At 69.6% G+C, this 56,391-nt stretch carries 57 protein-coding genes, 1 pseudogene and 1 riboswitch (1 of these 59 only partly in view); of the genes and pseudogenes, 31 read left to right on the top strand and 27 right to left on the bottom strand.

Going from position 1 to position 56,391, the window contains the following annotated elements:
• The coding region (locus BMW85_RS33055; protein WP_177241016.1) for a transposase at positions 1-201 on the top strand (201 nt) is incomplete at its 5' end.
• Here the strand turns inward: BMW85_RS33055 and BMW85_RS33060 are convergent.
• The 6 genes from BMW85_RS33060 to BMW85_RS48755 form a co-directional block, all read right to left on the bottom strand.
• On the bottom strand, positions 198-1,052 hold the full coding sequence (locus BMW85_RS33060) for a phosphotransferase family protein (protein ID WP_177241007.1): 855 nt from the start codon (positions 1,050-1,052) through the stop codon (positions 198-200). The two genes, BMW85_RS33055 and BMW85_RS33060, sit on opposite strands and share 4 nt — an antisense overlap.
• A 353-nt stretch (positions 1,053-1,405) precedes the next feature.
• Positions 1,406-2,581, bottom strand: coding sequence for an ATP-dependent DNA ligase (locus tag BMW85_RS33065; protein ID WP_143082484.1), 1,176 nt, complete (start codon positions 2,579-2,581; stop codon positions 1,406-1,408).
• 160 nt (positions 2,582-2,741) lie between these two features.
• Complete coding sequence (locus tag BMW85_RS33070; RefSeq protein ID WP_143082485.1) at positions 2,742-3,530, bottom strand: hypothetical protein; 789 nt, start codon at positions 3,528-3,530, stop codon at positions 2,742-2,744.
• Positions 3,531-5,019: 1,489 nt separating this feature from the next.
• Positions 5,020-6,129 (bottom strand): tyrosine-type recombinase/integrase, encoded by a 1,110-nt coding sequence (locus tag BMW85_RS33075; RefSeq protein WP_245775202.1) that lies wholly within the window; start codon positions 6,127-6,129, stop codon positions 5,020-5,022.
• Between the two features lie 108 nt (positions 6,130-6,237).
• Positions 6,238-6,822, bottom strand: a complete 585-nt coding sequence (locus BMW85_RS48750) for a hypothetical protein (RefSeq protein WP_143082486.1) — start codon at positions 6,820-6,822, stop codon at positions 6,238-6,240.
• Positions 6,823-7,079: 257 nt separating this feature from the next.
• Positions 7,080-7,253, bottom strand: coding sequence for a bacteriocin (locus BMW85_RS48755; protein ID WP_143082487.1), 174 nt, complete (start codon positions 7,251-7,253; stop codon positions 7,080-7,082).
• A gap of 135 nt (positions 7,254-7,388) precedes the next feature.
• Here BMW85_RS48755 and BMW85_RS33085 point away from each other — a divergent pair, with 135 nt between their 5' ends.
• Positions 7,389-7,661 carry a hypothetical protein gene (locus BMW85_RS33085; RefSeq protein ID WP_091089406.1) on the top strand — a complete coding sequence of 91 codons (273 nt, stop codon included), beginning with the start codon at positions 7,389-7,391 and terminating at the stop codon, positions 7,659-7,661.
• 22 nt (positions 7,662-7,683) lie between these two features.
• On the opposite strand, the gene BMW85_RS50550 is transcribed toward BMW85_RS33085, so the two are convergent.
• From BMW85_RS50550 to BMW85_RS33100, 3 genes are all read right to left on the bottom strand, one after another.
• The gene (locus BMW85_RS50550; protein WP_218156034.1) at positions 7,684-8,106 is read right to left on the bottom strand and encodes an MDR/zinc-dependent alcohol dehydrogenase-like family protein; all 423 of its coding nucleotides are present in this window, start codon (positions 8,104-8,106) and stop codon (positions 7,684-7,686) included.
• A 243-nt stretch (positions 8,107-8,349) separates the two neighbouring features.
• Entirely contained in the window at positions 8,350-8,763 is a 414-nt protein-coding gene (locus tag BMW85_RS49900) for a hypothetical protein (RefSeq protein ID WP_177241008.1), read from the bottom strand.
• Between the two features lie 240 nt (positions 8,764-9,003).
• Entirely contained in the window at positions 9,004-10,011 is a 1,008-nt protein-coding gene (locus tag BMW85_RS33100; protein WP_091089407.1) for an aldo/keto reductase, read from the bottom strand.
• Between the two features lie 177 nt (positions 10,012-10,188).
• Here BMW85_RS33100 and BMW85_RS51455 point away from each other — a divergent pair, with 177 nt between their 5' ends.
• Positions 10,189-10,740: a hypothetical protein gene (locus BMW85_RS51455; RefSeq protein WP_245775203.1), complete on the top strand. Its 552-nt coding sequence runs from the start codon at positions 10,189-10,191 to the stop codon at positions 10,738-10,740.
• A gap of 109 nt (positions 10,741-10,849) precedes the next feature.
• Positions 10,850-11,619, top strand: a pseudogene (locus BMW85_RS51460) (Tn3 family transposase); the annotation flags it as partial.
• Between the two features lie 192 nt (positions 11,620-11,811).
• Here the strand turns inward: BMW85_RS51460 and BMW85_RS33110 are convergent.
• Positions 11,812-13,137: an alpha/beta hydrolase gene (locus BMW85_RS33110; RefSeq protein ID WP_091089410.1), complete on the bottom strand. Its 1,326-nt coding sequence runs from the start codon at positions 13,135-13,137 to the stop codon at positions 11,812-11,814.
• 59 nt (positions 13,138-13,196) lie between these two features.
• Here BMW85_RS33110 and BMW85_RS33115 point away from each other — a divergent pair, with 59 nt between their 5' ends.
• The 10 genes from BMW85_RS33115 (at position 13,197) to BMW85_RS33165 (ending at position 20,155) form a co-directional block, all read left to right on the top strand.
• Positions 13,197-13,748 (top strand): helix-turn-helix domain-containing protein, encoded by a 552-nt coding sequence (locus BMW85_RS33115; RefSeq protein ID WP_091089412.1) that lies wholly within the window; start codon positions 13,197-13,199, stop codon positions 13,746-13,748.
• Between the two features lie 324 nt (positions 13,749-14,072).
• Positions 14,073-14,498 carry a tyrosine-type recombinase/integrase gene (locus tag BMW85_RS51465; protein WP_245775204.1) on the top strand — a complete coding sequence of 142 codons (426 nt, stop codon included), beginning with the start codon at positions 14,073-14,075 and terminating at the stop codon, positions 14,496-14,498.
• Complete coding sequence (locus BMW85_RS33125) at positions 14,476-15,072, top strand: recombinase family protein (protein WP_218156035.1); 597 nt, start codon at positions 14,476-14,478, stop codon at positions 15,070-15,072. The genes BMW85_RS51465 and BMW85_RS33125 overlap by 23 nt, the downstream gene beginning before the upstream one ends.
• Before the next feature lie 592 nt (positions 15,073-15,664).
• Complete coding sequence (locus tag BMW85_RS33135) at positions 15,665-16,003, top strand: PadR family transcriptional regulator (RefSeq protein WP_218156036.1); 339 nt, start codon at positions 15,665-15,667, stop codon at positions 16,001-16,003.
• Entirely contained in the window at positions 16,000-17,007 is a 1,008-nt protein-coding gene (locus tag BMW85_RS33140) for a permease prefix domain 1-containing protein (protein ID WP_091089420.1), read from the top strand. The genes BMW85_RS33135 and BMW85_RS33140 overlap by 4 nt, the downstream gene beginning before the upstream one ends.
• A 24-nt stretch (positions 17,008-17,031) precedes the next feature.
• Positions 17,032-17,997: an NAD(P)-dependent alcohol dehydrogenase gene (locus BMW85_RS33145; RefSeq protein ID WP_091089422.1), complete on the top strand. Its 966-nt coding sequence runs from the start codon at positions 17,032-17,034 to the stop codon at positions 17,995-17,997.
• A 132-nt stretch (positions 17,998-18,129) separates the two neighbouring features.
• Positions 18,130-18,630, top strand: a complete 501-nt coding sequence (locus tag BMW85_RS50555; RefSeq protein WP_218156037.1) for an aminotransferase class V-fold PLP-dependent enzyme — start codon at positions 18,130-18,132, stop codon at positions 18,628-18,630.
• Between the two features lie 162 nt (positions 18,631-18,792).
• The gene (locus tag BMW85_RS50560) at positions 18,793-19,368 is read left to right on the top strand and encodes a site-specific integrase (RefSeq protein ID WP_218156038.1); all 576 of its coding nucleotides are present in this window, start codon (positions 18,793-18,795) and stop codon (positions 19,366-19,368) included.
• 32 nt (positions 19,369-19,400) lie between these two features.
• A complete protein-coding gene (locus BMW85_RS52115; RefSeq protein ID WP_281249631.1) occupies positions 19,401-19,532 on the top strand; it encodes a hypothetical protein in 132 nt (43 codons plus the stop codon).
• Between the two features lie 68 nt (positions 19,533-19,600).
• On the top strand, positions 19,601-20,155 hold the full coding sequence (locus tag BMW85_RS33165) for a DinB family protein (RefSeq protein ID WP_091089424.1): 555 nt from the start codon (positions 19,601-19,603) through the stop codon (positions 20,153-20,155).
• 180 nt (positions 20,156-20,335) lie between these two features.
• Here the strand turns inward: BMW85_RS33165 and BMW85_RS51470 are convergent, their stop codons facing one another.
• On the bottom strand, positions 20,336-20,680 hold the full coding sequence (locus tag BMW85_RS51470) for an abortive infection family protein (protein WP_245775205.1): 345 nt from the start codon (positions 20,678-20,680) through the stop codon (positions 20,336-20,338).
• A 281-nt stretch (positions 20,681-20,961) separates the two neighbouring features.
• Here BMW85_RS51470 and BMW85_RS33175 point away from each other — a divergent pair, with 281 nt between their 5' ends.
• Both BMW85_RS33175 and BMW85_RS33180 read left to right on the top strand, forming a co-directional pair.
• Positions 20,962-21,513, top strand: coding sequence for a TetR/AcrR family transcriptional regulator (locus BMW85_RS33175; RefSeq protein WP_177241009.1), 552 nt, complete (start codon positions 20,962-20,964; stop codon positions 21,511-21,513).
• A 9-nt stretch (positions 21,514-21,522) separates the two neighbouring features.
• On the top strand, positions 21,523-21,993 hold the full coding sequence (locus tag BMW85_RS33180) for a hypothetical protein (RefSeq protein WP_143082489.1): 471 nt from the start codon (positions 21,523-21,525) through the stop codon (positions 21,991-21,993).
• A gap of 511 nt (positions 21,994-22,504) precedes the next feature.
• Here the strand turns inward: BMW85_RS33180 and BMW85_RS33185 are convergent.
• Positions 22,505-24,133 (bottom strand): GH39 family glycosyl hydrolase, encoded by a 1,629-nt coding sequence (locus BMW85_RS33185; protein ID WP_091089431.1) that lies wholly within the window; start codon positions 24,131-24,133, stop codon positions 22,505-22,507.
• 190 nt (positions 24,134-24,323) lie between these two features.
• Here BMW85_RS33185 and BMW85_RS33190 point away from each other — a divergent pair, with 190 nt between their 5' ends.
• The 5 genes from BMW85_RS33190 to BMW85_RS33210 all read left to right on the top strand — a co-directional run bounded on the left by BMW85_RS33190 (position 24,324) and on the right by BMW85_RS33210 (position 29,437).
• Positions 24,324-25,334 carry a LacI family DNA-binding transcriptional regulator gene (locus tag BMW85_RS33190; protein WP_245775206.1) on the top strand — a complete coding sequence of 337 codons (1,011 nt, stop codon included), beginning with the start codon at positions 24,324-24,326 and terminating at the stop codon, positions 25,332-25,334.
• Between the two features lie 177 nt (positions 25,335-25,511).
• The gene (locus BMW85_RS33195; RefSeq protein WP_091089435.1) at positions 25,512-26,783 is read left to right on the top strand and encodes an ABC transporter substrate-binding protein; all 1,272 of its coding nucleotides are present in this window, start codon (positions 25,512-25,514) and stop codon (positions 26,781-26,783) included.
• A gap of 1 nt (position 26,784) precedes the next feature.
• Positions 26,785-27,738 (top strand): carbohydrate ABC transporter permease, encoded by a 954-nt coding sequence (locus tag BMW85_RS33200; RefSeq protein ID WP_091089438.1) that lies wholly within the window; start codon positions 26,785-26,787, stop codon positions 27,736-27,738.
• The gene (locus BMW85_RS33205; protein ID WP_091089440.1) at positions 27,735-28,562 is read left to right on the top strand and encodes a carbohydrate ABC transporter permease; all 828 of its coding nucleotides are present in this window, start codon (positions 27,735-27,737) and stop codon (positions 28,560-28,562) included. Before BMW85_RS33200 ends, BMW85_RS33205 begins: the two co-directional genes overlap by 4 nt.
• Positions 28,563-28,693: 131 nt before the next feature.
• The gene (locus tag BMW85_RS33210; RefSeq protein WP_143082490.1) at positions 28,694-29,437 is read left to right on the top strand and encodes a carboxypeptidase-like regulatory domain-containing protein; all 744 of its coding nucleotides are present in this window, start codon (positions 28,694-28,696) and stop codon (positions 29,435-29,437) included.
• Positions 29,438-29,785: 348 nt separating this feature from the next.
• Here BMW85_RS33210 and BMW85_RS33215 read toward each other — a convergent pair whose 3' ends face one another.
• Complete coding sequence (locus BMW85_RS33215; protein ID WP_091089445.1) at positions 29,786-31,042, bottom strand: MFS transporter; 1,257 nt, start codon at positions 31,040-31,042, stop codon at positions 29,786-29,788.
• Positions 31,043-31,113: 71 nt separating this feature from the next.
• Positions 31,114-31,443: a hypothetical protein gene (locus BMW85_RS33220; RefSeq protein WP_143082491.1), complete on the bottom strand. Its 330-nt coding sequence runs from the start codon at positions 31,441-31,443 to the stop codon at positions 31,114-31,116.
• Positions 31,444-31,964: 521 nt separating this feature from the next.
• On the opposite strand from BMW85_RS33220, the gene BMW85_RS33225 reads away from it, so the two are divergent.
• Positions 31,965-32,579 (top strand): dihydrofolate reductase family protein, encoded by a 615-nt coding sequence (locus tag BMW85_RS33225; protein ID WP_091089447.1) that lies wholly within the window; start codon positions 31,965-31,967, stop codon positions 32,577-32,579.
• A gap of 292 nt (positions 32,580-32,871) precedes the next feature.
• Positions 32,872-33,050: riboswitch (M-box (ykoK) riboswitch) on the top strand.
• A gap of 126 nt (positions 33,051-33,176) precedes the next feature.
• Here the strand turns inward: BMW85_RS33225 and BMW85_RS52660 are convergent.
• Positions 33,177-33,806, bottom strand: a complete 630-nt coding sequence (locus tag BMW85_RS52660; protein WP_425434394.1) for a Tn3 family transposase — start codon at positions 33,804-33,806, stop codon at positions 33,177-33,179.
• Between the two features lie 42 nt (positions 33,807-33,848).
• On the opposite strand from BMW85_RS52660, the gene BMW85_RS33235 reads away from it, so the two are divergent.
• On the top strand, positions 33,849-34,601 hold the full coding sequence (locus BMW85_RS33235) for a MerR family transcriptional regulator (protein ID WP_091089449.1): 753 nt from the start codon (positions 33,849-33,851) through the stop codon (positions 34,599-34,601).
• On the top strand, positions 34,601-35,464 hold the full coding sequence (locus tag BMW85_RS33240) for a hypothetical protein (RefSeq protein WP_091089452.1): 864 nt from the start codon (positions 34,601-34,603) through the stop codon (positions 35,462-35,464). The genes BMW85_RS33235 and BMW85_RS33240 overlap by 1 nt, the downstream gene beginning before the upstream one ends.
• Positions 35,465-35,651: 187 nt before the next feature.
• Here the strand turns inward: BMW85_RS33240 and BMW85_RS33245 are convergent, their stop codons facing one another.
• From BMW85_RS33245 to BMW85_RS33255, 3 genes are all read right to left on the bottom strand, one after another.
• Positions 35,652-35,888 carry a hypothetical protein gene (locus BMW85_RS33245; protein WP_091089454.1) on the bottom strand — a complete coding sequence of 79 codons (237 nt, stop codon included), beginning with the start codon at positions 35,886-35,888 and terminating at the stop codon, positions 35,652-35,654.
• A gap of 236 nt (positions 35,889-36,124) precedes the next feature.
• Positions 36,125-36,298, bottom strand: a complete 174-nt coding sequence (locus BMW85_RS51480) for a hypothetical protein (protein WP_177241010.1) — start codon at positions 36,296-36,298, stop codon at positions 36,125-36,127.
• A 40-nt stretch (positions 36,299-36,338) separates the two neighbouring features.
• A complete protein-coding gene (locus tag BMW85_RS33255; protein ID WP_091089457.1) occupies positions 36,339-36,710 on the bottom strand; it encodes a winged helix-turn-helix transcriptional regulator in 372 nt (123 codons plus the stop codon).
• Positions 36,711-36,787: 77 nt separating this feature from the next.
• Here BMW85_RS33255 and BMW85_RS33260 point away from each other — a divergent pair, with 77 nt between their 5' ends.
• Positions 36,788-37,198 carry a RidA family protein gene (locus BMW85_RS33260; protein WP_091089460.1) on the top strand — a complete coding sequence of 137 codons (411 nt, stop codon included), beginning with the start codon at positions 36,788-36,790 and terminating at the stop codon, positions 37,196-37,198.
• Between the two features lie 88 nt (positions 37,199-37,286).
• Here the strand turns inward: BMW85_RS33260 and BMW85_RS33265 are convergent, their stop codons facing one another.
• Positions 37,287-38,879 carry an MFS transporter gene (locus BMW85_RS33265; RefSeq protein WP_091089461.1) on the bottom strand — a complete coding sequence of 531 codons (1,593 nt, stop codon included), beginning with the start codon at positions 38,877-38,879 and terminating at the stop codon, positions 37,287-37,289.
• A gap of 594 nt (positions 38,880-39,473) precedes the next feature.
• Here BMW85_RS33265 and BMW85_RS33275 point away from each other — a divergent pair.
• Together BMW85_RS33275 and BMW85_RS33280 are read left to right on the top strand one after the other, a co-directional pair.
• Positions 39,474-40,067 (top strand): helix-turn-helix domain-containing protein, encoded by a 594-nt coding sequence (locus BMW85_RS33275; protein WP_177241011.1) that lies wholly within the window; start codon positions 39,474-39,476, stop codon positions 40,065-40,067.
• Between the two features lie 121 nt (positions 40,068-40,188).
• A complete protein-coding gene (locus BMW85_RS33280; protein ID WP_091089467.1) occupies positions 40,189-41,061 on the top strand; it encodes a class I SAM-dependent methyltransferase in 873 nt (290 codons plus the stop codon).
• Between the two features lie 227 nt (positions 41,062-41,288).
• Here the strand turns inward: BMW85_RS33280 and BMW85_RS33285 are convergent, their stop codons facing one another.
• The 3 genes from BMW85_RS33285 to BMW85_RS33295 all read right to left on the bottom strand — a co-directional run bounded on the left by BMW85_RS33285 (position 41,289) and on the right by BMW85_RS33295 (position 44,126).
• Positions 41,289-41,939, bottom strand: coding sequence for a TetR/AcrR family transcriptional regulator (locus BMW85_RS33285; protein WP_091089469.1), 651 nt, complete (start codon positions 41,937-41,939; stop codon positions 41,289-41,291).
• Positions 41,936-43,465, bottom strand: a complete 1,530-nt coding sequence (locus BMW85_RS33290) for an N-acyl homoserine lactonase family protein (RefSeq protein ID WP_091089471.1) — start codon at positions 43,463-43,465, stop codon at positions 41,936-41,938. The genes BMW85_RS33285 and BMW85_RS33290 overlap by 4 nt, the downstream gene beginning before the upstream one ends.
• Before the next feature lie 82 nt (positions 43,466-43,547).
• On the bottom strand, positions 43,548-44,126 hold the full coding sequence (locus BMW85_RS33295; RefSeq protein WP_091089474.1) for a TetR/AcrR family transcriptional regulator: 579 nt from the start codon (positions 44,124-44,126) through the stop codon (positions 43,548-43,550).
• A gap of 90 nt (positions 44,127-44,216) precedes the next feature.
• On the opposite strand from BMW85_RS33295, the gene BMW85_RS33300 reads away from it, so the two are divergent.
• Positions 44,217-45,617, top strand: a complete 1,401-nt coding sequence (locus BMW85_RS33300; RefSeq protein WP_218156039.1) for an MFS transporter — start codon at positions 44,217-44,219, stop codon at positions 45,615-45,617.
• A 36-nt stretch (positions 45,618-45,653) separates the two neighbouring features.
• On the opposite strand, the gene BMW85_RS33305 is transcribed toward BMW85_RS33300, so the two are convergent.
• From BMW85_RS33305 to BMW85_RS33325, 5 genes are all read right to left on the bottom strand, one after another.
• Entirely contained in the window at positions 45,654-46,883 is a 1,230-nt protein-coding gene (locus tag BMW85_RS33305; protein ID WP_091089571.1) for an aminotransferase class III-fold pyridoxal phosphate-dependent enzyme, read from the bottom strand.
• A gap of 84 nt (positions 46,884-46,967) precedes the next feature.
• Positions 46,968-49,460, bottom strand: a complete 2,493-nt coding sequence (locus tag BMW85_RS33310; protein ID WP_091089479.1) for an ATP-binding cassette domain-containing protein — start codon at positions 49,458-49,460, stop codon at positions 46,968-46,970.
• Between the two features lie 69 nt (positions 49,461-49,529).
• A complete protein-coding gene (locus BMW85_RS33315) occupies positions 49,530-50,702 on the bottom strand; it encodes a substrate-binding domain-containing protein (RefSeq protein ID WP_091089481.1) in 1,173 nt (390 codons plus the stop codon).
• Between the two features lie 48 nt (positions 50,703-50,750).
• The gene (locus tag BMW85_RS33320; RefSeq protein ID WP_091089484.1) at positions 50,751-51,797 is read right to left on the bottom strand and encodes an ABC transporter permease; all 1,047 of its coding nucleotides are present in this window, start codon (positions 51,795-51,797) and stop codon (positions 50,751-50,753) included.
• Between the two features lie 53 nt (positions 51,798-51,850).
• Entirely contained in the window at positions 51,851-52,606 is a 756-nt protein-coding gene (locus BMW85_RS33325; RefSeq protein WP_218156040.1) for an SDR family NAD(P)-dependent oxidoreductase, read from the bottom strand.
• A gap of 144 nt (positions 52,607-52,750) precedes the next feature.
• Between BMW85_RS33325 and BMW85_RS33330 the strand changes: the two genes are divergently transcribed.
• The 3 genes from BMW85_RS33330 to BMW85_RS33340 form a co-directional block, all read left to right on the top strand.
• The gene (locus BMW85_RS33330; protein ID WP_218156041.1) at positions 52,751-53,614 is read left to right on the top strand and encodes a carbon-nitrogen hydrolase family protein; all 864 of its coding nucleotides are present in this window, start codon (positions 52,751-52,753) and stop codon (positions 53,612-53,614) included.
• A gap of 29 nt (positions 53,615-53,643) precedes the next feature.
• On the top strand, positions 53,644-54,618 hold the full coding sequence (locus BMW85_RS33335) for a cyclase family protein (protein WP_091089491.1): 975 nt from the start codon (positions 53,644-53,646) through the stop codon (positions 54,616-54,618).
• Positions 54,619-54,722: 104 nt separating this feature from the next.
• On the top strand, positions 54,723-56,391 hold the 5' portion of the coding sequence (locus BMW85_RS33340) for a dihydroxy-acid dehydratase (protein WP_091089493.1). Its footprint extends 26 nt past the window's final position; 1,669 of the gene's 1,695 nt are visible here — the first part of the coding sequence; it begins with the start codon at positions 54,723-54,725; its stop codon lies beyond the right edge, outside the window.

The following is a 56,391-nucleotide window of genomic DNA, read 5'->3' on the forward strand; positions in this document are numbered from 1 at the left end:
CGCCGCACCGACGTGGTCGGCATCTTCCCCGACCGGGCCGCGATCATCCGCCTCGTCGGCGCGGTCCTGGCCGAGCAGACCGACGAATGGACCGAAGCCCGCCGCTACATGGGTCTGGACATTCTGGCCAAAGCCCGCGTCCGGCTCATCGCCGGCGACACACCGGCCCCGAACCCGCTCCCACAGACACTTACCGCTTAACCTGCAGAAACAGGATCACTCGAAGCTTGATTCATACACCACGTCGGTGGACGTGACCCGGCCGCGGCCAGCACCCCGCCAGCCTCCTCGTACGCCTCAGCGAACCGTAGACCCCACGCCGGTCCGTGCAGCAGCGCGAGGTTGGTGGAGCAGTGCGCCACATCGAGATCCGCCGGACCCCAACAGGCCCCTGCCCAGTCGACGACGCCGATGATCCGGGCGCCCGCCGGCGTTGAGGGCGGCACGTCGAACAACACGTTGCCGGGCTGGAAGTCTCGGTGCAGGAATCGCCCTTCATAGGGCGGCGCGGGCTTGCGGATCACGTCGATCGCCGCGGCCCATGCCGCCGCGTCGGCGCCCTTCGGAGTCACGACGGTGTCGGCGGTCGTCAGCGTCACATACTTCCGGGGCCGCTCGGCGGGCCGCAGCGCATGGATGGCCACGAGTTGACGAGCCAGCAGAGGAACGCGCGTCTCCACTCCCTCATCGTCGAGGACCGTCCGGCCTGCCAGATGTGTCATCAAGAGCGACGGATACTCGCAATGCGCGGCGGTCGGATCAACCGCGACCAGCTCAGGAGCCGGCACGCCGGTCCCGGCGAGCAGAGACAGGGCGCCGGCCTCCCCGTTCAGCCCGCCCTCAGCGCCCCTCACCCTGAACGGGTCGACGAAACTCCGCAGCACCAGGTCACGGGTGTCTCCGTCCTGCGTGCCGATGGTCAGCCTCCGCATCTCGGCCGTGATGCCGCCGTGCAGCACCTCGGTCCTGACGATCCGTTCGCCGACCTCCAGGTGCCGGCTCACCCAGGCCAGTGTCAACGGTCGGACTGCCGCCTCGTCGTGGTTGATCACCGTGTTATCTCACCATCCCGACGGCTGCACGCGCCAAGGCTTTCTCGATCAGTGCGTGAGCGCCGCTCGATGAGGTGCCAGCTCGCCATCAGGTGCGGTAGCGGCGGGCGGCGGTGTCAGGGCTGACATCTAGAACTGCGCCGATCTCGTCCCAGGTGGCGCCGGCCGCCCGATCGGCGGCGACGGCCGCGGCCCGGACGGCGCGGGCCTGAGCGAGCAGGGGCAGCGCGGCCGCGGCGTAGCCGGCGATCGGCCCGGATTTCCAGCCAGTCTGCTGGGTGGGCAGGGCGAGGTCTTCCGCGTGCAGGTCGAGGGCCAGCTTCCCGGCTGCCTGAGCGAGGTGTTCAGCCTGGTCATGGAGATGACGGCGCTGCTTGCGGGTGTCGTCTTGGCGTTGGTGGCGCTGGGTGAGCGGGCGCCAGCGCCTGGCGCGGGTCCTGCCGAAGTCCCACCGGCAGGCGTCGGAGCAGTAGGTGCGGGGCCGCCCGCCGCAGCCGGTGGGCGAGGGCAGCGGTGCCTCGCAGTTCAGGCATTGCTCGGTTCGAGATCCCATGAGGGGCGCTCACTAAGGGGTTTCGTGGCCGTATGGCTGCGGATCGGCCTGTCTCGTCCACCAGGTTCGGTGGGACCTGGGTGTAGGTGATGGGGCCGCGGCCGCCGTACGGGCTGGACGCCCAGCCCGGCGGCAGCGTCTCCGGCCACGGATGGCCGGCGCGGGCGGGGGTGAGCAGCGGGGCGACCTCGGCCGCCGCCTGCGCGGCGAGCTGGGTGGTGCGGCCGACGACGCGGAGCCGCCCGGCGTCGTCGTACCGGCCGAGGATCAGCCCGCTCGGCCGCAGCGGTGAGCCGACGAACCCGCCGACGACCGCGTCCATGCTGGTCCGCCGTTTGAGCTTGAGCCAGCCTCGGGCGCCGACCTCGTATGTGGACCGGGTCGGCTTGATGACGAGGCCCTCGACTCCGGCGAGGGCCAGCGTCTCGTACCAGGTGCGCGCCTCGGCCTCGTCCGTGGTTTGCAGGCCCAGGGCGAGCACGCCGGCGGACGGGATGGTCGTGAACAGGCCCTCCAGGAGGGCGCGGCGCTCGTGCAGGGGGAGACCTGTCACATCTCGCCCGCGCAGTTTCAGCACGTCGAACACGGCGTAGTGGCACGGTTCGGAGGTGGCGAGGGAGGGGGCGCGGCGGCGTCCGGCGATGTTCCGCCGGTGCAGCGCGCTGAAGTCGAGCTGCCCGGCTGCCCAGCGGACGATCTCGCCGTCGAGCACGGTCCTGGCGGGGATGTGCTCGAACACCGCCCAGACGATCTCAGGGAATGTGTCGGTGAGGCGGGCTCCGCGCCGGGACTGCAGGTGAACGCCGCGGTCGCTGTCCACGAGGGCCAGACCTCGGAAGCCGTCAAATTTGGGCTCGTACCGCCAGGCGCCGGGACGGCCTGGAGGAAAGTCGGCCACGGCCTTGGCCAGCATCGGCTCGATCGGGCTCCGGAGCCGCATACGGGCGTGTTTGCGCTGGTCAGGAAGGGTGGCCACGCCCGGTTTCTATCGGCCGCTCGAACCAGACAAAACCCCTATTTGGTACAAAAAGCATCAAGAATGCCTAGAGTATCCACAGCCGGCCGAGGGGCCGTCGCCAGCTAGCCTCAACCGTGACGTCCCCTGGCGAGAAACATTGGCCCGCCTGCGTTCCCGGTCAGCCTGCGACCTGGTTCTTCGGAGGGACCGTCACGCGGACCTTGCCGCCCCAGCCCGTGTAACGGGTCTCGATGGTGATCATGTCGTCGTTGACCAGGCTCTCCACCCAGTGCTCCTTGGCCGGGTGGGAGGTGATGAGCCGCTGGGGCAGGCCGTTCGTCCCCAGGGTGAGCTCGTACTGCAGCGTGCCGTCCTTGGGCTTGACGAGCGTGGCGGCCCGATACCAGGGTGACGCCTTCCACAGGGCGGCCTCCCCGACCGTGCCCTTGTAGGTCCGGCCCGACCGCTCGCCGTGCTTGATGAGGACCTGCAGCGTCGCAGGCTCGGCCGCGTTCACGTACTGGCTGTACATGCCGCTCACCCCGCCGGGCATGGGGCGCTTGAGCTTGATCCAGCTCTTGCCCTTCCGTGTCGCACCGTACAGCTTGGCGCCCTTGGTGTAGCTGTACCTGCCGACGGTGATCGTGCGCTCGTCACCCAGCAGGTTGTCGATGACGTCGAAGACGGGGCCCTCGTGCGGGATGTACACACTGCGCAGGTCGGCGGCGGCGACGGTTCCCGCGCCGCCCTTGACGGGCTTGCCGTACTGCAGCACTCCGGTGCGCCGCAGGAAGACCGTCTTGCCCTCCATGTCCACGTACGACGTCACGTCCGTGACCTTGACCCCCTGCCCGGCGATCACCCGGCTCTTGAGCGCCTTCACCGGATCGGCGGACGCGGCGGCGGCGGGGACGGCCGCGACGGTCAGGACGACGGCGCCGGCGAGCCCGGCGATCAAGCGCTGCAACGGATTCCTCCTCAAAGGGGACAGGCCGGAGAATCCTGACAGATCTTGATCACGCCTCGGCAACGGGGGACGCTGGTGGACGAGCGCTTCGTCGACCTTCAGCTTCTTGCCGTTATCGACTGGATCCGCCATTGCGTCACCGCCTCAGGGAGCTCCGAGCGGAGCTGATCCCGGATGGCCACGACGACGACCCGGGATGCCCGCCTCGTTTCTTCGGCGATGCCCAGCCTGGGGGACGCGGATCAGCCACGAGTAGTACGACATGCCATCGACGGCGCCATCGTCTCGGCGGTCCGATCAGCAAGGCCCGGGCCGGTGAGGTCGACCCAGCTCAGCGAGCCGGCCGAGCACTAACCCGTCGCCTTCTCGCCAGCGGATTCACCGGCCCGGGTGTGAGCGATCAGGTCGCGCACCACTGCTCGGCCAGGCCGTCCTGAACCTGCGGCCCGGCCGTCGCGGCCGGCCCAGTGATCACGACGTGACGCGGCAGAACATCATGGTTCGGCGCCCGCCAGACCAACTCGCTGCGTACAGCACGCGAGCAAGGCGCTCGCCACACTATGCCAGGGACGCCATCCCAGGTGCCTGACGTGCCTGGCAAGATCATCTCGATTTGACCTGCGAGAAGATCATGCGAACCCAAGAGGACGCCGGAATCAGCTCATTTCCGGTTCCGGTGGACGATCTCCTTGTCGCCCTTGCCGGGATATGCCATGATCGGCAGCCGCTGCCCACTCTGTGCCTCGCCCCTCCAGGTGAGGGGCCGCGGTGTGGCCAGGTGGTACGGCATGGGGTTGGCAGGGTCTTTCAGCCGATCGCGCAAACGCTTAGTTCCAGTCCATTGTCGCTCCAGTTCGGATAGACGAAACCAATGGGGATGCAGGCGCGATGGTGCACGCCATGCTTCCGCCGGCGGCTACCGGGATCGGCTGCAGACACACCGAGAGAAGCCCTGGAACGCTCACAGCCTCCAGGAGGCCGCGGCACATCGCCGCCGGTTGCAGCGCCTTGTCGCCGAACAGCAACTCACATGACCGCAGTGCGGCCGCCACGCGCCTGCGCCGCCGCGGCCAGCGTCACTCACGGGTGGGCCGATGGTGTGCCTCCGGGTGAAGGCCAAGTGGTCCCACACCAGCACGGCGTCCCACCCGGCGGCCTCGGCCTTTCGGGCGAGGGTGACCAGGTGTGCCGGCGACCGCGGTGCTCGGCGAATGCGCGAAACGCCGAGTAGCCAGCGGCGTTGGAGTGGAGCGGCGGCAAGAGGTCCGGATGTGATGCGGGCGAAATGGCCGGTGAAGTGGCTCCTTCTCATGAGGGATGGGTCAGGGGCGGCGTCCGGTACCGGCCGGCAGTGTGGCCCTGGCAATACAGCACCACGGTGCCGTCCTGGTGCCGGCCGAAGCCCTCGGGCGGGGGCGTCGGGTAAGGCAACACCGCTCGCGAAGCTCTAGGACCGGGATCGCCCGCGGGCTGAGGCCCCCTGTCCTTTTCATCGTACGGCGGGAGGGCGCTGGTCAGCGGGTGTCTCGGGCAGCAGTGGCGCGACGGTGGGGATGCGGAGTCGTTCGACGGCGTCGCGGGCTTCTTCGTCGGGGCGTACGTCGTAGCCGAGGGTGGTGCTGGGGCTGGCGTGGCCGGCCAGGCGGGCGGTCATGATCGCGTCGGCCTGCGGTAGCAGGTTGGAGATGAAGGTGCGGCGCAGGTCGTGCGGGCGCACTGGCGTGGTGGCGGCTTGCTCGGTGCGTTTGGCGAGGATGTCGCGTACGGCCTGGGGGTTCATCTGCCAGGGGCGACCGTCGGGGGTGGTGCGTACGGTGCCGCCGCGGGTCAGGCGCGGGAACAGTGGGCCGCGGTGGGTGCCGCGGCGGGCGAGCCAGGCTTCCAGGCGGCGGGCGGCGAAGGTGTTGACCGGGATGCGGCGTTGTTTGTCGCCCTTGCCGATGACGGTGAGCATGCGCCGGGCCCGGTCGTAGTCGGCGTACTGCAGGGCGACCAGCTCGGCGCGGCGCAGGCCGCAGGCGTCCAGCACGGCGATGACAGCCGCGTCGCGCAGCCCTGCACCGGTGACGACGCCGGCTGGTGACAGGTCGGCGTCGCAGGCGGCGATGAGCGCGCCGATGACGGTGTCCGGGACGTGCTGGCCGGCCGGTTCGCGGTGGCCGGTGAAGGGGGCCAGGGCGACGGCCCGCTGATGGTCGTCGGTGCTGAGCAGGCCGAGTTTCCATGCCTCCTTGAGTACGCCGCGCAACGCGGCCAGGTGTTTGTTGCGGTAGGCGGGCGACCAGTCCATCTGGTCGATCTGCTCGCGGATCCAGGCGGTGTGCTCGTAGCGCAGGTGGTGCCAGGGCTGGCCCTGTCCGGTGACGGCGGTGTCGTCGAGCTGGTCACCGGTCAGCATGCGGGTGATGTGGTCCAGGCAGATCCGCATGCCACGGCGGGAGTCGGCGCTGCCCAGCCGCCCCAGGTAGAGCAGGTACGGGTCGCGGGCGGGCGCGACCGCCGCGACGGTGGCCGGCGCCAGTCCGGCGGCGGAGGCGGGGAAGGCGGCCGTGGGGAGCGGGCGGGGTCCCGGTCCCGGGGTCAGCTCGGAGTCGATCACGGACGCCACTCTAGCAGAGTTGATCTTTGAGAACTCCACTTCTCAGTGATCAACAACAGATCGCATATGCGTTATGCGAATCACCCAGTATTGGAGCACGTGCTAATGCTAAATTCGCTCCGTGAGGGAGATCAGCTTCGACCCCAGCGAACCGGACGGCACGCCCCCGAGCGGGGAGGAGCCGCCCCGGGCGGGCGGGGCCACACCCGCGAGTGTCTGGCTCTGGTCACTGACGATGTGCTGCGCCGATGCGCCCGGCCCGGCTGCGGCCGCGCCAAGCCCGACCGTGAGCCCGGCAAGGGCGGCCGTCCCAGCAAGTACTGCTGCAAGCTGTGTGGCAATTTCCTCGACGACAGCGCTCCCGCCGCGATGGTCACGCACACCGCGGTCAGCGCCTTCACCGCCGAAGCCGGGCAGATCCGGGCCGCTCTGCAGCAGCGCGACGCCGAGCTGGCCGCCGAGCGTGAGGACCTGCGCCGCCTCGACGAGCGCCTGGAGCAGGTGTGGCAGGCCGTCGCCGCCCAGCTGGCCCAGGCCGAGACGCGCGTGCAGCAGGCCGAAGCCGACGCCGAACAGGCCCGCACCGCGATGCGCGCCGCCCACGCCGACCGCCAGACGGCCGAACAGGAACGCGACGCGGCCCTGCACGCCCAGCGGGAAGCCCTGGGCGCCCAGCACGCGGCCGAGGAACACCGCGACCGCGTAAGCGCTACGCCCACGCCGACCGCCAGACGGCCGAACAGGAACGCGACGCGGCCCTGCACGCCCAGCGGGAAGCCCTGGGCGCCCAGCACGCGGCCGAGGAACACCGCGACCGTATCCACGCCGAAGCCCGCGCCCACGCCGAACGCCTCGGCGTCCAGATCGGCAACCTCACCACCCGGCTGAACGACGAGCAGCTCCTCACCACACGCCAGGCCGAGCAGCTGTCCCGCCTGGCCGCGGACCTGTCACGCGCCGAGACCCTGGCCGACGAACGCGCCGAGACCCTCGCCGAACGCGACCGTCAACTGCACCAAGCCAATGCCGACGTCCGCCGCCTGACCGACACCCTGGAACAGACCACCGCCCACCTGGCCACCACCCGCCGGCAACTCCAGCAGGCCGACACCGCCACCGAGCAAGCCCGCGCCGAAACCCGCGCCGCCCGCGACACCCTCGCCGAGGCCCAGCGCCGCTTCGAGGAGGAACGCGACCGCCTACGGACCCAGCACGACCAAGCCCGCCTGGACCGGGCCACCGCCGAAACCCGCCTGGAGATGACCGAACGCGAACTGCAGACCCTGCGCCACCAACTCGCCGCCGCCCAGGCAGCCACCGGCCTGATCGTGCCACCGCTGGCCGACGTCGACGGTCAACCCGGCGTGCGGCTGCCCGGCTGCGCCTTCCACGCCGTCACCCTGCACGACGGCATCGTGATGCTGCATCACAACGACAGTGCCATCGCCCTCGCCGACGCCCAGCAGTCGCCGACACAGGCCCGAACCCTGAGTGCAGCCCTCCAGGCCGTCACCGCCGCAGCCCCCGGCTGAGGGCGCGACAACGCCGCGTCTGTCATCGCGGGGCCTGTGAGCAGCGCCCGCACGGGGCGGTGAACGGAGTGCCGGTCGCGGCTGGACAGCGCTCCAGCACCACGTCGAACGGCCCGTCCGCCTCGTCCACGGCGTGCACGATCCCCGCGGCGCCCAGCTCACGCAGGCGCGCGCCGCGCTCTGCCGTGGCGGTCACCGCGGTCACCTCCGCTCCGGCCGCGGCGGAGGGCTCGGTCAGGTAGTGCCCCACTCCGCCGGAGGCGCCGGTCAGCAGCAGCCGGCTGCCCGTCACGGCGCCGGCGGTGCGGAGCAGCCGCAGCGCGGTGGTCCCGGCCAGCGGCAGGGCGGCCGCCTGCGCGGTGGTGAGCCCGTCGGGCAGCACGGCGATCGAGTGGGTGGGCACGGCCGCGTACTCGGCCCAGCCGCCCATGGGTGGATGGCCCACCACCCGGCTGCCCGGCCGGTGGGCCCGAGCCGCCGGCGGCGGCCTGCACGACCAGGCCGGCGACGTCCTTGCCCGGCTGCAGACCGGGCTCCGGCGCCTCCAGCAGGAACGTCTCCCCGCGATTCGGGGAGAACGCCTCAACCCTTGATCAGCACCTCGTCCGGGGCGGGCATGGGCTGAGTGGCCTGGGTGAACTCCATCGGCCGCGAGGCATCTCCCGTAGGGATCAATCTACGCATGCGGCTATGAAACCGGCGAGCGGATCGCCTGAGCCGACAACGGACGCGAGGAGCCGACAACCATAGGTTCTCGCCTATGGCGACAGCCGTGGACTTGGACCTGGCGCAGGTGCGAGCGTTCGAACAGGCGGCAGAAAAGCTGCACTTCTGCCACGCGGCCGAGGAGCTGTCGATCCTCCACGCCGATCATCCGCTGGCGGACGCGCCCGCGATCCGTCCGGCGCAGTTGCGCGACGGCGTACTGCGGACTCCCGGCGCGCTCCATCGGCTGGACTTCCTGCACCGCTTCGCTATCGCCTTCGGCATCCACCAACACGCCGAAGGCACGAACCTGGGGCTGGACCGTTTCCTGGCCGACCTGGCAACCGACAGGCACCACTTCAGCCTGCTGCCCGCGGACATACCCCTCCCGCCGCACCCAGCGATCCGCTCGGTCCCGCTGATCGACCCCACACCGCTGTACGCCTGGTCACTGCTCTGGCGCGACAACGGCGGCCACCCACTGCTGGACACCTTGACCAGCGCCTTCGTGACGGAGGCCGAGCACGACCGGTGGCTGGAACCCGACCCACCCGCGATTGGCCACCCGAGCGCCACAGCACGGACGCCAGCGCATCAGCTACGGCGCCTGACCCCGCCGCCTCGGGGCCATGCCGCGTCAGGCGCCGGCCACGTCGAGCCGGCTGAGCTGCTCGTCCGTGAGTTCGACGTCGAGCGCCGGGAGCGCGGCCTCGTACTGCTGAAGGGTGCGGGGCCCGATCAGCGGCACGATCGCCGGCGAGCTCTGGTGCATCAGCCACGCCAGGACCAGCGCGTTCGGGGTGACGCCGACCTCCGCGGCCACCTCGGCGACCACCGCGAGCCGGGCCTCGGCGTCCGGGCCCTGGTACGGGTCCATCGCCCCGTGGCCCCGCCGCTTGCCCGGGTCGTCGTAGATGCCCTTGAGGATGGGGGAGTACGCGACCAGGGTCAGGTCGTCGTGCGTCTCCAGGTAGTCGAGCTGCTCGTCGTCCACGATGGACGCGTGCCGTAGCCCGGCACGGCGTCGCAGGTAGGAGTGCTGCTGCTGGAGCGCGACCGGCGCCGGCCACCCGTGCTGGGCGCACAACTGCCGGATGCGCTCCAGCCGCCACGTCCGCACATTGGACCAGCCGAGGTAGCGGGCCTTGCCGGCCTGGACGATGCCGGCGAGCGCCTCCAGCGTCTCCTCCAGGGGCGTGGCCCGGTCGTCGACGTGCACGTAGTAGAGATCTACGTGATCGGTGCCGAGCCGGCGCAGGCTGCCGTCGATCGCCTCGCGCAACGTCTTCGCCCCGGCCCCGACGAAAGTGCGGTAGGCGACGTCCCAGTCCGGACGGCCGCCGGCCCAGACCGCGTCCAGGTCCCGTACGACCGCGCTGCCCTTGGTGGCCAGGAACAGCTGGTCGCGCCGGCCGGACCTCGCCAGCCAGCGGCCGATCAGCTCCTCGCTCTCTCCTCCGTAACTGCCCCGGCGCTCCCACCAGGCATAGCAGTCGGCGGTGTCCAGGAAGGTGCCGCCGGCCTCCGCGTACCGGTCCAGCATCGTGACGGCTTCGTCCTCCGGCGTGACGGTGCCCATGATCATGCAGCCCAGGGCGAGCCGGCTGATCTGTTCGCCGGTACGGCCGAGTTGTACGGTCCTCACGCGAGTTCTCCTGTCGTCGATCCCCGGTGGGACCGAGGCTAGGAACTGGAGCGCGCTCCAGGTCAAGACGATATGCGGGGACTGTCGGGAACAAGGCGGCGATCGTGGAGGCCGAGTCGGCGCAGGCAGGCTGGTCGCAGGCCGTCCCGGGATGCAACGTTTTCTGCGCGGAGGGCAATGAGCCGTGTGCCCTGGGCGGCGACGGCGTTGTGCTGGACCCGGCAAGCCGAACTCGTGGACGGGCTGGTGGAACTGTTGATCGGGCTGATCCACCGGATCAACGCGCGCGCCGAGCGGCGGGGGGAGAAAGAGCTGATCGGTCAGCTCGCCGCGGTGCCCGGCAAGCGCGGCATCTTCACCAAGATGGTGAACGCCGCGCTGAGCAACCCCGATGAGACGGTCCGGCAGGTGGTCTTCCCCGCGGTGCCGGGCGGGGAGAAGACGCTGCGGGCGCTGGCCAAGGAGCTGATGGCGACCGAGCGCGTGGTCGCCGAGCGGATCCGCTACCAGTTGCGGGGTTCCTACTCGCACTACTACCGGCGGATGCTAGCGCCGCTGCTGGCCGCGCTGGAGTTCAAGTGCCACAACACCGCCTACCGGCCGGTGATGGACGCGATCGAGTTGCTGGCCCGGGAGCGGATCCCGTACGAGCTGTGCGTGCTGATCGCGCTGAAGGACGCGCTACGCCGCAGCGAAATCTATGTCGAGGGTGCCTGGCCGCTGGCGTGATCCCGATGAGGACCTGCCCGGCGATTTCGAGGACAACCGGGACGTGCACTACGCGACGCTGGCCAAACCGCTGGATGCCACGGAGTTCATCGCCGGCCTGAAGGCGCGGATGCAGGCCGCGCTGGACAAGCTGAACACCGGCCTGACCCACGGCAGTACCGGCGGGGTGCGGATCATCACCCGGGGCGGCAAGCCGTGGGTGAGCGTCCCCAAGCTGGACAAGCTGCCGGAGCCGAGGAACCTGGGCAGGCTGAAGGCCGAGGTTCAGCGCCGGTGGGGCACCATCGACCTGCTCGACATCCTCAAGGACACCGCCTTCCTCACCGACTTCACCGACGCCTTCACCTCGTTGGCCACCCGCGAGGTGCTGGACCGGCAGACGCTGAATCGCCGGTTGCTGCTGGTGCTTTTCGTCCTGGGCACGAACATGGGGATCCGGCAGAGGGCCACGACCGGCGACCACGGCCAGAACAAGGCCGCGCTGCGGCACGTGCGCGCGACCTACGTCACCCGGGAGAACCTGCGGGCGGCTCCAAGCGGTTCGCCTCCTGGGACTCCAATCTGATGACCGAGTTCCACGTCCGGTACGGCGGTTTGGGCGTCATGATCTACTGGCACGTCGACAAGGGCCGCCTGTGCATCTTCTCTCAGCTCAAGTCCTGTTCCTCCTCGGAGGTCGCGGCGATGATCGAGGGCCTGCTGCGGCATTGCACCCACGCCGAGGTCGAGGCGAACTACACCGACACCCACGGCGCTGCCACCATCGGGTTCGCCTTCACCGAACCGCTGGGCTTCACGCTGCTGCCCCGGACGAAGAACATCGGCGCGATCGAGCTGTACAGTTCCGACGCCATCCAGACGGCCTGGCCGAAGGTGGACAAAATCCTCAAGAAGCGGCCGATCGACTGGGACCTCATCGCCCGCAACTACGACCAGATTGCGGCTGCGGACAGCGGAAACCGAGCAGGTCCTGCGCCGTTTCATGAAGGGCAACGGCCCCAAGCACCCGGTGGCGGGGATGGAGCGCCACAGGTCGCCATCTACGTCGGGCGATCGCAGCCGGTGAGATGGTCAGCGTTTGAGGCTGGAGGCGAGCCGGGCGATCACCGATGGGCGCGGTGCCAGCCAGTCGGCGATGTCGGTGACCACGGCCGCATCCACGTGCTGGGGCTTGTCGTAGTCCGCGGGCGTGGACGGGCCAGAGCCGGGGAAGAACAGGTGGTCGTCGGCGTCGTAGACACGGATGGTGACGTCCGTGCGGTGGGCGAGGCCTGCCTGCCAGCCCGCGAGGTCGTCGGCGACGGTGACCTGGTAGTCGCGGCCGCCCTGGAGGATGAGCATCGGCTTGTCCAGCGCGGCCGCGGTCGCGACTGGGTCGTAGCCGCGCAGGTCGAGCCAGTACGCCCCGGAGAAGCCGAACGGCAGCTCCGCGGCGGGAGTGGCGGCCGACAGGTGCGGGCTGTCGACAACTGCGGCCTGTCGGGTGATCGCCTCGACTGCGGCCTGTGCACCGGGATCGAGCGAAGCGAGATGGCGGACGACGCGGACGGCGGCCTGGTGCATGGGCTGGGTGTCACCGGCCAGGAGCACCAGCCCGGCCACCGACGGTTCGGCGGCGGCGACCCGCGGGGCGACCTTGCCGCCCATGCTGTGGCCCGCGACATACACCCGCGCGGCGTCGACGGCAGGGTGGCGTTGGAGCAGGTGGATGGCCGCGACGGCGTGCGGGACGTACTCGTCGCTCATCGTGAAGTCCGGGATTGCCGCCACCTGAGCGGCGTGGGTGTGGGTCACCTTGTCGAAGCGCAGCACTGCCACGCCGCGGCTGGCCAGTCCCCAGGCCAGGTCCTTGAGGGGCTTGTTGGGGCCGCTGGTGGCGTCCCGGTCGAACGGCCCGCCGCCGCTGAGCAGCACCACGGCGGGCCGCGGGCCGTGCCCGCGCGGCAGGCTCAACGTGCCGGGTACGGCCAGCGCGCCGGAGCCGACGGTGACCTCGTGCTCGTCGAATCTCTTGCGGCGGGCGTACGGTGGTGGCGTCCATGGCTCGGTGAGCGGAGGTGCGAGCTGCAGGTCCTGCAGCAGGCCGGTCTCGTCGATCGCCATGACCACCGTCAGTCCGCCCCGTTCGTACGTCACCGGGACGCTCACCTTGACCAGGTTGGCCTTCCCGATTGCGGTCACCCAGCTCTCGGGGGCCGGCTCGCTGATCGGCGTCCCGACCGCGGAGATCGCCCCGAGCCTTGAGATCTGACTCTCCCAGCCGACTTGCAGCGTCTCAGCGGAGGCCACCGCACGCAGCGGCGGGGCGAACAATAACTCGATGCCGGCAAAGCGTCCACTTCGTGCCATCTCGACGACCGCCGTGGCGATCGCCGCCGGATCCGTTTCCCTGGTCATTCCGCTACCACCTATTCTACTGTTTTGCGAACGGTAGCACAGCATGAGACTGTTGCCTCGTGGACACTTTGGAGCTGCTGGCGCATCCGGTGCGGCTACGGATCGTGCACGCGATGCGCGGAGAGCGGGAACTCACCACTGGCCAACTGTGCGCACGGATCCCGGACACCTCGAAGGCCATGGTCTATCGGCACGTCGACCTGCTCGCGGCCAGCGGAATCCTGGAAGTGGCGGGCGAGAGGCGAGTGCGCGGCGCGGTGGAGCGCCGCTACCGGCTACGCCACGACCGAGCCGTCCTCGACGCCGACACACTCACGGCCATGACGCCCGACGACCACCGGCGCGCCTTCGCCACCTCGATGGCCGTCCTGGTCGCAGAATTCAACGCCTACCTCGACCGCGAGGATGCCGACCCGGTGGCGGACCTCATCGGCTACCGGCAGCACGCCGTCTGGCTCACCCGCGGCGAGCTGGAAGAGATGATCAGCGAGTTCCGCCGCGTAATCCTGCCGCTGTTGACCAACCAGCCAACACCTGACCGCACACAGCACCTGCTCAGCCCGATCTTCTTCCCGGTCGAACAGCCACCCACCGACTCCGAATCGGGCTAGATCATCCCAATCAATGTACGTGATAATCCGCGCCGCGATCAGCTCCTGGCTCACCTGGTGCCGCACCATCAAACGCTGGCCCGCACCATCGGTGCCGGCCGAGGCCGAACGCCGCAAGGAAACCCCGGACGAGACCCGGGCCGTGGCCAAGACCACCCTGCACCTGCTACTGGCGCGCCGCGACATCCCGCTACGGGAGAAGACCCTCTGGCGGATGCTCTACAAAACAGCCGCCAGAGCCGCCGAGATCATCGCTCTCAACGTCGAAGACCTCGACTTGGATACCCGGCGTGCCCCCGTCACCTTCAAGGGCGGCGCGACCGAATGGGTGTACTGGGACAGCGGGACCGCCCACCTACTGCCCCGATTGTTGCGCCTGCCGGACGGCACCGCCCGCACCCACGGCCCGCTGTTCTGTCCGAACGCCGCCCGGTCCCCGCCCGCCGCCCGGCCGCCGCCGACATCTGCCCGCACACCGGCCGCGCCCGCCTCGGCTACGACCGCGCCCGCGTCCTGCTGGACAAGTACGCCGGACTCGACCTCCACCAGCTGCGCCACAGCGCCGCCACCCACCTCGGCGAGGCCGAGGTCCCGCTGCAGCTCATCATGGGCAAGACCCGGCACAAGAACCCCCGTACCGCCATGCGCTACGTCAAACCCGGCGCTGAGGCCATCGCCAAGGTCACCGAGGCCTGGCACCCCGCCGCCGTACCCACTGATCAACTGAGTGGCGGCTCGCCGAAGCTATAGGAGTTCCGGGCCGGCACAGCAGGAGCTGGACAGCCAGCTCGACGCTCTGAAGGAGGCGGGCTGCGAACCGATCTTCGCGATGGACTACGCCCGCACGATCAAGCAGGCTGTCCCACATCAGCGTGTGATCGTCACGGTGCACGAGATGAAGCGTCTGGAGCGGGGTGCCGCCGAACTGCTCGCCATCCCTGAGGACCTCCGCCGCCACGACATCGAGCTGGAGTTGCTGAGCGGGCCGCTGCAAGGCATCTACAACCCCTCAGGGCACGGGGCGGCGTTGTTCGCCTTCTTCGCTGGGATGGCCGAGTCCGAGCGGGAGTACATCCGGGAGAAGTCCCTCGAAGGCCAGGCCTCGGCCCGTCAGCGTGGCCGGCACGGCGGCCGTCCGAAGGTGTTCGACAACGACATGATCGCCTACGCGCGGTCGCTGGGCGCCCGCGGTGTGGCGGTACCGGACATCGCGCGCAAACTGGTCATCCCAGCGGGCAAGAACAAGGGCCGGCACCCGTCCGTGGCCAGCGTCTACCGCAGAGGATCCGGGCACCAGGCGGACGCTGTCGCCCGGCTGGGCTGAGGAGAGCGCGCGGGGGTCGGCGGGGGGCGCGTGGTGATAAAGGACGCGGCGTTGCACATCGTCCAGGAGGATCTGCCTGCCGGCCAGGTTGACCAGGACCTGGCTGGTGAGCAGAAGGCCGAACTCCGGGTCGGTGGGCGGCGGGTCTCCGGAGGCACCTCGCGTCATGGTGATCTCCGACCAGGTGGTGCTGACCTTCTCGCCGCGCAGGAGCCGGGCCAGCTGGATGAGTTCGCCGATCTGCTCCGGGGTGCTCTCGTCCATGTCGGGAATGGTCACACGCTGGAAGGTGTGGGCCTGCACGGCGGGCAGCACCTCGGCCAGGGTCGGGCCGACGAGGGAGGACATGGTCAGCCGTACCCGGTCGCGGTCGGGCCCGTTCAACAGGAACCGGAATTCCAAGACGCCGGAGCGGTCGGTTATCCCGACCCCCCTCCATGGCCCGCATGCCAGGTGCTCGGAGGCTTAGCGGGAATTCCCGGCCGAATATGACCAGGGCCCCGAAGTGATGCGCCCTGTCGCGCACCCTGAATGGTTCAGCTTTATGCCGTGCTCGTTGCAATAGTGTGTGCCACACAGTATCGTGTGGCATGTGCACGATGACGATGAGCTGCTTGCCACCCATCTCCAGGAGCTGCGGCGGGGCACCGTCGTCCTGGCCTGCCTGCTCATGCTCGACCGTCCCGACTATGGCTACGCGCTGCTCGACCGCCTCACCCGGGCGGGCCTCGCCGTCGACGCCAACACCCTCTACCCCCTCCTGCGCCGCCTGGAGAAACAGGGTCTGGTGACCAGCGACTGGAACACCGAGGAATCCCGGCCGCGCAAGTTCTACCGCACCAGCGACAGGGGCGCTGCGCTCGCCGCCGCGCTCAGTCGCGACTGGGACGAGCTCGACACCGTACTCCGCTCCCTGAAAGGCGCGTCATGACCACTACTGCCACCACCGACACGCTCACCGACCGCTATGTCGCGGCGGTCCTGCGCCACCTGCCCGGAAGCCGGCGAAGCGGGAGCCGGCGACCCGAGGACCAGCGATCCGAGGACCAGCGGCCCGACATCGACATCGAACGCGAGCTGCGGGCCTCCATCGCCGACGCCGTCGACGATCGGGTGGAGGCCGGCGCCGACCGGGCCGAGGCCGAGTTCGCGGTGCTGACCGAGCTCGGCGACCCGGCGCGGCTGGCGGCTGGTTACGCGGACCGTCCGCTCCAGCTCATCGGCCCCGCGCTCTACCTCGACTACACGCGATTACTGACCGCACTGCTCGTGACCATCGTGCCCGCCGTGGCCGTGGCGGTGGGGCTCGTGAAGGGACTGCGCGGGGCGGGCGCGCTCGACCTGATCGGCGAGACCCTCGGTGCGGCGCTCACCACCGCCGCGCACCTGGTCTGCTGGACCACGCTGCTGTTCGTGACCATCGAACGCGCCGCGGGACGCCGCACGCCCGCCAGGCGCTGGACGCCCGACGCGCTCCCCGAGCCGCCCACCCGCCGCGCCCGCTACGGCGAGCTGATCATCTACACCGTGGCGATGGTGCTGTTCACCACCCTCATCCTGCTCTCCCCGGTGATCAGCACCGAGACCGACGCGCACGGCGCCCCCATCGGCGTGTTCGCGCCGTGGCTGTGGCAGACCGGCTTCGTGTACGCGTTCATCGCCCTGGTGACCCTGAACCTCGCCGTCGCCTACGCCAAGCACTACGCCCGGTGGAGCGTTCCGCTGGCCGTGGCCGGGACACTGGTCGAGATCGCCTGCCCGATCGCGCTGCTCTGGCTCGCCGCCGGTGACCGGGTGCTCAACCCCGGCTTCACCCAGGCCGCCGCCTGGCCGCAGAGCGCGACCACCTGGATCAACACCGCGCTCATCGTCGTGTCCGCCCTCACGATCGTCTTCGCCGTCATCGACGGCATCGCCCGAGCCACGCGTCGCTGAACCCACACGAATCAGGAGACCGGCATGAAAGCGATCGTCTATCAGGAGTACGGCTCGCCCGACGTCGTGCGTCACGCCGACGTCGACCGTCCCGCCCCGGCCGCGGGTGAGGTGCTGGTCCGGGTGCGCGCCGCCGCGCTCAACCACGCCGACCTGCTCACCCTGCGCGGCACGCCGTTCCTGCTGCGCCTGGCGTTCGGGGTGCGGCGGCCGAAGGCCACCGTCCTGGGACGCGCCGTCGCGGGCACGGTGGCGGAGATCGGCCCGGACGTCAAGGACCTCCAGGTCGGCGACGAGGTCTTCGGCGAGGCGGCCCAGCGCGGCTTCGCCGAATACGTCGCGATCCCGGCGAAACGACTGGCCAGGAAGCCGGAGCAGGTGACGTTCGAGCAGGCGGCCACCTTACCCGTGGCCGGGATCACAGCCTTGCAGGCGCTGCGGCTCGGCGCCGCGCGCCCCGGCACGACGGTGCTGGTCAACGGTGCCTCCGGCGGGGTCGGCACGTTCACCGTGCAGCTCGCCAAGGCGCTCGGCGCCGAGGTCACCGGCGTGTGCAGCACCCGCAACGCCGAGCTGGTGCGCTCGCTCGGCGCCGACCACGTGATCGACTACACCCGCGAGGATTTCACCCGGGATACACGCCGCTTCGACGTCCTGATCGACATGGTCGGCAACCACCCGATCTCGGCGCTGCGCCGGCTCCTCGCCCCCGGCGGCATCTACATCGCCTCCAACAGCGCGGGTGGGCCGGTGCTCGGGCCCATTCCCCGGCTGCTGGCCACGGTCGCACAGACGCCGTTCGTCCGGCAGCGGCTCCGCGTCCTGACCTCCCGGAGCACCGCCGAGGACCTGCGGACGCTCGCCGGCTTCGTCGCCGACGGCAAGGTGACACCGGTGATCGAACGCACGTATCCGCTCAGCGAGACCGCCGACGCCCTCCGGCTCCTGGAGCGGGAGCACGCCCGCGGCAAGATCGTCCTTCTGGCGTAGGACGAGGAGGCCGGGTGCCCAGGGCCCGGGGCCTGGACGAAAGTACGAGATCGCGGTCGGCCGAGGGGCTCGAATCCGACGCTCTCCCGCATGTCAGGTGCTCGGCGGCTTAGCGGGAATTCCCGGCCGAATATGACCAGGGCTCCGGTGGATCCGGCCGCGCTGGCCGCCGCGCTGGAGGAGGAGACGGTGCCGGTGTCGGTGATGGCCGCCAACAACGAGACCGGCGCCCTGCAGCCGCTCTCCGACCTCGCGGCCCTGGCGCACGAGCACGGGGCGCTGCCGCACTGCCACGCCGCCCAAGCCGTCGGCAAGATCACGGTGGACGTCGAGGCGCTCGGCGTGGACCTGCTGACCGTGGTCGGGCACAAGATGTACGCGCCCAAGGGCATCGCCGCCCTCTACGTTTGCGACGGAGTGAAGCCGGAGCCGGTCGTCCACGGCGGCGGCCAGGAACGCGGCCTGCGACGCCACTCGACTCGGATTCGCGATCTTGCTGAAGTTCTACACGCAGCACGGCCGGTTCCCGCGCGGCCGTTCAGAGTTGCCGGACGACGTGGTGGAGCACGTGACCAAGCAGGTCCGGGTTCCTGCCTCGGAGTTCGGTTTCTAGGGGGGGGGCAGCCCACATAAGCCCAAAACCCACATTGGGATGATCTTGAAGCGGAGATCGGCAAGCGTTCACGCTGGTTGAGGTCGAATGCTGCTACGGATAATGCCCTATTATCTGGCGCATCGTTGATCGCGACCTGCGGCGACGGTTCCGCGCCGCTACGCGAAGCGGCCCTGTCATCTGTGGCAAGGGGGAAGCGGTGGCCGCCGCCGCACACGGTGCGGAACTACGCGATCGGGGTCGGCAAGACCGCCGAACGGGTCGGCGAGGGCCGGCCGCTCGGGCAGGTCGCGGACGACGAGCTCGGCGAGGCCCTCGAAGCGTTGTCGGACTCGACGGCGGTGAACACCTGGAACGCCCGCCGGGCGGCGGTGCTGTCCTGGCTCGCCTGGTGTGCCGAGCGTGGCTTCGACGGCCCGGAGGTGCCGGCCTGGGCCAAGCGCTTGACCCCGCCGGACTCCGAGACGCCGGCGCGCTCGAACATGGCGATCGACCGACTGATCGCCCGCCGCGAGGTGCACCTGCGGGAGAAGTGCTTCTACCGGATGCTGTACGAGACCGTGGCGCGGGCGGAGGAGATCCTGCTGCTGAATATCGAGGACCTGGACTTCGCCGGCCGCCGCGCGCTGGTGAAGGCCAGAGGCGCGCAGTCAAGGCCCGCCGCCGCGGCCAGGCCCGCGCCCTGCTGGACGAGCACACCGCGCTGCACGGAGCGGGCACAGGCTGGGATCTGCACGAGTTCCGGCACTCCGGTCTGACCCACCTCAGGGAGCAGGGGGCGAGCCTGCTGATGTTGATGGCCAAGTCGCGGCACAAGAAGGCAGAGAACGTCCGCCGCTACTTCAAGCCGTCGCCGGACGCCATCGCCGAACTCACCAGCCTGCTCGCACCCGGCGACACACGCCGAGGCGGCGGCACGTGACCGAGTCGGCCAACCCGTCGACCCTGATCATCCCGACCGACCCGAAACCACCGAGCCCTGGAGTTGACATGGCTGACATGATCGTGCCCGACCCCGTCACGCGGGACATTCTCGCAGCCTTCGAAAACGTGCGCTACCAGCTGTTCGGGCGCCTGGAGGGCCTGACCGACGCCGAGTACCACTGGGAGCCGGTCGGCGACTGCATCGGCATCCGCCCCGGGGACGACGGCCTCTTCCGCGTCGCCACGCTCTTTCCGGAATCGAGTCCGGACGCGCCGGACCCCGTCACGACGATCGCCTGGCGCATCTGGCACATCGGCAACCTCTGCCTGCGAGGCTACGTGATCTACCTCTTCGACGACGTTCCCGACTACGGCGACCGCGATGTGTGGCCGGGCACCGCCAAAGAGGGCATCCAGGCGCTCGCCGAGGACTGGGAGCACTTCATCTCCCGTATCGCAGCCCTCGGCGACAAGCGCCTGTTGGCGCCGATAGGCATGGGCCCCGGCGGTTGGGCCGATGAGACCTATCTGAAGCTCGCGCTGCACGCTCTGAAAGAGGTCACACATCACGGCGGCGAGATCGGCCTGCTGCGCGACCTGTACCTGCGCGAAGGCGTCTGATTTCGGCGGTGGGCGACCTTGTCCGGCGGCCGTGTGCCGCCAGACAACGGCCGGGGTCGGCGGCTATCTCCCTGTGATCTTCTTCTGGCCCATCGGCTCCGGCAGCGACAGGAACGGCCGCACCGTGGAAAAGCGGCCCACCAGCCGGCACCAAGATCGGCGAGAGCGCCGTGCCTATGTTCAGCCTTGCCCCCGCCGCCCGAAACGCCAGCCCGATGGCGGCTTTCGCCACGGAGCGTCGGGATCAGCCAGCGTTTCGAGAATGAGCTCGCACCCCGTGATGGCCGCGTTGGCTGCAAGATGAGCGTGCCGGGGCCGCAGCCCGTGCCGGGCGCGGGCGGGCCCGTGGCCGGTGCCGTAGCCGCGGTTGCGTAGTTCGGCGACACCTATGGCGATGGCGCTGGCGCTGCCCAAGATTTTCTTGACGGCGTCGGTGCCGTCTGGGCTGGCGGCCTTGTTCGGCTGGAGGAGCAGTGCCTTTTGCGCTTCGCGGATGAGTTCCTGGATGTCGGCGCGCGGGTCCACGGTGTGGCCGAGTTCGTGCAGGACCAGCTTGGCGGTGCTTTCGATGAGTTGATGGCGGTGGCGTCGGTGAGATTCGCTAACGCGCCAGGGCGGATACCGACTCCGACGCGGGCGATGTGTCCGTTGTCGTCGATTGTGTAGCCATCGCGTCCCAGTTCGCGGCGCGCGCGATGGTAGACGCTCTCGTTGGCCGGATCGACACCGCACAGGCATGGACGGGCCAGGCTTGCACCTCTGATCTAACAGTGTTAGATTGCCTAACACCGTTAGATGAGGTGGACATGCCCCCACGCCCCCTGAGCGCCGCGCTGATCCTGGAGACGGCGCTGGACATCCTCGACCAGGAAGGCGATGCCGGGCTGTCGATGCGCGTCCTCGCGGCCCGCCTCGATGTCAAGGCGGCTTCGCTCTACTACCACGTGCGCAACAAGGACACCCTGCTCCAGGCGATCGCCGACCGAGTCGCTCATGAGCTGCATGGCGACGCCGACCTCACCGTCCCATGGCGGGAGATGCTCACCACGATGGCCGTGCGCCTGCGCGACATCTTGCGTACGCATCCCGGTGCCGCCGCCGTGGTCGCCACGAAGAACGTCTCGCCACAGCTCGCACAGCAGATCGCCGACCGCCTCGGGCCGCCCCTGGCCGCCAGCCTGAACACCACGGCAGAACGGGCGCTGCTGCTGGCCCAGTCCCTCTTCGTCCTCGTCGCCGGGCTGGCACTGGCCGAGTTCGGCGATGTACCCCACGAGCCCGCCGCTCCCCGCGCGTACTACGACGCGTGGTTCGACCTCGCCGTCGGCACCTTCCTCGACGGCATCGACACTCCCTAGGAGACTCCGATGTTTGCTGCCGCGCTCACGCTTGTGCTGCTGGCCGTCGTCTACTTCGTGCTGACGACGCTGGTCGACCTCGCCCCGCTCAACAACGTCACCGCGGCCACCCGCCATGAGAAGACCATCGAGGTCACGGTCAACGCGCCCGTCATGACGCTACCCGCCGTCCTCATGCTTGCCGCGGCCGCGATGCACACCCCCATCCCCGCGTATGCCGCCGCCGGCCTCGAGATACTCATCGTTGTCGGCGGACTGGCCCTGTGGTGGCTGCCCTACCTGGCCGGCGTCACCGTTCCGTGGGCGACCGCCGGCACCGGCGAGACCTGGGCCCAACTGCACGCCCGCACGTATGCCAAGACGATCATCGTGCTGCCCCTCATCGGTGACCGGCCCCGGCCCAATCTTGAACACATGATCCTGCACGCGCTGCTCCTCGCCGCAGCCACGGTCACGTTGGTGTACGCGTTGAGCATCTGAGAGGGGACGGCCGTCGCCGTGTGACCCGAACACTTCAGACCGCGATGTGTCACTGGAGTGCCAGGCGTCCGGCGAGGCCAAGCGGCCACCCTGTATCGCAACCTGGTCAAGGAACGCATGGCCATGCGCGATGTGGTCACCCTGTCGGTCATGGTCAAGGGCGGCGACTGGGCCTACGGCTGCGCGCCGCGCGGGCCCTGCGGCATCTGGGGGTCTCGGCATGACCGACGGGCGGGAAGTGCAGGCCCAGGTGGTTGCTGCTCTAGCACAACGCACGGTGGGACGGGTCAGAACGGGGGGGCCGGCGGCGAACAGGCAGGATCGGGCACGGCCAGATCGAGGCGGGGACCCCGAGCCCACAGGGCCGAGCCGAGACAAGAGCATCGACGGCGGCGGGTTGACGAAGGTCTGGCCGCCGGAGATGCCGGTGAGCAGGCCGCGCAGCACGATCAGCATGCCGAGAGTGCGTCACGGCGCTGAGGTCTGCGCTGGCCTGCCTGGCGCGTGAGCGTCAGGACGACTGCCTCAGCGACATCACGCCCCAGGGGGCGAGCTCGACATCGAGGTCCAGAACGCCCGTGCCGGACACGGTCAGCGTGAACCTGAGGAGCGAGTCCCCGACCCTGCGCAGGTGCTCGCTCTCGGCGCGGGACGGGTTGAGGGGAGAGCCGAGCCGGTACCAGGCCTCGGCCGCGTTCCCGTGTTCCCAGTCCATGATCTCGACGAGGAAGGTGGTGCCGGGCTCCAAGCCGCCGATCGCGTGGCGGATCCTGCGGCTCGGCCCCACTTCGGCCAGCGCGCGGGTCGCGGCATAAGAGCCCTGCGAGCTGAGACCTCTCAAGGCCATGTCCTCGGGGTAGTTGAAGAACACCGCCGACACGGCCGACGTCCGGCTGTCCCGGGTCACGACACCGTCGGGCGTGGCGAGGAGCAGCCGGTCGCCGAGCCGTCCCAGCATCGTGAACGCGTGGAAGGCCGGTTTGTGGATGCCGGCCTCGTTCACCAGGCCGAACCCGCCGTGGAACGGGCCGATCCCGGCGCCGCCCTCCTCGAAGACGTCGGTGAAGGCCCAGTAGGAGATCGAGTCGGCGAGGGTGGCGCACTTCAGGTACGACCGGGTGATGTAGGTCGCCGCGAACAGCGTGTCGTGGATGAAGTCGCGGCCCGACGGCGACGTCGACCACTCGGTGACGTGGATTTCCGCATCGGGATACGCGCTGTCCTTCACGAGCTCGCCGAGCAGGGTCAGGTCGTCGAAGGTCGCGTCGGCGTACCGGGTGATCTGCACCGCCTCGCCGTCGGCGCCGAAGGCGTAGTCCGTAGGGTAGGTGTGGGTCGAGATGAAGTCGATCGGCAGCTCGCGCTCCGCGCACCAGGAGATGAAGTCCTCGATCCACACCGGGCGCCAGTCGAGCGCGTCCACGTCGGCGGCGGTGGCCGTCGCGAGCATCGCGGAGCGGTCCTCGGTCTCGCCCTTGTAGCGGTCGTCGGGAACGAAGACACTCGTCGCGGGCCCGCCCACCCGCAACGCGGGATCGATCGTCTTGATCGCCCGGACGGTCTGCTCGTAGAGCTCGAAGTACTCGGTCTTGGTCCCGGTCCAGAAATGCGGGACGAGGTTCGGCTCGTTCCACACCTCGAAGCGCCACTCCCGCACCTCGTCGAGGCCGTACCGGTCGATCCAGTGCTCGATCGACCTCGTCACCAGCTCGACCCAGCGCGCCGCGTCTTTGGGCGGGCTGCAGTGAGCGCCCCACCAGAACAGCGTCTCGGTCACCGTCGCCAGATCGCGCGGCATGAAGCCCAGCTCGACGAACGGTCGGGCCCCGCACTCCAGGATGAAGTCGAACACCTTGTCGACGTAGCTGAACGTGTACACGGGCGAGGCGAGGGTCGCGTCCTCGCCGAAACCGCCGCCGTACCGCTCCCGGTACACGAACATGTCGTCATGAAAGATGCCGTGAAAACGGACGTACCGGAATCCGGCGGCGGCGACCGCTTCAGCGAACTGCCGCTGCCAGTCCGCGCGCAGCGCCTCGTTGGCCCGCCCGGCGCCGACACACCGGCTCCAGACGTGCGGGAGCACGCTCTCGTCGCGTGCCTCTCCGTCGATGCGGATCGAGGATCTGCAAGCGTCCATGGTCTCAACCCTCGCGTTGAGTTCCGAAAATATTTCGCAACTTGTTCGGTGCTGCGAGGACAGTAGGTGCCGCATCTGCGCCCTGTCAACGCATGCAACTGGAGAAAAGGGGTTCGTGGTACGTTCGAAAGAGTTTCGAGCCCCGGGAGGGAACCCCATGCGATCGCGAGGTCGTTCTGACCGCGTCACCTTGGCGGATGTCGCACGGACGGCCGGAGTCTCCCTGGCGACCGCTTCGAAAGTGCTCAACGGCCGCAGCGACGTCGGGCCGAGGACGCGCGAGCTCGTCCTGGAGGCCATGGCCGAGATCGGCTACATGCCGACAGCGGCGCGGCACGAGCAGACCAGGGGCCGCACCCTCGTCACCGTGCTCGACATCGTCGAGTCCCGTTACGCCGGGACGGTGCTTCAAGGCATCCTCGTGGCCGCGACCTCCGCGCAGGCCGAGCTGCTCCTCCGCCTGCCGTCCGACGGTGCGGCCGCCACGAGCCCCACGGCGGCCCGCGCCTGGATGGAGAGGGAGAAGGCGTCCGGCGTCGTCGGCATCATCGCGCTCGCCGTCGCCGTACCAGGCTCGCTGCTGCTGGCCGCGGAGGAGCTCATGGTCCCCGTCGTCACGATCGACCCGATCGACACCTCCGAGTCGCGCCTCGTCAGCATCGGCTCCACGAACTGGGCGGGCGGCCGCTCGGCGACCGAGCACGTCATCACGCTCGGCCACCGCAGGATCGGCTGGATCGGCGGCCCGCTCGGCTCCGCCCCCTCCCTGGAGCGCTTCCACGGATACCAGGCCGCGCTCAGCTCGGCCGGCATCGCGCCGGACGGCGCGCTGATCCGCCATGAGGCCTTCTCCGTCGAGGCGGGGCATCGGCACGGGCGCGACCTCCTCGCGCTCGACGAGCGTCCGACCGCGATCGTCGCGGGCAACGACGAGATCGCCCTCGGGGTCCTCGCCGCGGCGAAGGACTTCGGCATCTCCGTGCCGGGGGAGCTGTCGGTCACCGGTTTCGACGACACGCCGCAGACCGAGTGGACCACGCCCAAGCTCACCTCCGTCCGGCAGCCTCTGGTCGGCATGGGCCGGATGGCCGTCGAGACCGTCCTCGGCATGGCCGACGGCGTCCAGCCCGCCTCCCGGCACCTCCAGCTGGCGACCACCCTCAGCGTCCGCGAGTCGACGGGCCCCGTCCCGCGGTCCTGACCCGGGTTCGGGTCCTCGGCCTTTCACCGTTACGGCGTACTTTCACAGAGGTTCTTGACGAATTTCGAGCTTCAAGAATATGGTCCGGCAGCAACGATCGAAACTATTACGAAAAAGTTTCGGAATCGTGCCGCCTGTCCCCTCCCGCCGCTCCCGACCTCCAGGGGGAGATCGCCTGTGAAGCTCCGTAGAACCACCCCGGTCGTGCTCGCCGCGGCTCTCGCTCTGACCGCCGCCTGCGGAGGCGGTGGCGGCTCGGCCCAGCCCTCGGGCGACGGCAAATCGTTCGAGTTCTGGTCGTTCAGCGGCATCAACCAGAAGAAGACCGTCGAGGACTTTCAGAAGGCCAATCCGGGCGTGCAGGTGAAGCTCACCGAGGTGGGCGGCTCGACGGAGACCGCGCAGGCGCTCACCACGGCACTGGCCGGGGGCAAGGTGCCCGACCTGGTGCTCATCCAGGGTGATGACCTGCCCAAGTTCGTCCAGCAGCCGCAGAACTTCCAGGACCTGCGCCAGTACGGCGCCGACAAGATCAAGAGCGACTACCTGGACTGGGTGATCAGCCAGTCCACGGCCAGGTCCGGGGAGATCATCGGCATTCCCACCGACGTCGGCGGCATGGCCGTCGCCTACCGGACCGACCTGTTCAAGCAGGCCGGCCTGCCCACCGACCGGGACGAGGTGAGCAAGCTCTGGCCGACCTGGGACGCCTTCATCGAGACCGGCAAGAAGTACACCGCCGCGACCGGCAAGGCGTTCGTCGACAACGCCGCCACCAGCGTCTTCTACCAGGCCGTCAACCAGGGGCCGCAGAAGTACTACGACCCCTCCGGCAATGTCGTCTACGCCACCAGCCCCCAGGTCAAGACGGCGTTCGACCTGGCGATCAAGACGGCGCAGTCCGGGATCACCGCCAGGCTGAGCTCCTTCGAGGACGGCTGGAGCGCGGCGATGAGCAAGGGCGACTACGCCGTCATCTCCGCGCCGTCGTGGTTGCTCGAACAGATCCGCAACAACGCCCCCGACACCAAGGGCAAGTGGGACGTCGCCAAGATCCCCGGCGGCGCCGGCAACTGGGGCGGCAGCTACCTGGCCATTCCCAAGGGAGCGGCCAACCCCAAGGCGGCCTGGGACTACATCTCCAAGACCCAGTCGCCGCAGGGCCAGCTCGATCATTTCGTCGACTCCGGCGCGTTGCCCACCACCCCGTCCGCCTACCAGGACCCGAAGCTCCTCGGCCGCAAGGACCCGTTCTTCTCCGACGCGCCGACCGGGAAGATCTACACCGAGTCGCTGCTCGGGCTCAAGCCCTTCCTCATCGGCCCGGACAGCGCCGCCATCGGCCAGGAGTTCCTGAACGCGATCACCAACGTCGAACAGGGCAAGGGCGATCCGGCCAAGGCGTGGGACACGGCACTGGCCAACATCAAGACCTCGATCGGCAAGTGACGTGACGACGACGGTCAGCCCGCCGCAGGCACGGCCCGAGTCCGAGTCCGAGACGCAGGTGCGGCAGAACTGGTCCGAGCGGCTGGCGCCGTACGCCTACATCGCCCCGTTCTTCCTCATCTTCGCGATCTTCGGCCTCGTCCCGCTGCTGTTCACGTTCTACGTCGCGCTGTTCGACTGGAACCCCATCGGTGAGCACGTCTTCGTCGGCTTCGACAACTTCAACCGGCTGCTGGGCGACACCCGGTTCTGGAACGCGGCCTGGAACACGATCAGCATCTGGCTGCTGTCCACCGTGCCGCAGCTCCTGGTCGCGCTCGTGCTGGCGCACCTGCTCAACCATGCGCGGCTGCGGCTCGCGTTGTTCTGGCGGATGTCGATGCTGGTGCCGTACATCACCTCGGTGGCGGCCACCACGATCGTCTTCGCCCAGATGTTCGATCGCGACTACGGCCTGCTCAACTGGTTGCTCGGGCTCGTCGGCGTCGAGCCGATCAACTTCCTGCAGTCGGGGTGGGGGAGCCACGCCATGATCGCCGTGATGGTGGCCTGGCGCTGGTTCGGCTACACCACCCTGCTCTACCTGGCCTCGCTGCAGGCCGTTCCGCGGACGATCTACGAGGCCGCGGCGGTGGACGGCGCGGGCGCCTGGAAACAGTTCCGGCACATCTCCATCCCGTCGCTGCGCCCGGTCATCGTGTTCACGATCGTCACCTCCACCATCGGCGGCCTGCAGATCTTCACCGAGCCGCTGCTCGTCACCACCACCTCGCCGCTGACCTGCGGGTCCGCCCGGCAGTGCCAGACGCTCACGCTCTTCCTGTACGAGCAGGGCTTCGGCCAGTTCCAGTTCGGCTACGGCTCCGCCATCGGCGTGGCCCTGTTCGTACTGATCATCGCCATCGCTTCGCTCAACTACGTCCTGTCCACGCGAATCCGCCCGGAGCGAGGATGAAGAAGGCCGACAGGGTCCGCTGGTGGACCTATCTGCTGCTCGCGGTGGCCACGCTGGCCTGCGTGTTCCCGCTGTACTGGATGTTCGTGGTGGCCACGACGGACACCGCGGTCGCCACCCGGATGCCGCCGGAGATCATCCCCGGCGAGAACTTCTTCCACCTGGCCGGGCTGGTGTTCTCGACCGTGCCGTTCGTCCGCTCGATCATCAACAGCGTCATCGTGGCCGGCTCGATCGGCGTGGGGCACGCCGTGCTGTGCTCGCTCGCCGGGTTCGCCTTCGCCAAGCTGCGCTTCCGCGGCCGGAACGCGCTGTTCCTCGTCGTCGTGCTGACCATGACCGTGCCGACCCAGCTCGCCGTCATCCCGCAATACATGATCATCTCCTCGCTGGGATGGGTGGACACGTTGCAGGCGCTCATCGTGCCGGGGCTGGCCAGCGCGTTCGGCATCTTCTGGATGCGCCAGCACCTGTCCACCACCATCAGTGACGAGATCCTCCAGGCCGCGCGCATCGACGGGGCGACCACCTGGCAGATCTTCTGGCGGATCGCGTTCCCGCTGGTGCGGCCGGCCGCGTTCGTGCTGGGGCTGCTCGGGTTCGTCACCGCCTGGAACGACTTCTTGTGGCCGTTCATCGTCCTGAAGTCACCCGAGATGTACACCGCTCAGATCGCGATCAAGGCGCTGCAGAACAACTATGTGGTCGACCTGGGCCTGGCCATGTCGGGCTCGTTCCTGGCCACGCTGCCGCTGCTCGTGTTGTTCGTCTTCGTCGGCAGGCGCATGGTCGCCGGGATCATGGACGGTGCCTTCAAGGGCTGAAGGGGCGGGCCGCGGCCGCCGTGGCGCGCCGGCGCCTCATCAGCCATGGCGGAACGTTGTCGATCAAGACCGACAAATCCCGATGTCAACTCCAAGTGACCTGCAAGACGTTGATCTTAACGTTCTGCGACATGGGAAGACGGCTGATGATCTGCGTCCTGCTGATGACCCTCACCGGGTGCGGGACCACTAACGAAGGTCAGGTGACCATGGGCGACATCGAACCCGGCGTGCTGAAGGGGCGGGTGGTCGACGCGGCGGGCAGCCCCATCGAGGGTGCCGAGGTCGTCGCCGACAACCAGTTGCTCTACAACAGCAACGCGGTCATAAGAACGGACAGCGACGGCTTCTACCGGCTCGACACGGACGTCAGGGCGACCTTCCACGCGACGGCGAGCGTGACCAAGCAGTACAACGGCCAGGACTACACCCTGAGCCTGGCACCCGACGACGACGCCACCTTCGCCGGCCCGACCGGCGCGATCAGGAACTTCACCTGGAAACTCTCGGGCAAAAAGCCCGACGATCTCGGTTTCTACGGCGGCAAGGTGCTCTTCAACTTCGGCATCACCGATTACCTCGACACGTTTCCGGAGGACGAGAAAGTACAACTCACTCTCACTCCGGAGGGCCCCTTGATCGACGGTTCCGAAGGCTCCCTGATCGTCGGGATGGCGACGCGAAACGGAGACGGCTCCGGCCTGGAGGACGTCCCCATCGGCCGTTATCGAATCACGGCCGACTACGAGGGCCGCCCACTCGCCGTGAAGCTCCGCAAGGGCGGTGACTACGCGAGGGACGTCGTCGCCGACTTCGCCCCCATCATGACCGGCATCTACTTCATCGAGCTGGAACTCGCACTCCCTCGCGCGTGACAGCCGACTGAGCCGGACCTGACCCCGTCGCGCGACAGCCAGGTCACTGTGTCACCGACGCCAGTGTGGCAACCCAGCCGGCCCGGCGCCGACACCCCGGCCCTGTTCCTCAACCGCCGCGGGGCCGTCTGTCCACCCGTGCCGTCGACCAGCTCATGGACGAGCTCGAAGCGGGCGCCCTCGCCCTGCCCATCCAAGCCGACCTGGAAGACGCCGCAGTCACCTCCCCACCGACCAGTAGGGCACCGCCGACCTGGGCGGACTCAATCGCGTGTACCTGGTTGCACGAGTCTTATCGGCACCCCGTTGAGGACGACCGTTGCTCAGGATGAGAACGGCTGCGTGCAGTCAGGCGTCCACGGGAGCGGCCTCGGCTTGGGAAGCGTGCGTGGCGCGGGCGGCGGCGATGGTGGCCCGGCCCGAGGGCAGACGGGTCGCGATCGCGATCACGGCGATGGCGGCCAGCCCCGCGGCGATCAGCAGGACCTGCACGCTGACCACGTCGGCCAGCGGGCCGAACACGGCCATGCCGACGGGAGTGGCCAGCGCCATCACGATACCGAGGTAACTGAACACGCGTCCGTGCATGGCCGGTTCGACGGTCTCCTGGATCAGCGTCGTGAACGGGGTCGAGAACGGCGGCACCAGCAGTCCGAACACGAACATGAAGCCGTAGAAGACCCACAGGTTGCCGCTCAGCCCGAGCGCCACGGTCGCGAGCCCGAAGCCGTAGACGGCGACAAGGATCAGCCCTATCCGGCTGCGGTTGGCCAGCACCGTGGACATCAGGACGCCGCCGAGCAACATGCCCAGGCTGAAGGCGATCTCCAGTGCCGCCAGCATCCACTCCTCGGTGCCGAAACTGCGCGCGACCATCAGTGGCGTGACGAACGAGGGCGCCACGGTGAGCAGGAAGATGACGGCGTACACGATGAGCAGCCAGCGCACGATGGGCTGGGTACGGACGTATCGCATCCCATCGACCAGATCCTGCCGGTAGGAGACGCGGGCCTCGGCCGCGCGCTCCAGCCTCGGTACGGCGACCAGGGCGAGCAGCCCGATCCCGATCACCGCCGTGACCACGTCCAGGAAGAAGACGGAGGCGAGACCGAAGGAGGCGAAGATCGCAGCAGCGACGGCAGGGGCGAGCAGCGCCATCGCGGAGTGGATGGTCTGGAAGATCCCGTTGACGCGCATCAGATGCTCACCCGGCACGATCTGCGGGATCATCGCCTGTACGGCGGGCGTCTGCACCCCGGCTCCCAGCGACCGGACCGCCACGGCCAGCAGAACGATCCACAGGTCGGTCACGCCGTTGGCCATGAGCAGGCCGAGCACCAGCGTCGCCAGGGCGATGGCGCCGTCGGCGACCATGACCAGCACCCGGCGGTTCATCCGGTCGGCGAGCACCCCACCGAAGATCGACACCACGCCCTGGGGCAGGAAGGCGGCCACCGCGTAGAGTGCCACCGCCAGCCCGGAGCGGGTCTGCAGTGTCACCCACCACATCACCGCGTACTGCGCGATCATCGAGCCGAACAACGACACGGTCTGCCCGGTCAGGAACCAGGCGACGTTACGCCGCCAGCGGGTGGTCGTGGTCATCTGATCTTTTCTCCGCTCGCGCTGGACGTGGTCGGTCGCCGGACAGGCGTGGGTTGGGGCAGGCCCGGCGGTCAGGTGTCGGGCCGGTCAGGTGCGGCCCCGTACAGGAAGAGATCGACGACGTCCTGAGCCGGTTGCCGGCAGAGGGTGGGTGCCGGGCGTTCCCGCGGAGGCAGGGCCATCTCCGGCGGCGGTGGCTGGGCAACGGCGGCCCGTTCCATGAAGGCCGGAGCCGGAAACCAGGGGCCGGCGATCTCGGCGCGCGTGGCGTCGTGGACGCGGTCGCCGAGGACGGAGTCGAAGGCGCCTTGCGCGTTGGTGCCGGCCGGGGCCAGGAGTCGCGCGAACTCGTCACGGGCGCGGGCGCGGGCGCGGGTGCGGGTGTCGACCTGCTGGGTCACGACACCTCGTCTCCTGTCTCGTCCTGAGCCCGATGTGAGCCTTTCAGGGATGGCGACGCAGCCTACCTACCAATAGGTAGGGGGACAACCGAATAAGTGCCGCACACCACGACGATGGCCCGCGCGGGTGCGCGGGCCATCGTTTGCATTCCCATGGACGCTGCAACATGTCCATCGGCGCCCCGGCCTCCATCACGTCGAAGCTCTGCCGCCGGTAGAAGCTCAACCCGGGCGTGGGCGGTATCGCACCGTACAGCAGCAGGTAGCCGCAGTGGACGTAGATCTGCCGCATCAAAGGCATGCACAGGTGTTTCGGTCGACCGTTCCCCGTGACCGCCGACCCCTCGATCGCTATCTGGGGTTGGCGCGATGAGGGTCCGGGCCAGCAGCGGTTTGATCTGTGCTGGCAAGGAGTTCCAAATGCCGACTCTCCGTCGGGACGGACCTGTGGCCGGCCGATTAGTTTGGGATGCTGCGCCGGTCTACCTATCGACACCTCCTGACTTGAGGGGATCACCTCAATGGCAAAGATCATCTCTACGCTGTTCATCTCGGCCGACGGTGTGGCCGAGATCGACCCCGATTGGCACTTCCCGTACTTCGACGAGAACATGGGCCGCGCCGTCGGTGAGGACTATGACACCGCTGACGTGCTGCTCATCGGCCGCGAGACCTACGACAGCTTCGCCGGTGCCTGGCCCGGCCGTGAGGCCGCGGGTGGGGACGACGCGCCGTTCGCCAAGCAACTCGGGGACATGCGCAAGGTGGTCGTCTCGCGCCAGCCGCTGGAGTTCTCCTGGCGCAACTCCGAGCTGATCAAGGGCGATCTCCTCGATGCCGTCACCTCGCTCAAGGCCGATGCCGGCATCAGAGGCATCCTCATCCCCGGGTCGATCTCCGTGTTGCAGCAACTGCTCGCCGCGGGGCTGGTCGATGAGCTGCGCTTGCTGGTGCATCCGGTGGCGGCGCGTAAGGGCCGCAAGCTGTTCGACGACGGCGACGCGCCGTACCACCTGAAAATGACGGCGACGGAGGCGTTTCCGACGGGCGTGATCCGCGTGATCTACTCGCCGATCGCGGCGCCTGCCAAGGTCGGCTACGACGAGGTCAAGGAGCAGGTACCCGGAGGGAAATAGCCGCCATCGCGGGGAGGATCGCCGCATCGGTGCCGCATCCGTCGGTCAGCGATGTGATCGTCCGCTACCGCCACACCTGGGCGCGACCTGCGGGGATCATCGAGATGACGGGCGAACTGCTCGTCGCGCACATGGTGGAAACGTTGGGCCAGGTGGGGCGCCTGTTCTTCGAGAGGCTATGTGGACGTTCTGAGCTGCCTGCGGGAGGACTTGTGGCTCGAGTTCCTCCTTGTCGGGCCCACGATGAGGCGGAGCGGCTAACGGCGACGAGCGCCTCGCCCTCGAAGCCCTGGGGATCGATGGAGACGTCGGGAGCACGTCCGGATACAGGCCGCTGACCCGACGACGTCGAGAGACGCCCAGGGTCAGGACACCTCTCCCCGGCTTAAGAGGTGAGGCCAAGCGGCTTCCCGCACGATCTTCGCGGGCATACGCCGGGCAGTGCCGAAGCTCTTACGAGATGTGGGGTGCGCCGCCTGTCACGAGGCGGGCCCCGTCTCGGATGCAGCACCGCGGTGGCGCGGTGCCCGGCCGGGCGGAGGTGAGGATGTGTCCGACAGTAGTTCGAGCCGATATCGGCTCATGGCCGGCGTGTCCTCATCCGCCTCCGGCACGCGGTAACCGCAACTCCCGCGTTCCCATGTCTGGCCCCGTCGCGTGCGGCGGGCGCGGGCAGTACGGCTGAGCGCGCGCCCCTGGCGGCCCATTCCGGGCTGAAAGGGGTTGGTTCATCATGGCCTCCACCGACTTCACCGCGACCGGCGCGGGTGTGTCCTTCGACCGTCTCGGCGCCACGCCCCGGCGCGCCCACGCCGGCGACATCTGCGGCGCCCTCGGCATGATCCGGCACGGCGAGGCGGTGGCCTGGTTGGTCACCATTGATCCGGAGACCCGGGTCATGTCCGACCACTGGGTGTGAATCTTCTGCCGGTTGATCTTGTTGCGGGCGATCGCATCCAGAGGCCCGTACGCCGGCGTGCTCCCGTAGGGCAGCTCGGCGCGCCAGAACCGCTGGTCGCCCAGGTCGGCGAAGCGGGGCGCGAACCGGTAGCCGAGCATGGAGAAGATTCCGAATACCGTGTCCGAATCGGACGCCTGGTCAGTGGTGAGGACCTCGGGCTGCGGGCCGGCGTCGATGTTGATCAGGGTGTCCAGGATGTACAGCGAGTCGCGCGCCCATCGACCGAGGCCGGCAACCCGCCGATCAATCCGAAGCGGGAAGATCACGGCGCTTGACCATGACGTAGCGTCAACGTTTCTAATAAGCGCATGAGGATCAGCGAGCTCGCGACGATGGTCGGGGTCTCCACCCGTACCGTACGCCACTACCACCATCTGGGGCTTCTCCCCGAGCCCGAGCGGCTGGCCAACGGCTACCGGGAGTACCGGCTGCGCGACGCGGTGGCGCTCGCCCGGGTGCGGCGACTGGCCGAACTGGGCCTGTCCCTCGACGAGGTCCGCGACGTCCTGGCCGACGACCAGGGCCGGGAGCTGCGGGAGATGCTTCTGGAGCTGGACGCCGACCTGGCCAGGGAGCAGGCGGCGATCGCCGACAGAAGGGCCCGGCTGGCGGCTCTGCTTGCGGAGGCGGACCTGCACCCCGACTCGACGGTCTCGCCCGACATGGCGGAGGTGCTGCGCGGCCTTCCCACCGGGAGCTCGGCGTTCGCCGAACTCGACCGCGAACTGCTGACCCTGGCCGCCACCTTGAGCGACTCGGAGGGCGGAGCCGAGTTCGCCGATCTGTTGCGGCCACTCACCGAGCCTGAGGCGTACGCGCGGGGGCATGCCCTCATCGCCCGGCTGGATGAGCTCGCCGACGCCGACCCCGGTGATCCGCTCGTCGCCGCGGTCGCGCGTGACCTCGCGGATCACCTGCCCGACGAGATGGTGTCGGTGATGCTCGCGAGCCTCGACGACGCCGCCAACGGCCAGTGGCTGGAGGAGCTGCTGCGGGAGCTGCCCGCCGCCCAGGCCGAGGTCTTCCGGCTGCTCGTGACACAACTGAAGGAGCGAGGGTGATGGTGCGGGTCGCGCGTGCCGCGTTGTTCGCCGTGCTCCCCGCGGAGCTGGTGCTCGCGGTCCTGCTCGTGTCCGGTGTGTCGCTGCCGCTTCCCGTGGTCGCGGTGGCCGAGGTGGTTGTTGCCGCGGTGCTCGTCCTGGAGGCGGTGACCGCGTACCGGCTGTTCGGCGCCGCGCGGCAGGCCGGCGCGGATCGCTGGACGGCGGTCCGCGCCGCCTATGAGCGGCTGGTTCCCGAGCAGGTGCGGCGGATCGTGGGGTTCGACCTGAAGGGCGTGATCAGCCTCGCCCTGTGGGTCGCCCGCCGCCGCCACGGCGTGCCCGCCGGCTCCACCGCCGTTTCCTACTCCCGCGCGCAGACCCTCACGATGGTGATCTTCCTGGGGGCGATGGTCGTGGAGCTGGTGGGCGCGGAAGTGCTGTTGCGGGCGTTCGGCGCGACGGCGGGCCTGCGCGCCGTGGTCCTGGTCGCCGACGCCTACGCGGTCCTGATCGTGCTCGCGGTCATCGCGGCGTGCGTCACCCGTCCGCACGTCGTCTCCGGCGACGAGGTGCGCGTCCGCTACGGGGCGTTCTTCGACCTGCGTGTCCCTCGGGAGCGGATCGCCAGGGTGCGGCACGTCCGCAACTACAACGAGAGCGGCACGGTCAAGGTGGACGGGGATCGGCTGGCCGTGGCGGTGGCGTCCCAGACCAACCTGATCCTGGAGCTGACCGAGCCGGTCACAGCCGTCCGGCCGCTCGGCAGCCGCGCCGAGGTCCGTACGATCCGCTTGTTCGCCGACGATCCCACAGCCGCCCTCGCCGTGCTGCAGCCCCGCCGGCCGCACGCGCTGAGGCGGCATGAAGACGGAACGGGCTGACCGCTCAGGTGCTCGCCCACACGGTCACCGACCACCTCTACTCCTACATCGCCTCGTGAACCGGTGAACGACGAGGGCTCGGCTGATCTGAACAGCGCGGCTCCTCGCCGTTCTCTCACACGAAGAAGGCCCCAACGGGATCATCGACCGATCGGGGCACTCGGCGAGCGGAACATCGTGCCCGCGATCAGCTCCTCAGCCAGAGCATGTAGTACGGGCTGTCCCATCGGCACTCGTACTCCTTCCACCCCCAGTCCAAGTGGGCGGCACCCGCCTTGGCGCAGGCCGTAAGTGTCTTGTAGCCCTGGTAGGGGGTCCAGCCCAGAGCCTTGGCGCTGGCCGGAGGGGCGGCGGCGAGGGCACCGACGGCGAGGGTCGCGGCCATGGCCAGCGTCACGCCGAACCGGGCAGCCTTCTGTCGCAAGACATCGTCCTTTCGTCGTAGGGCGGCGCACGCGTCGCCCTATGGATGGCCCACGGTAGCGATCGTTGATCGCGAAAGGTGAGTGTTTGTCGATCTTGTCCCCGCCGAGTCGCCACCAGAGCGGGAGAGCTCGGCTACCACGAGCAGTACCGCAGCGTTCACGACCCGCTCGTCACCCTCGCCCGCCTGGCCGGGGTGACGAGTTCCGTCCGGCTCGGCGTGGCCGTCCTCAATGCCTACGTCCAGCCGGTCATGCTGGGCAAGCAGCTCGCCACGCTGCAGGCCGTCTCCACCGGGCTCGGCCGGGTGCCGGAGGAGTTCGTCGAGGTGCTGCGCAAGGTGGGGCGGACGAGGTGGCCGAGCACCAGGGCGAGTTCTACGGATCCCGCCGGCGCGCCGGCGAGCCTCACCTGCGGCGAGATCTGGCCGGCACCGGTCAGGGGGGAAGGGTCAGAGGCCTGTCTCTTCCCGCGTGTCGAAAGCGTCGCGCGCGCGTTCGATGGTGGGCATGTGCTCCGAGGCCCACGCCAGCAAGACGTCGATGGGCTGCCGCAGGGTCTTGCCGAGCGGTGTGATCCGGTACCTGACCGCCACCGGCCGCGTGGATACGACCTCGCGTTCGATCACCCCGTTGCGCTCAAGTCGGCGAAGAGTGGCGGTCAGCGACTTCTGCGTGACTGCGGGAATGGCCCGGCGCAGCTCGTTGAAGCGGCAGGGGCGTTCGCAGAGCTCGTTGAGCACGCCGAGGGACCACTTGTCGAGCACCTGATCGAGGAGCTCGCGGTGAGGGGCGTCGATGCGGAGTTCGCCGTCGGTATCCATGGTGAAACCTGGTCTCGTTGAAGTGCCCTTTTGATACTAGATATCTTACGTATACCTACTTTGAAGGAGAAACGGCCATGACTGTCCAGTACTTCACGCCGGAAGGCATGCTGCAGCCCACCCCCTACCACCACGTGGCCGTCGGCAAGGGCACGACTCAGGTGCATGTGAGTGGCCAGGTCGCCCGCCAGGCCGACGGAACCCCGGTGGCCCCCGGTGATCTTGCCGGGCAGGTCGCCCAAGCACTGCGGAACATCGCCCTCGGCCTGGCGGGCGCGGGCGCCTCGTTCGCGGACGTGCTGCGCCTGACGTTCTACGTGACCCAGTGGAGCCCGGAGAAGATCGGCGACTTCATGGCCGGCGTGGAGGCTGTCGCCGAAGAGATCGGCCTCCAGCTTCCCATGCCGCCGGCCAGCCTCATCGGTGTGGAGTACCTCTTCGAGCCGGATGTGCTCGTCGAGGTCGAGGCGACCGCGCTGCTCGACTGACGCGGTGCGCATGGGCCGGGGTCGCGTCCGATGGGGCGTTCTCCCCGAGGTATGGACACCGGTTGTCATGCAGCAGGCAGGCAGTGCCTTATAGACGGCCTGTAGTCGTCGGCGATTCTGCCTCGGCCGCGACCGGTGAGGGCGTGTTCTTGGGGCCGCGGGAGGCGATGTATACGAACAGGACGCACATGATGGCGGCGCCTGCCCACATGGCCTGCTGCCAGCCGTTGACGAAGGACTGCTGGGCTGCGTAGAGCAGGTCCTGTGCGTGAGGTCCGGTGTTGGTCGCGACCTCAACGGCGTTGGCGATGCCTTCGCGGGCTGTGTCGGCGGCGTGTCGGGGGATGCCGTGCAGTCTGTCGTCGATGGAGCTGCGGTAACCGGCGGAGACGAGCGCGCCGAGCAGGGCAACGCCGAGTGCGGTGCCGAACTCGCGGGTGACGTCGTTGAGGGCGGAGGCGACGCCCTGCTTCTGGTGCGGAAGGCTGGCGGTGATGGCTTCGGTGGAGGGGGTCATCGACAGGCCCATGCCGATGCCCATGGCGAGCAGGCCGGGCAGGACGGAGGGGTAGCCGCCGTCGACGGAGACGAACAGGGCCATGAGCGCCATGCCGACGGCGGCCAGGGCAATGCCCACGACCATGGTGGCGCGGGCGCCGGTGCGTGAGGCGAGCTTGGGGGCCAGGCCGGAGGCCGTCATCATCGCGACGGCCATGGGCATCATCGCGACCGTGGACAGCAGGCCCGACCAGCCGAGTACGGCCTGGAAGAACGGGAAGAGGACCACGCCGATTCCCGCCTGGACGCCGAAGACGACCAGAAGCGTGATGGAGCCTGCGGCGAGAGTGCGCTCGCGGAACAGCCGTACGTCCAGCAGGCCGGTGTCGCGGCGGCGCAACTGCCAGGTGATGAAGCCGATGCCGGCGATGAGGCCGGCCGTGAGGCTGACCAGTGTCTGGGGGGCGGTCCAGCCGCGTTCGGGGCCTTCCTGCAGGACGAAGATGAGGCCGGTCACCGCGATCGCGGAGAGCAGAGCGCCGGTGGTGTCGAATCGGTGGGGCGAGGTCTCGCGGGAGTTGGGGACCGACTTGAGCGTCATGGCCAGGGCCGCGGCGACGAGGACGGCTGGCAGGCCGAACAGCCAGCGCCAGTCGGCGACGTCGACGAGGAGCGCGGACAGGAACATGCCCAGGATGCCGCCGCCCCCGGCGATGCCGGTCCACACGCCGATCGCCTTGCCGCGCTGTTGTTCGGGGAAGGTGGAGGTGATGACGGCAAGCGTGATCGGCATGATGATCGCGGCGCCGATACCGCTGGCCGCACGGGCGGTGAGCATCACTTCCGCGGCCGGGGCCAAGCCCGCGGCGACGGTGGCGATGCCGAAGACACCCAGTCCGGCGATGAGCATGGGCTTGCGGCCCAGGCGGTCGCCCAGGGCGCCGAGCGGCAGCAGCAGCGCTGCCAGGACCAGGGTGTAGATGTTGATGATCCACAGGACCGTGCTCTGGGACGCGCCGAATTCCACGGCCATGTGGGTCTGCGCGACGTTGAGCCCGGTCACCGAGGCGATGACCGCCATCAGGGCGATGGAGACGGCGGTCAGGACCTTACGCAGTTGACGCGCGTCGATGGCACCCCCGCCGCTGGCCTGCGCGACTTGTGCGGGCTGGTTCGTACTCATGGGTTTCCTTTCAAAGGGCGTGCCGAGATGGCGCCGGAGCAGGGCCGGTCGCCGAACAAAAAAAGGGGGTGGGTGGGGCGCCGCGCATCACCGGGCGGTCGAGCGCCGGCGGGTGCCGTGGCCGGGATATCAGGGGGACGTGCCGCCCTGGGCTGCGTGGAGGGCAGCGTCGGTGTCCGCGGTGGCCAGTACGTTGTTGATGTGGGCTCCGGCCAGGGCTCCGGCCAGGGCTCCGGCCAGGGCTCCGGCCGCTGCGGCGGGCCCAGACCTTCCAGGCCCTGAGCGCGGGCCTGCATCTGCGTGGCGACTGCGAGGACGCGGCGGGCCACGACCTGGCCGTCAGCCAGGTTCACCCCGGCGATGGCCGCCGTACTGGCGTACCTGCTCCCGGCCCGCCCGGAGGATCTCGGCGGGCGGGGTGCCGTCCAGGACGATGAAGCAACGCGCCCGCGAAGGCGGGCAGTGTGTCGCTCGCGTACGGAGAAGCCGTCCCAGCCATGGTCTCCCGCCTTTCCTCGCGTGTGGTCCCGGAAGTTGCGGGCCATCCGTACGAGACGCTAACCAGATTTGCATCCAAGGCATATGCTTTTGCCTATGACGCAAGAAGATGATGATCTGGACAGCCTCGTACGCAAACGCCTCCGCGCTCTGCGGGTGGCGCAGGGCTGGTCCTTGGAGGAGTTGGCCTCCCGCGCCCACCTCAGCCAGTCCTCACTGAGCCGCATCGAGAACGGTCAGCGCCGACTCGCCCTGGACCAGCTGGTCACCCTCGCCCGCGCGCTGGACACCACGCTTGATCAGCTCGTGGAGACCGCCACCGACGACGTCGTCACCAGCCCGACGATCGACAGCGCCCACGGGCGGATGCGCTGGACCGTCAAGGCAGACCCTGGAATGAGCGTGGTGCGCCAGCGCCTGACCGACCCGCCCCCCGAGAACCCGGCACGCATGCGTGCCCACCCAGGGCGCGAATGGCTCGTCGTCCTGTCCGGCACGGCGGTCCTCATGCTCGGCCACCGCCGCTACCGCCTTGAGGCCAACCACGCGGCCGAGTTCCCCACGATGCTGCCGCACGCGATCGGTGCCGAGACAGGGCCCTGCGAGATCCTGGGGATCTTCGACCGCGACGCCCGCCGCGGCCACCAGCGCGACGACGGCGATGGCGGCGCTCAGAACGCTCCGGAATGACGGCCCCGCCGCTGCCTCCGCCTCGGCGGTCCTTGCGCGTCGGGCAGCACACCACGCCATCGTCTTGCGTAAACAGGAAGATCTAGTGCCCGAGGCGCATAGCCGCCCTAGGGTGAAATCCATGAGCCACGCACATATCCACGCCCCGCAGCACGGCGCTTCACAGGGGCACCACCACGAACACGCGACCGACGGCCAGGCAGAGATCCTCGACCTGGACGCCGAGGTCCTCGCCGAGCACACCGCCTCCATCACCGCATGGCTGCCGCTGCGGACCAGCCCACGCCACATCGTGGATCTGGGCTGCGGCACAGGCGCGGGCACCTTCGCCCTCCTCGACCGCTTCCCCGACGCGCGTATCACCGCCGTCGACGAATCCGCCGACCGCCTTCAGCGCCTGCGCACCAAGGCATGTGCCCGCGGCGTCCAGGACCGCGTGCGCACTGTGCAGGCCGACCTCGACGAAGCGGCCTGGCCCGACCTTGGCTCACCGGACCTGGTGTGGGCGTCGGCCTCGATGCATCACATGACCCACCCGGACCGCGCACTGCGCGCCGTCCATGACGCGCTCGCGCCCGGCGGCCTGTTCGCCGTCGTGGAACTGGCCGGCCACCCCCGTTTCCTGCCCGACAACGCCCCCGAGGACCGGCCCGGCCTCGAAGAGCGCGTCCATGCCGCGGCCGACCTCCTCCAGGCCGAACATATGCCCCACCGCGGCGCCGACTGGGGGCCGATGCTGACCGCCGCCGGCTTCACCGTCGAGGACCAGCGCACCGTCGCCGTCAACATCGAAGACTCGCAAAGCGAGGCGATCAGCCGCTATGCCCTCGGCGTCCTACAGCGCATCCGCGGCGTCGTCGCCGACAGGCTCGCAAGCGACGACCTCACCGCGCTCGACCAACTCCTCGACACCAGCAGCCCGCACGGCATCCCGCACCGACATGACCTGACAGTACGCACCGAGCGCACCGTCTGGGCCGCCCGCCGCACCTGACCCCCTGTCCAACAACCCGGGCGTGTCCAACAACGACACCACGGGATTGTTGGGCATGGTCAGCGGCATGGACACCTCCCCCGGCCGCGTTTCCACCCGTGACCAGAACTTGGCCCGCCAGGAAGCCGCCCTCACGGCGGCCGGCTGCGCCAAGCCGCGCTTTCACCCGACCAACGGTCGCTGCCCGCCGTCGAGGCGTACGGCCAGCTACTGCCCCAAGATCGTGGTTAGGGTTGCCCTCCTTCCTGTCGCGGTGGCGTGCCGGGGGGCCGCAGCAGCTGGTCGGCTTGGCGGAGGACGGCCTCCAGGTATTGGCGTGTGGCGGCGGGGTCGGCTGGTGTGTCCGGGTCGATGAGCATGCGGTACATGGCCGCGCCCACGACCATGTCGATCACGGTGTCGAGGTCGGCGTCGGCGGCCAGCTGGCCGTCGCGGCGGGCGCGTTCCAGTGCGGCGTGGATCAGCCGGCGGCGGGGCTGGATGTACTGCTCGCGGTAGGTGGCCAGCAGCGACGGCTGGGCGACGCTGGAGCCGATGAGCTGGGCGAGGATCGCCCGGAAGCGGGCGTCGCCGAAGGTGTGCACCCAGGAGTCCATGAGCCGCTGGTCGGCCGGCTGCGTCGTGGCGTCGGTGGTGGCCCAGATGTCGGCCTCGGGGATGAGGGTGCGGGCCTGCTCGATCGCCTGGGTGAGCAGTTCCTCCTTCGAGGACCAGCGCCGGTAGACGGTCACCTTGGCCACGCCGGCGCGCTTGGCGATCTGCTCGAAGTTCGCGCCTTCCAGGCCGCGTTCCACGAACAGCTCCAGCGCCGCCTTCATGATCGCCCCGTCGGCCTCGGGGTCACGGGGTCTGCCCCGGGTGCGCCGCGCGGAGGTCATCGGAGCTCCACCCGCCCCAAGTCCATGCCGGACGCCGGCGGCACGAAGTGGGGGGTGTGCCCGGGCCGCAGCCGCCAGTCGGGGGTGAGGACGGTCTCCATGTGTCGGCGCAGCTCCCGCAGCTCCTCCTTGCCGGGCGTCCCGTGGTCGAACGCGGAGGCGACCAGGTCGGACTGGTAGCGGGTGTTGTCGTGGGCGAACAACGGCACGGTGACGGGGTCGGAGGCCAGCAGGGTCTGGATGCGCCGGGCGGCCTCGAGCTGGCGGGCCGTGTCGGCGCCGCCGATGGTCATCTGGCGGACCTGGTCCGTGGCCAGGTGGGGCAGTGTGTAGAGGGTGTCGCCCATGAACAGCACGTTGCCGGCGTCCAGGCGCAGGAGCACGCACATGTGGCCGGGGGAGTGGCCGGGGGTGGGCAGCAGGATGAGGCTGCCGTCACCGAAGTGGTCCTGACTGTCGGGGAAGGCGCCGAAGGCGCCGGAGTCGAAGGCGGGGAAGGAGAGGTTGTTCTTGACCAGGTCGAAGGAGTACGGGTAGACCGTGCCGTGTTCCCAGTCGCGGCGGTCGAGCACCACTGTCGCCTGAGGCAGGTGGCGCAGCCCTCCCGCGTGGTCGTCGTGGACGTGGGTGAGGAACACGGTGGTGATCTCCTTGGGGTCGTAGCCGAGCCGGGCCAGGTGGACCCGCAGGTCCTGCTCGGGGGTCAGCTGGTATTCGTCGCGCTGGGTCAGCAGGCGCGAGACCATCTGGTTGTGGTTGTAGTACCCGTCGTGATCGTGGGCTTGTTCCCAGTTGACGCCGGTGTCGACCAGCATGAGGCCGTGCCGGGGGTGGTCGATGAGGTAGGCGTAGACGGGCACCGCGATCTGCGCCTTGTCCACAAGGGTGCGCAGGTAGCCGTTCAGCCCTTCCCAGCCGTCCAGACCGCCGTAGAACTGGCCGTAGGTGACGATGGTGTCGCCGGTGTGGATCGGGAACACCCGTACGGCGCCGTCGGCGATCCGCCGCCGCGCGCCCGGGGTGCGCACGGCCGCTTGCCGCTCCTGCTCGCCCCGCGCCAGCATCTCGCTTCGCTGCCGTTCCACCCGATCGACGGACAGTCCGCTCAGCACTCCCAGCACCAGCCCGGCACCGCCCGCCAGGAAGGCGCGCCTGGTGCTCCGGGTGCCCCGGCCGCCCTCCGCCCGACGTCCGCGCAGGAAGGCGGCCGCCGCCCATGCCAGGCAGGCGACAGCGGCCAGGGCGAGCAGCACCGGCAGGTCCGTGACGTAGTAGACGACTCCGAGGTAGAGCCCCAGAGTGCCCAGGCCGGCCGGAACCCCGATGAACGCCAGCACCCGGCGCCGGGTGGACAGCGGGCCGAGCACACCGGGCCACAACAACCCGACCACCAATCCGGCCAGCAGCAGCCCATAGACCACCAGCAGCGGCACGGGCACGTCCTTCAACCGCAGGACGACCAGCCAGGCGGCGCCGACCGCGAAGGCGGGAACGAGTAACCCGATCTTGCCTACAGACTTCAGCATCCGGCCACCTCATTTCGTAAACGCATACGGATGCGTTTACATAATAGTGCGGCCACGACCACGTCGTGCCCAGCCTCTGCGGTCAGACTGTCAGCATTGACTGCACGGTCTTGGTCACCACTTCTGCGGCGTCGTCCGGTTCCAGGCGTCCCGCCCGTATCTCGGTCGCCGCTCCGTGCAGGACGTGGTGGACGACGTTGACCAGCCAGACGGTCGGCAGGTCGGTACGGAAGACGCCCTGGTCCTGGCCACGGCGGATGAGCTCGGTCATGCGCTGAACGGGTTTCGCGTGCAGCTCCCGGATCCGTCCGGCAGGGAGGACCTCCTCGGCCGCGGTAAGCAGGGCCGCGGACTCGGCCACCACCTGCCAGCTCGACGCCAGCAGGCGGGTCATCGCCTCGCGGGCGTTGCCCGTCAGGTCGATGGCCGACAAGGTCTCGTCGCCGGCTCTCAGCGCGTCCGTGAAGGCCGCTTCGACGAGTTCGGCCCGGGTGCCGAAGTGCCCGTACAGGGTCATCCGCCCCACGCCCGCCGCTTTCGCGATGTCGTCCGTCCTGGCGTTCGGGTCCGAGCTCAGCAGGGTGCGTGCCGCGGACACGATGCGGGCGATGCTGCGTTCGGCGTCGGCGCGGCGCCTGGGGCGCGCGGAGGGCTCTTCCATGTCGGCACTCTAACGCGTATGTGCATATACGAGTTATAGTCATGGCAAAGCTCGTACATGGAAGTACGAGTTCTTGCCTATGGAGGCATCGTGAACCGACCAACCGCGCGGCCGGACGCACACCCGGCGCGCTGGCGCATTCTCGGCCTGCTCGGGGTGGCGCAGCTCATGCTGATCCTCGACGTCACCGTCGTCGCCATCGCCCTGCCGCACATCGAGACGGACCTCGGGCTCAGCCGCGAGGCACTGACCTGGACCGTCAGCGCCTACACGCTCACCTTCGGCGGCCTCATGCTGCTCGGTGGGCGGATCTCCGACCTGGCGGGCGCCAAGCGCGTCATGCTCGCCGGGCTCCTTCTCTTCACCGCGGCATCACTGGCCACCGGGCTGGCGGAATCCGCGGCCCTGCTGGTGGGCGGTCGCATCGCCCAGGGGGTCGGCGCGGCCCTGCTGTCGCCCTCGGCGCTCTCCCTGGTGGTGACCCTGTTCGACGGGGAGGAGCGGAACAAGGCCCTGGGGGTCTGGTCCGCGCTCGGCGGAGGCGGAGCCGCCCTCGGCGTCCTGCTCGGCGGACTCCTCACGGCGGGACCCGGATGGTCATGGGTCTTCTACGTCAACGTGCCCATCGGGGTGGCGATCGCCGGGGTGCTCGCCGTTCTCGTGCCCGCGCGGCGGGCATGGGCGGCCGAGCGGCCGCGGCTCGACATCCTCGGCGCGATCCTGGTGACGTCCTCCACCGCATCGCTGATCTACGCCCTCATCGCCGCCGGTGAGGGGGGCTGGCTCACCCCGCTCACCGGCTGGCTCGTCCTGGCCGCCGCAGCGGGCTACGTCCTGTTCGTCGTACGGCAGAAGCGGGCGCGCTCGCCCCTGATGGACGTCCGGCTGCTCGTGCGGCGGCCCGTGGCGACCGGCGCGTTCCTCATCATGATGGCGACCGCCCTGATGATCACCGTGTTCTTCCTGGGCACCTTCTACTTCCAGCAGGCTCAGGGGTACGGCGCGTTGCAGACCGGGCTGTTGTTCCTGCCCGTGGCGGTGGCAACGATGCTCGGCGCCAACCTGACCGGCCGGGTGATCGGCCGTTGGGGTGGACGCGCGCCGGCCGTCGCCGGCATGGCCCTCGCGGCCCTCGGCATGGCCGTGCCGGCCGTGTCGATGAACCCGGCCCTCGTCGTGGTGGGCGTCTCCGTCGCGGCGGCGGGCACCGGCGCGATGTTCGTCGTCGCCTCGGCGACCGCACTCGGCCAGGTGGCGCCCCACGAGGCCGGGATCGCCTCCGGCATCGTGAGCACCTTCCACGAGTTCGGCGCCTCCGTCGGCGCCGCGGTCGTGTCGAGCGTCGCCGCGGCGAGCCTGGCGGGGGAGACGCTGAGCGGCTTCGCCGGCGGGTTCACCGTGGCGGCTGTCGCGGCGGCCGTCGGCATCGTCGTCACCGCCCTGGTGACGCCCGGACGGGCGGGACAGGAGGCGCCTCTGCCCTCCTCCTAGCCGGTGCTGTGGAGTCGCGGCCTGCCGAGCCGGGTCTCAGCCGTCGCCGAACCGGTCACGGACCGCGCGGAAGGCGGCCTCCGTGCCGGCGAGCGCCCGGGCCACGATCTCGTCCGTGTGGGCCACGCTGACGAACCAGTTGTGCCGCGGATGGATGTAGACGCCGTGGTCGAGCGCCACGCGGGAGAAGTGCATCATCCGTTCGAAGTCCGTGTCGGCCAGGAACCGGAAGTAGGGCATCTGCGCGGGCCCGGTGTAGGAGATGGCGAGGTCGTTGGCCCTGGCCTGCTCCACAATGCCGCTCCTGAGCAGTTCGCCGGCGCGCTCCATCGCGGCGATGCCGTCCTCGTCGCGGATGGCGTTGATGGTGGCGATGGCGGCGGCCATGGGGACCGCCGCGAACCAGTAGGTGCCCGTGCTGAAGATGCTGGTGGCGGCGTCCCGCAGGGCTTCGATGCCGAGGATCGCCGAGACGGTGTAGCCGTTGCTGACCGCCTTGCCCCAGGCGCTGAGATCGGGCTGGATCCCCAGCGACTCCCAGCTCCCGCCGAAGTTCAGCCTGAATCCGCAGCGGACGTCGTCCAGGATGAGCACCGCGTTCCTGGAGTCGCACACCTGCCGGAGCTCGCGGGCGAACGCCGGGTCGACCAGCTCCTGGTCTTCTCCGTCGTTGTGCTTGAAGGGGGTGACGATGATGCCGGCCAGGTCGTCGCCGGCCTCGTCCACGGCCGCCCGCAGGCTCGCGTGGTCGTTGTACTCGAAGTACCGCAGGGCGGCGCGGTCCGACGGGAGCACTCCGGCCAGGCCGGGGGTGCACCAGGGGGCCGCGCCGTGGTAGCTGCCCCGGGCGACCAGGACGACGGACCTGCCGGTGGCGGCCCGGGCGATGGTCAGGCAGGTGGTCGTCGCGTCGGTGCCGTTCTTGGCCAGGTAGGCCCAGTCGGCGTGGTCGACGACGTCCACCAGCAGCTCGGCCAGCTCGACCATTCTGGCCGAGGGGGCGTTCTGGCAGTCGGCCTGCCGCCGTTGGGCCGCCGCGGCCGCCTCGACCCCGGGGTGCTGGTAGCCGAGGACGATGGGCCCGTATCCGCAGAGCAGGTCGACGAACTCGCGCCCGTCGACGTCGCGGATCAGGGCCCCTTCGCCGTGGGAGAGGTACTGCGGGAAGTTCTCCGGGAACAGGCCCGCCCGCTGGTGTCCGTACATCCCGCCTGGAATGACCCGGCGCGCCCGTTCGCGGAGCGCGGCGTCCGAAGTCCCAGCCATGATCACACTCGTCCTTTCAGAGGTCACACCAGCAGCAGGTCAGCGAGCTCCCGTGGGGGGAGAGAGAACGGGGCGAAATCCTCCTTATGCTCGTTTGGCGCGGACCTGTGAGTAGATGGCCGTCGCGGCCAGCGCCATGAGGCCGAGCATCCAGTACTGCCACGCCTGCGACAGGCCGAGGAACACCGTGGTGTTCTGGATGACCTGCAGGAGCACGACTCCGAACAGCACGCCGATGAAGCTGCCCCGGCCGCCGAAGATCGAGGCTCCGCCGAGCACGACGGCGGTGATGCTGGCCATCGTGTAGCTGACGCCGGCGGTGGGGTCACCCACGCCGATCTGCGCCATCAGCAGCAGGGCGCCGAGCATGGTGAGCAGCGCGCTGGCGACGTAGACGGCGAGGTGGACGCGGGCCACCGGGATTCCCCTGTTGCGTGCGGCGTGCTCGGACGAGCCGGCGCCCCGCAGCCGGAGCCCCATCATCGAACGCCGGGACATCACTTCCAGCCCGATGAGGACGGCCGCGCCGACGATGACCGCGTAGGGGATCGGGCCGATGCGCGCCCCGAGCGCCTCGGTGATCGTGCTGGAGATCGACCCGCCGGGCGAGTCGCGCATGACCAGGGAGAGCCCCTGGAGCGCGGTGTAGGTGACCAAGGTGGCGACCACCGGTGTCACCCGGGCGTATCTGACCATCATCCCGTTGCCCAGCCCCACGGCGGCCGCCGCGAGGAACATCAGCAGCAGCCCGATGATCCACCACCCGGCGCCGTACCCGTCGAGGAGGTAGAACGAGGCGATGACCACGAGGGTCCCGCTCAGGGGGCCGACCGACAGGTCGATCCCTCCGGTGAGCATGACGATGAGCTGCCCGGCGGCGAGGAAGAGCACGGGCGCCGCCAGGCCGAGCATGCTGGCGATGTTGAACTCGGACAGGAAGCGGTCGCTCCTGGTGGCGCTCACCAGGGCCAGGAGCACGATCGCGGCCGCGAGGAACAGGCTGGGCGCCTGCTCGCTGGAGAGCAGGCGGCGGAACCTGTCGAGCGGCCCCGTACGCCGCGCCGGTCCGGCGGCCTCCTCGCTCTGGGCCGAGGTCGCCGCCGTGAGTGACGCCTCGGTGATGGCGTGCTCGGAGATCTCGTCGCCGGTCAGCTCGCGGACGACCCGCCCCCGGGAGAACACGAGCACGCGGTCGCACAGCCCGGCGAGTTCGACGTTGTCGGAGCTGAGCACGACGACCGGCGTCCCCGACTCGGCGGTGGAGCGGAGCCGGTGGTAGATGTCGGAGCGTACTCCGACGTCGATCCCCTGGGTGGGTTCGTCGCACAGCAGCACTTTGGGGTCGGACAGCAGGGAGCGGCCGAGCACGACCTTCTGCTGGTTACCGCCCGACAGGTGCTCCACGGCGGAGTCGGGCGAGGCCACCTTGATGCCGAGCTGGCGGATCTCCTCGGCCACGAGCGCGTTCTCGGCCGAGCCCTTGACGACCCCGGCCGAGGCGGTCTGGTTCGTGGCGGCGACGCCGAGGTTCTCCTTGACCGAGAGCACGGTCGCGACGCCTTCGACGTGCCGTTCCTGGGGCATGAGGACCACGCCGGCCCGCCGGGCGCGACGGGGGCTGCCGAGCTCCACGGGCCGGCCGGCGACGGTGACGCCGCCGCCGGTGACGGGGTCGGCTCCGCCGAGCGCGCGGATGAACTCGCGCTGCCCGTTGCCTTCCACGCCGGCCAGGCCGAGGACCTCGTTGCGGGCGAGGGTCGTGGTGATCCCCCGGAGCCGGTCCGAGCGCAGATCGCGTACTTCCATCACGACGTCGCCGACGGAGTCGGGCCGCGGCGGGAACAGCGCGTCGATCTCCCGGCCCGCGATACGGGTGATGATCTCCTCCTCGGTCACCTCCGAGGCGAGGAAGGTGCCGCGGATCTGGCCGTCGCGGAGCACGGTGAGACGGTCGGCCAGGGCCATCACGTCGGGCAGCCGGTGGCTGATGTAGACCACGGCCATCCCGCCGGCGGCGGCCTTGCGCACCTGCTCGAACAGCCTGTCGATCTCGGCCACCATGAACGGCTCGGTGGGCTCGTCGAGGATCAGCACGCTGGGCTCGCAGGCCAGGGCGCCGCAGATCTCCAGCGCCTGCTTCTCGGCCAGGGTCAACCGGCCGGCCACGGCGGCCGGGTCGATGTCCATCCCCATGGGGAGCAGTCGTTCCCTGGCCCAGTCCTGGGCGTCGCCGAACGACGGCCGCAGCCGCTTCGGCACGCTCAGCAGGAGGTTCTCGGTGACGGTGAGGTCGGGGAGAAGTGCCGGGTGCTGGAAGGCGATGGCGAGGCCCTGCTCCCGGGCGGCGATCGGGGATATCTGCCGCATCGGCTCGCCCGCGATCTCGATGGTGCCCGCGTCGGGGGCCAGCGCTCCGGACGCCACCGCCATGAGCGTGGACTTCCCGGCGCCGTTACCTCCCACCAGGGCATGTATCTCGCCGGGGCGCACCTCGAAGTCGACCGCGTCGAGCGCGACGACGCCGGGGAAGCGTTTGGTCACCCCGCGGAGAACCAGTCCGGCTGTCGAATCGACCATGCGAAGGATCACTCCTCACTCGGCTCATCGCTTCCGCCGGGCGCGTGCCCGGCGGAAGACGACAAGTGATCAGCTGTAGGCCTGCTTGAGCTGCTCCGGCGTGAGCTCGGAGGACAGGACAGCGCTGGCGGGAAGGTCGGTGTCACACTTCGGAGGCTTCGTCTCGTCGAGCGTGTTCTCGAAGATCGGGATGTTGATGATCTCCGGCTCGTCGTTCTTGATCCCCTGGTGGGCGGCGACGGCCTTGCGCAGCGCGAGACGGATGATCCAGGTACGCGCCGACACGGTCACGGTCTGGAAGGTCGGGTTCTTGTCCGCGTGCTCCTTCCAGGCGCAGGCGAACCCGTTGTTGTCGTTGGCGGTCCACTTCGGCAGCGGCCGGCCGGCCTGCAGGAAGGCGCGGATGCCGCCCAAGGACGCGTCACCCGAGTCGGTGATCACGCCGTCGATGGTCGGGTACTTGGTGAGCAGCCCGGCCACGACCTTCTGCATCTGGGCGGGGTTCCAGTTGGTGTCGACCGGCTTGCCCGGCTCGTTGAGCAGCTTGACGTTGGCGCAGGCGGAGTTCTCCTTGAGCTCCTTCTCGATGCCGACCATCTCGGTGATGCTCTGCGTGTTGCCCGGGGTGCCGCCGAGGAAGACGACGTTGCCGCCCTTCTCGCCGAGCGCCTCGCACATCCAGCGGGTCCAGGTCACGCCGTCGTTGACGGTGTTGTGGCCGACGAACGAGGTGTAGTCCACCCCTGGCTTGCCGCCGGGGTTCGCCGTCCACGGCACCACCTGCACGCCCGCCTTGTACGCCTCACGCAGCGTCGGCAGCAGCGCCTCGCCGGCGTCGGGGAAGACCACGAGGGCTTCGACGCCCTGGGCGACCAGGGCCTTGATGTCGCTGATCGCCTTCTGCGGGTTGTTCTGGCCGTCGGCGTAGGGCAGCACGGTGATGTTCGGGCACTTGGCGGCCTCGTCCTCGAACTCGGCGCGCGCCGTCTTACGGAAGGCGTTGTCGCCCGTGCCGTCCGCGAGCGCGACCTTGACCGGCTTGGTGCCGCAGAACTCGGACATGGGCCGGAGCTGGGAAACGTCTCCGATCTTGGCCGCGTTGTCGTAGACGGCCTCGACACCGCCGCCCTCGGTGGCGTTGTTCGAGGCGCCCGGCCCGCCGGCACAGGCCGTCGCGCCGAGGGCGAGGGCCAGGACGGCGGCCGAGCCGCGGGCGCGGAATCGGGCTCTGGTGGAGCTCATGGGGTTCTCCTGTCTGGGGGACACTTCTGAAGAGGAGGGCCTGGCCGGCTAGCGCGATGGCAGCGTGGAGGCGGGGTCGGGGGCGCGGGTGGTCAGCCGCGCGCGGACGGCGCTCCACGGCACGCCGCGGGCCACGACGCTCAGCGCGAGTACGGCGGCCTGGACGAGGAGCTGCGTGGCGGTGGACGCGCCGGCGGCGAGGACCACCTGGTCGAGCTGGGTGAGGAAGAGCGCGGCGACCGCGGTGGCGGCCAGGTTGGTGATGCCGCCGGACAGCAGGCTTCCGCCGAGGACGACGGCCGCGATGGTGGGCAGCAGGTAGGTGTTGCCGAGCAGGATGTCGGGGGTCCGCAGGTAGCCGGCGAGCAGGACTCCGGCCAGCGAGTAGCAGATTCCCGCGGCCACGTACGCGCCCATCTCGTACGAGCCGGTGGGCAGGCCGAGCAGCCGCGCCGCGGGCCGTCCGGCGCCGACGGCGATGAAGCGCCGGCCGAGCACCGTGTGGCGGATGATCCAGTGCGCGAGCCCGACCACGACGACCGCGACCAGCAGCAGGTTCGGGATGCCCGCCACCGATCCGACGGCGAACGCGCTCAGCGCGGCGCCGGCCGAGGCGGGGAAGCCGCTGGAGACCTGCAGGACCACGCCGATGAGGATGGAGTTGACCGCCAGGGACGCCACGAACGCCGCGATGGACAGCCGGACCACGGCGAAACCGATGATCAGGCCGCCGAGCGCGCCCACGACCAACGCGAGCCCGACGGCCGCCCAGACCGGGACTCCTGACGCGGCGGGGAGTTTGGTGGCGAGCACCGCGGCCAGCGCCATCCCGCCGGGCACCGACAGGTCGATGCCGCCGTGGGCGACGACGAGGGTCTGCCCGAGCGCGGCGATCGCCATCACCGCCGCGAACGGCAGCATGGACAGCACCGCGGACCCGGACAGGCTGCCGGGTGAGATGAGCGGGCTGGCGGCGAAGAGCAGCAGCGTGATGAGCCAGATGGAGGAGAAGCGACCGGCCCTGAGGCGACGCAGATCGATCAGTCCACCAGGTCCGGCGCGCTTGGCCGGCGGCGAGGTCGTACGCCGAGACATTTACGAGTACCTTCCTGGAAATCTGCAGGGACCGCGCGGTGCGCGGTCCGTGCTCAGATGGCGGTGTAGCCACCGTCTACGGCCACGTCCGCGCCGGTCATGAAGCTGGCGGCGGAGCTCAGCAGGAAGGTGACCACCTTGGCCACCTCGTGGGGGTCCGCCAGGCGGGCGATCGGGTGGCCGGCGATGAGCCGCTGCCGGGCGGAGTCGGGATCGGGCTGGGATCCGAGGTAAGTGGCCAGCTGATCGGTGGCGACCGATCCGGGGCTGACCACGTTGCACCGGATCCCGGCGGCGGCGTAGTCGACGGCGATCTGGCGGGACAGCTGCAGCACCGCTCCCTTGGAGGCGCAGTAGGCGGGCTGGCCGGGCAGGCCGACCGTCCCGGAGATCGAGGAGAGGTTGACGATCGACCCGGGCGTCCCCTGGGCGAGCATCGCGGCCACCGCGTGCTTGCACAGCAGGAACGTGCCGGTCGCGTTGACCGTCATGACCCGGTTCCAGTCCTCGAGGGTGGTGTCGACCAGGGGTTTCGCCACGATCGTTGCGGCGCAGTTGACCAGGCCGTCGAGGCGGCCCCACCGGTCGGTGGCGACCTTGACGGCGTCGGCGACGGCGTCCTCGTCGGTGACGTCCAGCCGGTGTGCCAGGGCGTCGTGCCCGCTGGAACGGAGTTCGGCGGCGAGCCGTTCCACGTGTTCGACGCGTTGATCCGTCAGGAGTACGGACGCGCCGGCCGCCGCGCACTCGCGTGCTGTCGCGGCGCCGATGCCGCCTCCGGCACCGCTGACGATCACTACTTCTGGCACAACTCTCAGCCCCTCTCCCACGGAATGTCCGATTCGTCGGGTCACCATTGCATGCAGTGTGCAGCATGTCAACGACTTGACGTGCTGCATGCTGCATGCCACTCTGCCGGTTATTCACTCACCACCGGACCGAGGGATGGCACGTTGACCGGCTCACCTACCGCAAGCGGCGTCCAGGTCGGGGTCGCTCAGATCAGCGTCGACCGGACGGACGTGGCCGCGAACGTCGACCGCGTCATCGAGACCCTGCGGGCCGGCGCGGCGAGCGGGCATCAGCTCGTGGTCTTCCCCGAGTGCGTGCTCACCGGCTACCTGTTCGACTCCCGCGCCGAGACGCGCGCCGCCGCGATCGGCGCCGCCGACCCCAGGATCGGCCGCATCGTGCAGACCTGCGCGGAGAGCTCCGTACACGCGGTGGTGGGCCTGCTGGAGGAGGCGGACGGGCAGGTCCACAACTCGGCCCTGGTGCTCGGACCCACCGGGATCATCGTCCGCTACCGCAAGCAGCACCTGCCCTACCTCGGCGCGGACCGGTTCGTCGACCCGGGCGCCGACGCCGCGCCCCGGGTGGCCGACCTGCCCTTCGGCCGGGTCGGCGTGATGATCTGCTTCGACCTGCGCTTCCCCGAATCGGCCCGCGAGCTCGCGCTCCAGGGCGCCGACCTCATCGCGATGCCCACCAACTGGCCTATGGGGTCGGACATGCTCGCCGACCACATGACGCGGGTGCGCGCGCTGGAGAACCTCGTCTACCTCGCGGTCGCCGACCGCGCCGACGCCGAGGCCGGCACCCGCTTCATGGGCAGAAGCCAGATCATCGCCCCCTCCGGAGAGGTGCTGGCCGACGCGGGCCAGGACGAAGGGCTGTTCGGGGCGTCGATCGACGTCCAGGCCGCCCGTACGAAGCGGCTCATCAAGAAGCCGGGCGAGTTCGAGCTGCCCGTGTTCTCCGGGCGCCGCCCCGAGATGTACGGCGAGCTCACCCGCCCGATGGCCCCGGGCCAGTAACCGGATCGAACAGGAAGGCCGACATCACCATGTGTGGACCAGCGCTCATCAGCGAAGCGACCAGGAACAAGATCGCGGCGTACTGTGCCGAGTTCCGCGAGGTCACCCGCAGCCCCTTCGGTCCCGACGACGAGATCGGCATGATCAACCTGATCACCCCCGAGGCGTCGCGTGAGGTGCTGAGCCGGGCGGACGGCGGCAGCGTCATCGACCTGTCGGTGGACTACTTCGTCGGCATGCCCTCATGGACGAAGGCCGGCGACCCGAACTTCCAGCAGTGGATGACGCACACCCCCGCCGGCACGGTCCTCGACGACATCACCGGAGTGGGCCGCGAGCAGAACGAGCTGGTCTCCTACTCGGGCGACGCCATCTCGATGTACACCCACTGCGGCACGCACATCGACACCCTGAACCACTTCGGGTACAACGGCAAGATCTGGAACGGGTTCTCCGCCGAGGAGCACATCAGCTCCCGGCACTGGACCAAGTGCGGCGCGGAGAAGATCCCGCCGATCATCGCCCGCGGGGTGCTGTTCGACATCGCCGCCCTGTACGACACCGACATCCTGCCCGACAACCACGGGATCGGCGCGGACGACCTGCGCGAGGCCATGCGACGGCAGAACGTCGAGTTCCGGCCGGGTGACGTGGCGTTGATCCGTACCGGCCGGATGCGCGCCTGGCCCGCGATCGACGCCTACATCGACAACAGCCCCGGCCTGAACCTGGAAGGGGCCGAGTTCCTCGCCCGGATGGGCGCCTCCGTCATCGGCGGCGACACCCTCGCCCTGGAGCAGATGCCCGGCGCGGACGAGGAGAACTGGCAGGTCGTCCACACCTATCTCCTGGGGGAGGCAGGCGTCCCCATCATGGAGGTGGTCGACTGCGAGCAGATCTCGGCCGAACGGCTCTACGAGTTCGCCTTCGTCGCCGCCGCCATGAAACTGCGCGGCGCGACCGGCGCCCCGATGCGCCCGCTCGCGATGCCGCTGCGCCCGTGACACCGCGCGTGTGACACAGCGCCCGTGACACCGCGCGTGTGACACAGCGCCCGTGACACTGCCGGCCCCCTTCTTCCTGACCCGCCATACCCCCGGAGGTCCCCATGCCCGACCGACCGACTGAGTCGGCCATCGACCGGAGCCGTACGTCCTACGGCGACGACGGTTTCAGCACCTACCTACGGCGTGCTTTCCTGGCCTCCAGCGGGTACGACGACGAGGCGCTGGACCGGCCGATCGTCGGCATCGCGGTGACCAAGTCCGACTACAACACCTGTCACCGCGACATGCCGGCCCTGCTCGAAGCCGTCAGGCGCGGCGTCCTGGAGGCCGGCGGCCTGCCCATGGACTTCCCGACCATCTCGCTCGGGGAGATCCTGACCTCGCCGACGACGATGCTGTTCCGCAACCTGCTCGCCATGGACACCGAGGAGATGATCCGCGCCCTGCCGATGGACGCCGCGGTCCTCCTCGGCGGCTGCGACAAGACGGTGCCGGCCCAGCTCATGGCCGCCGCCTCCTCCGACAAGCCGGTCCTGCTCGAAGTGGTCGGGCCGATGATGACCGGCAGCTGGCAGGGCGAGCGCCTCGGAGCCTGCACCGACTGCCGGCGCTTCTGGGGCCGGCACCGCGGCGGCGAGCTCGACAAGTCCGAGATCACCAGCGTCCGCAACGAGCTCGTCTCGACCGCGGGCACCTGCGCGGTCATGGGCACCGCGTCCACCATGGCCTGCATCACCGAGACCCTCGGCATGATGCTGCCCGGCGGCGCCACCCCTCCGGCCGCCACCGGCGCCCGCCTGCGGCACGGCGCCGCGACCGGCCGCCGCGCCGTCGAACTGGCCCGGTCGGGCGGCCCCGTCCCGCGCGAGATCCTCACCCCGGCCGCGTTCCGCAACGCCGTCCGGGTGCTCTCGGCGATGAGCGGATCGACGAACGCGCTGGTCCACCTGATCGCCGTCGCGCGGCGGGCCGGCGTGGACCTCACGCTCAAGGACTTCGACGTGATCGGCGCCGACGTGCCGTTCTTGGTCGACTGCAAGCCCGCAGGATCGGGATATCTGGAGGACTTCCACCGGTCGGGCGGCCTGCCGGCCCTGCTCAAGGTCCTCGAACCGCTGCTCGAACGGGAGACCGTCGGCGTCTCCGGGAAGTCACTCGGCTCGCTGATCGACGACACCCCCGCGCGCGAGGACTGGCAGACGACGATCCACCCGCTGGAGGACCCGCTCGGCGCGGCGGGCAGCCTGGCGGTGCTCCAGGGCACGCTCGCCCCGAGGGGAGCGGTCATCAAGTCGGCGGCGGCGAGCCCGCACCTGATGAACCACACCGGACCGGCCCTGGTCATCGACTCGGCGCAGGACGCCCAGCGGATCCTGGACGACCCGGATCTGGACGTCACCCCGGACCACGTCCTGGTGCTGCGCAACGCGGGGCCGATCGCGGCGGGCATGCCCGAGGCGGGCGCCCTGCCCATCCCCGCCAAGCTGGCCCAGGCCGGGATCAGGGACATGGTGCGGGTCTCCGACGCGCGGATGAGCGGCACCTCCTACGGCACCGTGGTGCTGCACTGCGACCCGGAGAGCGCCGCCGGAGGGCCGATCGCGCTCGTCCGCGACGGCGACCTCATCAGGCTGGACGTCGCGGCGCGGCGGCTCGACCTCCTCGTGGACGAGGAGGAGCTGGAGCGCCGTCGCGCGGACTTCGTCCCGCCCGAGCTGCCCGCACGGGGATGGCGGCGGTTGTACGCGCAGACGGTCCTGCCGGCCAGCG

The organism is Nonomuraea wenchangensis (genome assembly GCF_900111685.1).
GTDB classification, from domain to species: domain Bacteria; phylum Actinomycetota; class Actinomycetes; order Streptosporangiales; family Streptosporangiaceae; genus Nonomuraea; species Nonomuraea wenchangensis.

Coding starts and splice junctions, on each gene's coding strand:
- BMW85_RS33085 (WP_091089406.1), top strand. CDS start 7,389: ATGACCGAACGCGAACTGCAGACCCTGCGCCACCAACTCGCCGCCGCC.
- BMW85_RS51455 (WP_245775203.1), top strand. CDS start 10,189: ATGAGCCGTGTGCCCTGGGCGGCGACGGCGTTGTGCTGGACCCGGCAA.
- BMW85_RS33110 (WP_091089410.1), bottom strand. CDS start 13,137: ATGACCAGGGAAACGGATCCGGCGGCGATCGCCACGGCGGTCGTCGAG.
- BMW85_RS51465 (WP_245775204.1), top strand. CDS start 14,073: ATGGGTGTACTGGGACAGCGGGACCGCCCACCTACTGCCCCGATTGTT.
- BMW85_RS33140 (WP_091089420.1), top strand. CDS start 16,000: ATGACCACTACTGCCACCACCGACACGCTCACCGACCGCTATGTCGCG.
- BMW85_RS33145 (WP_091089422.1), top strand. CDS start 17,032: ATGAAAGCGATCGTCTATCAGGAGTACGGCTCGCCCGACGTCGTGCGT.
- BMW85_RS50555 (WP_218156037.1), top strand. CDS start 18,130: ATGACCAGGGCTCCGGTGGATCCGGCCGCGCTGGCCGCCGCGCTGGAG.
- BMW85_RS52115 (WP_281249631.1), top strand. CDS start 19,401: ATGTTGATGGCCAAGTCGCGGCACAAGAAGGCAGAGAACGTCCGCCGC.
- BMW85_RS33165 (WP_091089424.1), top strand. CDS start 19,601: ATGGCTGACATGATCGTGCCCGACCCCGTCACGCGGGACATTCTCGCA.
- BMW85_RS33175 (WP_177241009.1), top strand. CDS start 20,962: ATGCCCCCACGCCCCCTGAGCGCCGCGCTGATCCTGGAGACGGCGCTG.
- BMW85_RS33180 (WP_143082489.1), top strand. CDS start 21,523: ATGTTTGCTGCCGCGCTCACGCTTGTGCTGCTGGCCGTCGTCTACTTC.
- BMW85_RS33185 (WP_091089431.1), bottom strand. CDS start 24,133: ATGGACGCTTGCAGATCCTCGATCCGCATCGACGGAGAGGCACGCGAC.
- BMW85_RS33205 (WP_091089440.1), top strand. CDS start 27,735: ATGAAGAAGGCCGACAGGGTCCGCTGGTGGACCTATCTGCTGCTCGCG.
- BMW85_RS33210 (WP_143082490.1), top strand. CDS start 28,694: ATGGGAAGACGGCTGATGATCTGCGTCCTGCTGATGACCCTCACCGGG.
- BMW85_RS33215 (WP_091089445.1), bottom strand. CDS start 31,042: ATGACCACGACCACCCGCTGGCGGCGTAACGTCGCCTGGTTCCTGACC.
- BMW85_RS33225 (WP_091089447.1), top strand. CDS start 31,965: ATGGCAAAGATCATCTCTACGCTGTTCATCTCGGCCGACGGTGTGGCC.
- BMW85_RS33235 (WP_091089449.1), top strand. CDS start 33,849: ATGAGGATCAGCGAGCTCGCGACGATGGTCGGGGTCTCCACCCGTACC.
- BMW85_RS33240 (WP_091089452.1), top strand. CDS start 34,601: ATGGTGCGGGTCGCGCGTGCCGCGTTGTTCGCCGTGCTCCCCGCGGAG.
- BMW85_RS33255 (WP_091089457.1), bottom strand. CDS start 36,710: ATGGATACCGACGGCGAACTCCGCATCGACGCCCCTCACCGCGAGCTC.
- BMW85_RS33260 (WP_091089460.1), top strand. CDS start 36,788: ATGACTGTCCAGTACTTCACGCCGGAAGGCATGCTGCAGCCCACCCCC.
- BMW85_RS33265 (WP_091089461.1), bottom strand. CDS start 38,879: ATGAGTACGAACCAGCCCGCACAAGTCGCGCAGGCCAGCGGCGGGGGT.
- BMW85_RS33275 (WP_177241011.1), top strand. CDS start 39,474: ATGACGCAAGAAGATGATGATCTGGACAGCCTCGTACGCAAACGCCTC.
- BMW85_RS33280 (WP_091089467.1), top strand. CDS start 40,189: ATGAGCCACGCACATATCCACGCCCCGCAGCACGGCGCTTCACAGGGG.
- BMW85_RS33285 (WP_091089469.1), bottom strand. CDS start 41,939: ATGACCTCCGCGCGGCGCACCCGGGGCAGACCCCGTGACCCCGAGGCC.
- BMW85_RS33290 (WP_091089471.1), bottom strand. CDS start 43,465: ATGCTGAAGTCTGTAGGCAAGATCGGGTTACTCGTTCCCGCCTTCGCG.
- BMW85_RS33295 (WP_091089474.1), bottom strand. CDS start 44,126: ATGGAAGAGCCCTCCGCGCGCCCCAGGCGCCGCGCCGACGCCGAACGC.
- BMW85_RS33305 (WP_091089571.1), bottom strand. CDS start 46,883: ATGGCTGGGACTTCGGACGCCGCGCTCCGCGAACGGGCGCGCCGGGTC.
- BMW85_RS33310 (WP_091089479.1), bottom strand. CDS start 49,460: ATGGTCGATTCGACAGCCGGACTGGTTCTCCGCGGGGTGACCAAACGC.
- BMW85_RS33315 (WP_091089481.1), bottom strand. CDS start 50,702: ATGAGCTCCACCAGAGCCCGATTCCGCGCCCGCGGCTCGGCCGCCGTC.
- BMW85_RS33320 (WP_091089484.1), bottom strand. CDS start 51,797: ATGTCTCGGCGTACGACCTCGCCGCCGGCCAAGCGCGCCGGACCTGGT.
- BMW85_RS33335 (WP_091089491.1), top strand. CDS start 53,644: ATGTGTGGACCAGCGCTCATCAGCGAAGCGACCAGGAACAAGATCGCG.